This is a genomic window from Streptomyces sp. ISL-11 (assembly GCF_018614525.1).
Classification (GTDB): Bacteria; Actinomycetota; Actinomycetes; order Streptomycetales; family Streptomycetaceae; genus Streptomyces.
Genome location: NZ_JAGGOL010000068.1, coordinates 1 through 52625, shown reverse-complemented (window position 1 = coordinate 52625; position 52625 = coordinate 1). Strand labels below are relative to the sequence as shown.

The following is a 52625-nucleotide window of genomic DNA, read 5'->3' as shown; positions in this document are numbered from 1 at the left end:
GGCGAGGCCCGCGTCGAGCGGGCCGGGCAGCTTGTCGCCGGCGACGGTGTCGGGCCGGACCAGGGCCACGCGCCGGCACCCGGCCGCCAGCTGGTGGCCGCTGCCGGCGAGGAGCGCGGCCGAGCCGCCGTTGACGGGGTACGACAGGGGGCTGGTGAACTCCTCGTCGGTGACGCCGTAGCCGCCGATGAAGGGCGTGCCGGACGCTTCGAGCGGTGACAGCATCGCCCGCCCGTGCCGGCTGTACGAGCCGACCACCGCGACGGCCTTCTCCCTGACGGCCCGGCGGGCGCACTCCGCGGCGGCGACGCTGTCGTCCCGCTCGTCACAGGTGATGACCTTGAGCTCGCGCCCGTGGATACCGCCCGCCTCGTTGACCCAGCGGGCGTACGCGGCGGCCATGGCGGGCATCCCGGCCATGTCGGCGGTCCGCGTGCCCATGGGCGCCCAGGCCATGACGGTGATGGGCTCCCGGGATCCCCCGGAGCTCCCCGGGAGCCCACCACAACCGGCGAGGAGCACCGCGCTCACCGCCGCGGCCGCGGTGGCGGGGAAGGGGCGGAAGGTCAGGCGTCGCCGTCCGGTCATGTCCCCCGACCCTGCCGCGCCCCGGGGAACGGCCGAGTGATCACGGCGCAACGTCCGATGACCCGGGGATGAATTGCGGGGGCCCGGCGGGGCCCGTCAGGCGGGAACGTACGATCGATTGCTGTGCAAGGTTCGGAGAAGTCTTCCCGTCGCGGCCGCCGCTCGACCACCATGGGCGGTATGCCGCTCAATGACATGCCGTGGTGGCGCTGGCGCGCGAATGTGCGCTCGGCGCTGCACATGCTCTCGGACCCGGTCTTCCAGCAGGAGTGCTGGCTCACCGGCCGTGAGGGCTTCGGAGACGTGACGGACGCCGTCTACCGGCTGGTGGAGGACACCTGGCTGGACAACTGGTCGGCCGAGAAATACGTCGGCACGGTCCTGCGGGACTCGGGCGAGGCGGCGCTGGTCGACGTCGCCGTGCTGCGGGTGCTGCGGATCATGCACCAGGTCGGGGCCGATGCCCCGGTCTCGGCCTATCTGGAGCACCACGGCTGGCCGGAGGCGGTACGGGCCGCACGCGAGGCACACGTACGGCTGGCGGCCGGCGACGGCGACGACCCGGACGTGCCGCCGCGCTCGCTGGACGTACTGGCGCGGTTCACCGGCGTGCGCTGAGGGAGCCCGTCGGTCCCGAGGTGCCCGGCGGGTGTGCGACGCTATTGGGCTATGAACGCCTCGCAGTCCCCTGTCGCCGAAGGGGCCCCCGAACAGTACGTCCTCACCCTCTCCTGCCCGGACAAGCAGGGCATCGTGCACGCGGTGTCCAGCTACCTCTTCATGACCGGGTGCAACATCGAGGACAGCCAGCAGTTCGGCGACCGTGACACCGGCCTCTTCTTCATGCGCGTGCACTTCGCCGCGGAGGCGCCGGTGACCCTGGAGAAGCTGCGGGCCAGCTTCGCGGCGATCGGCGACTCCTTCCACATGGACTGGCAGATCCACCGAGCCGAGGACAGGATGCGCATCGTCCTGATGGTGTCCAAGTTCGGGCACTGCCTCAACGACCTGCTCTTCCGCTCCCGGATCGGCGCGCTGCCGGTCGAGATCGCGGCGGTGGTCTCCAACCACACCGACTTCGCCGAGCTCGTCGGCTCGTACGGCGTCCCCTTCCACCACATTCCGGTGACCAAGGACACCAAGGCGGAGGCGGAGGCGAAACTCCTGGAGCTCGTCCAGGAGGAGGACGTCGAGCTGGTCGTGCTCGCCCGCTACATGCAGGTGCTCTCCGACGACCTGTGCAAGGTGCTCTCCGGGCGGATCATCAACATCCACCACTCCTTCCTGCCGAGCTTCAAGGGCGCGAAGCCCTACCACCAGGCGCACGCGCGCGGTGTGAAGCTGATCGGTGCCACCGCGCACTATGTGACCGCCGACCTCGACGAGGGCCCGATCATCGAGCAGGAGGTCGAGCGCGTCGGCCATGAGGTCACGCCCGACCAGCTGGTGGCCATCGGCCGCGACGTGGAGTGCCAGGCGCTCGCCCGCGCGGTGAAGTGGCACAGCGAGCACCGGGTGCTTCTCAATGGTCGCCGGACGGTCGTCTTCGCCTAGGTGGTGTTTCCGGCTGCGGGCCCGCTTTGCCGCCTGCGGCGGCGGGCGCCCTGCGGGCGCGTCCTCAAGCGCCGGACGGGCTTGATTTCGCTGGGCTCAGCCCCTTGCAGCCCGTCCGGCGATTGAGGACACCGCCGCGCAGCGGTGGTGCGCACGGACGGACCGTCACAGGCGGGACAACGACGCCGTCGCGAAGAGGACGTCCTTGATCGCTTCGCGATCGCCCGTGTGGCCCGCGGCCGCCTCCTCCGGCGGGATGTGGCCCGCCGCCAGCCGGCAGAACTCGATGCCGTCCAGGGCGACATGGGCGACCGTCTCGTCCGGTGCGGCGGTGGCCCCGGGGGAGTCCAGCGGGATGTACCAGTGGCCGCCGCCGCTGCCCTCGACCTCCAGGTGGAGGGTGCGGCCCGGGGTGCCGGCCGCGACCAGGGTGCGGGCGGGCGGGGCCAGCCCGGCGCGGCGGCGGCCGGCGATCGCCGTCGGCAGCATCCTCGCCGCCAGGCCCACCATGTGCTGGAGGTGGGCGGGAGCGGGCGCCCCGTACGGATAGTCGATGGCGTCGGCGATGTCGGTGGCGTGCACCCAGCACTCGAAGGCGCGGTCCACGAAGGAGTCGCGCAGCGGCAGGCTGAACCGGCCGTACGACACCGCCTGATCGGCCACGCCGCTGTCGGCGAACGACACGCTCCGTATCACCGCGTGGCCCTGCTCGCGCCAGGCCGACCGGACCGCTCCGGGCGGCCGGTCGGCGGCACCGTCCGGATGCGCGGACCAGAACGCCTCGGTGCGCTCGGTGGGCGAGGCGGTGGTCTCCCCGGCGAGCGTGCCCAGCGGGTCCGGCAGGCCGAGCGCCGCGGCGACGAGGCCGTCCACCGCCATGAGGTGGCCGATCACCGCGGCGGCGGTGGTGTCCCGCGCCACGGCCCGCTCGCCGTCGAACCACTTCAGGCGCACCGGCGCCCGCCATTCCGCCTCGCCGATGTCATGGAGCAGGGCGTCGAGCCGTGCGGTCTCCGCGTCGTAGGGCGCGGCCCAGCCGGGCACCGGGATGCGGGCGGGGCGGCGGCCCAGGCAGGAGGCGAGCACCCGTGAGCGCAGCCTCGGGTCGAGATCCAGATTGTCCTCGGGATGCAGCAGGGCCACCGCGTCGCGCAGCCGGACGGCCTCGTCGGCGCAGGTGGCGCAGTCGGTGAGGTGCTCCTCGACGGCGGCGGTCTCCTCCGGGGAGCAGGCGGCCAGCGCCCAGGCGCCGAGCAGGGACCTGAGCACCTTGTGGTGCGCGGGGCCGGAGGCGGGTTCGGGAAGGGGCGGGCCGCTCATCGCGCGCCTCCATGTGCGGGTGGCGAGGCCATGCGGGGCGCGTGGTGCGCGGTGGACAGCAGTTGCAGACCGAGGCGCAGGCGGCGGCGCGCCTCGTCCTCGGTGACACCGAGGTCGGCGGCCGCCTGGCGATAGTCGAGCCGGCGTAAATAGGCGAGGTCGAGGGCGGCGCGCAGTGGGGCGGGCATGGAGGTGACGATGTAGTCGGCGCGGGCGGCGGCGGACGCCTCCCGGACCTTCCGCTCGATCTCCTCGGGCGTGCTGTGGCCCTCGCTCTGCGACCGCCTCAGCCGCTCGACCGCCTGACGGTGGGCGAGGGTGGCGATCCAGGAGCGCAGGGAGCCCTGCTTGGGGTCGTAGGCGCCGGGGTTCTCCCAGACGTAGCCGAACACCTCCCGGGTGACGTGGTCGGCACCCGTCTCGTCGTCGAGGACGCGGTGGGCCAGTGTGTGGACGAGGGAGGCGAAGCGGTCGTAGAGCTCGCCGAGCGCCGCCGCCTCACCGTGGGCGAGCCGCTGCTGCATCTTGCGGTCCCACCGGGGTGGTGCGTCGGTCGCCATGCTGCCCCCTCCGTCCGGTACGCGTCGTCCGCGTGCCCCATGCCGTGTCCCCAAGCCGTGCCCGCGCACACCCTGTTCATGCACGTCCCCGCAGGTGCAAGACGGCCGCATGTGCGTGTGCCCAGCGTCACATACTCGACGAATGTAGTCGCAGGGTCCGACAGCGCAGACCTCTTTATCGCAAAGGGAGCTCCTTGATCGGCTGCGGATGGTATTGCCAGGGTCACTTACCGCACGCTTCAGCGATCGTTATAGATCGTACGTGCCCGAATGTGCCGATGTGTTATGCGGGCGTGACCGTATCCAGGAGGATTCGGGGTTCCAGCTGGGCATAGGGTCGATGGGTGCCGAAGGGCGCCGCTGCGTTTCACGGGGGAGCTGCCGGGCAGCCGCCCCCGGGGAAGGGTCCGTTCCGGGGAACGGGACACCGAGCGAAGGGGCTTCGAGCGCGTGACGTTGAAGGTGAAGAACGCCGAGCACGGGGACTGGGCGGTCCTCCAGGTCTCCGGCGAGATGGACCTGGTGACGTCGCCGGTCGTCCGGCAACGCGTCCACGACGCGGTCGCCGACGGGCGGCGCAGTCTGGTGCTCGACCTGGCCGAGGTGCGCTTCTGCGACTCCAGCGGCGTCGGCGTCCTGATCGCCGCCCGCCGGTTGATGCGGTCCTGTCAGGGCCGGCTGAGGCTCATCCTGCCCGCGCAGGGCGCGGTGGACGGTTCGCACGTCAACAGGGTGCTCGGCGCACTGGGAGTGCGCCGCCTCTTCGAGATCTACCCCGACCTGACGACGGCGACCGTCGAGCCGCGCGACAGCACCAAGCCCCTCTCCGCGTAGGGCACCGCGCCGTCGTCCCTGGAGGGCCACGCGCCTTCGTCCCTACCCTTCGCGCGGCAGACCGGCCCGTACGACGAAGCCGCCGTCCGCCGTACCGTGCGACTCCAGCGTTCCGCCCAGACTCTGCGCCCGTTCGCGCAGCCCCACCAGACCGTGGCCACCGCCCGGCAGTTCCGGCGCCGGCACGGCCGCGTCCGCCGGACCGTTGCGGACCTCCACCCACAGCGTGTCCGCGTCGTCCTCGGTGACGCGCACGCGCACGCGTGCACCCGGCGCGTGCTTACGCGCGTTGGTGAGCGCCTCCTGCACCGTACGGAACGCCGCGCGCTCGACGGCCTCGGAGCGCTCCGCCGCCGGGTCGCACGCGCTCTCGTACGCCACGTCCATGGCGCTCAGCTCGATCAGCCGCGGCAGGTCCGCCAGACGTGGCTGCGGCGTGAGCTCCTCGGTGTCCGCGCCGGCCGCGCGCAGGATGCCGACCATGTGGCGCAGTTCCTCCAGCGTGCGCACCGACAGCTCCCGGATCTTCCTGGCGCCGTCGCGCGCCCGTTCGTCCTCCGTGCTGATCTGCACCGCACCGGCCTGCAGGCTGATGAGGCTGACCTGGTGGGCGACGACGTCGTGCATCTCGCGGGCCAGCCGGGCGCGCTCGGTGGCCAGGACCTGTTCGGCCAGCAGCCGGTCCTCGCGGGCGCGGCTGCCGGTCAGCTCGTCGAGGCGGGCGGCGAGCTCCCGGCGGGTGCGGACGAGCAGCCCGAGCGCGATGGGCGCGGTGGCGGTGAAGCAGGCGTCGACGAGGTCGAGGGCGGACTGCCGGCGGTTCGACAGGGACAGCTCGGAGAGGGGGTACGGCAGGAAGTGCGCGGCCACCAGCAGCACGGCCGCGCCGGTGAGCAGCCGTCGGTCGGGGCGGCGGGTGGTGACCGTGTAGAGCGCGATCATCGGCGCGAACCAGATGTAGCCGAGGTACATCCCGGCCAGCGTCGTCAGGAAGACGGTCACGGGGAACCGCCGCCGCCACAGCAGCGCCACCGCGGCGAGCAGCGCCATGCCGAGGCCCAGGCCCCAGCCCGACCCGTTGACCAGCAGCGCGTCCATCACCGCGAGCAGCGCGGGCACGATCACCGGCAGCGCGGGCCGCACCACGGCCGCCGCCCTGTTCACCGGGCGCCGCCGCGCGGCGGGCCGGCGTCCGCCGGGCGGTGCGAGGTGACCAGCCCGGCGCGGTCGGCGATGACCGCCGCCTGGACCCGGTTGAGGCCGCCCAGCTTGCCGAGGACGGCGCGCACGTGGTCCTTGACCGTGCTGGACGCCAGCCCCATCCGCTCGGCGATCTGCGGGTTGGCCAGCCCCGCGCCGAGGTGCGTGAGGACCTCGCGCTCGCGCGGGGTCAGCCCGGCCACCGCCCGCGCGGCCGTCGACTCGGCCTCGGCGGCGAGGTAGCCGCCGATGACGGCCCGCGTCACCCCCGGGTCCAGGACGCTGCCGCCCACCGCGAGGGTCCGTACCGCCTGCACGAGCTGCTCCGGGTCGGTGTCCTTGAGGAGGAACCCGGTGGCCCCGGAGCGCAGTGCGTCCGCGAGGTACTCATTGGCGTCGAAGGTCGTGAGCATGGCGACGGCGGGCGGGTGCGGGAGCTCGCGCAGCGCCCGCAGCACCGTCAGGCCGTCGACGTCCGGCATGCGGATGTCGAGCAGGACGACGTCCGGTGCCTCGCGGCGCACGGTGTCCACGGCCTCGCCGCCGCCGCAGTCGGCGACCACCTCGATGTCCGGGGCCGTGCCCAGGATCATCCGCAGCCCGGACCGGACGAGCTGCTCATCGTCCACCACCGCAACACGGATCACCGACCGTTACCCCTTCCTGTACCACCGGGGCCGCCCGTCGTCCCTGGCAACCGCCCAGCCTGCCGCACCGGCCGGAATCCGGCACTCCGCATCACCCCCGCCGATCGGCGGGGGTGGTTCCGGACCCACGGCGGATTCCACCCGGCCGCCCGGCCGGGCAGAGTGCTGTCCATGCTGCATCATGCCGGGGCACGCCCCCGCACGACCGGCCACGGACGGCGCGCCCGCGCCGTCCTCGCGGCCGGAGCGTGCGTCGCCCTGGCGACGGCGTGCGGCAGCCCACGGTCACAGGCCGCCGCGTCCCCCACAAGCGGCGGCCTGTCCGTGCGGTACGAGGCCCCGGCGCGCGGCGGCGCGGACGAGCGCGCCTTCCTCCGGGACCGCGGACTCGCCGAGCGCGTCGCGAAGGACCTCAACGGCTCCCTGCGACTGCCCGAACGCGTCGAGGTCGTCGGCCGCTCCTGCGAGGTGGACGGCGTCCCGGAGTACGACGAGGAGACCCGGCGGATCAGCCTCTGCTACTCCTTCGTGGCCGAGGTGCGCGGCATGTTCGAGCGCGACCGCCCCCGCGACGCGGCGGAGCGCACCGCCGGAGTGATCACCGAGACGCTCTACCACGAGGCGGGCCACGCGCTCGTGGACACCCTGGACCTGGAACCCACGGGCAGCGCGGAGGACGTCGCGGACCAGTTCGCCGCCTACCGGCTCATCCCGCGGGGCCCCACGGGCCGCGCCGCCGTCCTGGCCGCCGCCGACAACTACGCCCAGTACGCGCGCGAGACCGCCCCCGAGGACGTCGACCTCACCGACGAGCACCCGCCGGACGCCGCCCGCGCGGCCGGCTACCGCTGCTACCTCCACGGCGCGGCCCCCAAGGCGTCGGAGGGTCTCGTCGACGGCCGGCTGCTGACCAAGGAGCGTGCCGAGGGGTGCGAGCGGGAGTACGAGGAACTGCGGCGCGGCTGGGACCGGCTGCTGGCGGGGCACTGGCGGTGACGCCTTCCGGCTGGTGAGCCGGAAAAAGCGGCTGAGCCCAGCGAAATGAAGCCCGTCCGGCGCTTGAGGACGCGCCCGCAGGGCGCCCGCCGCCGCAGGCGGCAAAGACGACCCGCCCCGCCGCAGGCGGCCACGCGGCAAAGGCGGCTCGCGGCCGAAGATCTCCCGGACACCGCCTAGAGCGGCGGCGACGTCGGGGCCGGCCCCAAGGTCGTCGTCCCCGGGGCCGCCCGGTGCCCCAGGCCCGTACGGTACGCGTCCAGGGCCGCGTCGATCCGGCCCGTACGCCGCAACAGGTCGCCCAGCAGCCGGCACAGGTCGGCGAGGTCGCCGGCGGCGCCCGTGCGCTCCAGGAGGGACAGGGCCGCGCAGTAGTGCTCCTCGGCCGACTCCGTCTCGCCGCGCTCCTCCGCGATGAGGCCCAGCAGCCGGTGCGCGCCGCCCGCGTGGACGGCGCCGCGCTCGGCGCCCAGCGCCGACGGGGCGAGCAGCGGGCTCAGCAGCGCCTTCGCCTCGGCGGCCTTGCCGCGCCGCCGCAGGACGTCCGCGAGCTCCACCTCCACCTGCACGGTGAACAGCGCGGCCCGCTTGGACGCCAGCATGTCGCGCGCGGTGCGCAACTCGCTCTCGGCGCCGTCCAGGTCGCCGTTCTGCGCGCGGACGTAACCGCGCATCCAGTGGCAGTGGGCGAGCTCCGTGCGGATGTGCAGCTGGAGGTAGAGCTCCTGCGCCTTGGCCAGGGAGGCGTCGGCCTCGGCGATGCGCCCCTCGGCGATGAGGGTGCGCGCGACCCCGCGGTGCATGCCCGCGACGAGCGCCGGATTGTCGACCTGCGGCGCGAGCGTCAGCGCGAGCTCCGCAGCGTGCGCGGCCCGTGCGTGCGCCCCCATGTCCATGTACGGCGCGATGGACGCCGTGTAGAGCAGCAGTAGCGCATCGGGATCGTGCATGCCGGAGGCGTTCAGCTCGTCGACGGCCGTCTCCAGCAGATAGCAGGCGTAGCGCAGTTCGCCCGCCAGCAGATGGGCCGTGGCGCGCCCGCGCAACGCGGGGACGCGGCGCGGCAGCGGCTCGTCGGCGAGGAGCCGTTCGGCGGCGGCGAAATGCTCGCGCGCCTCGGTCAGGTCGCCCGTCTCCAGCGCGCAGTCGCCGAGCCCGAGCAGCGCGCCGGCCTCCTCCGGCGCGAGCCCCAGCCCGGCCGCCTCCTCGCGCAGCGCGCCGAACAGCGCGGCCGCGTCCTCCGCGGCACCCGTGGCCAGCGCGCGCCGGGCGTCGGTCAGCCGCATCCGCACCTCCGTGGCCAGCCGTGGCGACCGGCCCGTGGTGAGCTCCTCCACCGTGGTGCCCAGCCGCTCGGCGAGGTGGCGCAGCGCGGTCCCGGAGGGGCGGACCTTCCCCGCCTCCAGGGTGGAGACGTACGCGGCGGTGTACGCGGGCTCGGCCAGCTGCCGCTGGGTGAGCCCCCGTTCCGTACGCAGCCGCAGCACACGCCGGCCGATGTCCGCGGGCGCGTCCGCCGCCCGTATGCCGTGGGTGCCGTTCTCGGTCACTGCTGCCCCTCGATAGGTTGTGCCGGTGGATTCCGTGGCACCGGCCGCGCTCCGTCGTGGGCCGGCGCCGTGAGTCGATGGTGTCCGCGCTCTGTCCGCGTACTACGTGAAGAAGGACCGATGTTCGAGGTCACAGAGGAGTCCACGGCCGAGGCCGCGGGAGAGTCCTTCACGGGAACGGCCGTTCTCCGTCAGCCGGGTCTCGTGCTCACCGATCACCACTTCGACGTGCCGCTCGACCATGACGATCCCGGCGGCGAGCGCATCCGCCTCTACGCCCGCGAGGTCGTCGCCGCCCGCCGCGCCCAGGACGACCTGCCCTGGCTCGTCTACCTCCAGGGCGGCCCCGGCTTCGCCGCCGGCCGCCCCGTAGGCCGCGAGAACTGGCTCGACCGCGCCCTGGAGGACTACCGCGTCCTCCTCCTCGACCAGCGCGGCACCGGCCGCTCCACCCCCGCCACCCGCCAGACGCTCCCGCTCCGCGGCACGCCCGCCGCGCAGGCCGCCTATCTGGCGCACTTCCGCGCCGACTCCATAGTCCGCGACTGCGAGCTGATCCGCGCCCGGCTGACCGGCGGCCGGCCGTGGACCGTCCTCGGACAGAGCTTCGGCGGCTTCTGCGCGGTCACCTACCTCTCGTACGCGCCCGAGGGCCTGGCCGCCGTCCTGATCACCGGCGGGCTGCCCTCCCTGGACGCCGACGCGGACGCCGTCTACCGCGCCGCCTACCCGCGCATGGAGCACAAGTCCCTCGCGCACTACGCGCGCTACCCCGCCGACGAGGCCGCCGCCCGGCGCATCGCCGCCCACCTCAGCGCCCACGAGGAAGTGCTGCCCGACGGCACCGTCCTGACCGTCGGCGCGTTCCAGCAGCTCGGCATCCTCCTCGGCACCGGCGACGGCTCGCACCGGCTGCACTATCTGCTGGAGGACGCGTTCGTGGACACGGTCGACGGACCGCGGCTGTCCGACGCGTTCACCGAACAGGTCGCGGCGATCCTCTCCCGCGCCCACTGCCCGCTCTACGCGATCCTCCATGAGGCTATCTATGCCCAGGACGGACAGGCGACGCACTGGTCCGCCGACCGGGTCAGGGCCGAATTCCCGCAGTTCGACTGCCCCTTCGAGCCCGGCGCCCGCTTCCTGTTCACCGCCGAGACCGTACACCCATGGATGCTGCGCACCCACTCCGCCCTGCGCCCCTTGCGCGACACCGCCGAACTCCTCGCCGAGCGCAAGGGCTGGACGCCCCTCTACGACCCCGACCGCCTCGCCCGCAACACCGTCCCCGTCGCCGCCGTGATCTACCACGACGACCTCTACGTCGAGACCGAGCACTCCCTGCGCACCGCCCGCGCCATCCGGGGCCTGCGCACCTGGGTCACCGACGAGTACGAGCACGACGGCGTACGGGCCGGGGGCCGCGCGGTGCTGGACAGGCTGCTGGGGCTCGTACACGACGAGGTGTGAGGCGGCGCGGGGGCGCGACGGGCGCGGCCGGCCGGCGCGGCGGGCGAGGAAACGGCCACGCTCTGCTGTCACTTGAGTCCTCTTCGATTTCCCTGAGTCACATCCATTGCCCAGGGCTTCCCGAGCCTCTACGTTAAGCCGCGCCTTAACGAGACTTGACCCGCCACTTAACAGGAGGCGGGTCTCGGGAGGAACCCCCCATGCGCAGACGAATATCCCTCGCGACCGGCGTCGCCCTCACGGCGACCCTGGCCGCGACCCTCACGACCACGCTCACCGGCACCGCCTCCGCCTCCGGTGCCACCCCGCGGGCCGAACGCACCCAGCACGTCGAGTACTTCACCGGTCCCGACGGTCACCCCCGTCACACCACCGTCCCGGCGTCCCCCACCCCGCCCCGCTCCCTGCTCCCCTCGGCCGCCGGTGACGGCGCCGTGACCCCGGTCGTCGAGAGCGGCCCGGTCGGCAGCAAGCTGGACGTCGTCTTCATCGGTGACGGCTACACCGGCGACCAGCAGGGCGACTTCCACGCCGACGTCCGCACCAAGTGGGACAAGATGTCGGCCGTCGAGCCCTACGCCTCGTACAAGGGCCTGTTCAACGTCTGGGCGGTCGACGCGGTTTCCCAAGACTCCGGTGTCTCCGGTGACCCGGTCCAGGAGGTCAAGAAGAACACCGCCCTGAGCTCCGGGTTCTTCTGCGACGGCATCGAGCGGCTGCTGTGCGTGGACACCGGCAAGGTCGAGTCGTACGCGGCCAAGGCCCCCGCCGCCGATCTCGTCGTCGTCCTGTCGAACTCCACCAAGTACGGCGGCGCGGGCTACAACGACGTGGTCTCGAAGGTCGGTTACGACGGCGTCGCCACCGCCTCCTCCGACAACGCCAAGTCCGACCAGGTCGCCATCCACGAGACGGGCCACTCGCTGGGCAAGCTCGCCGACGAGTACCAGTACGACGAGTACGGAACGTATACGGGTGCCGAGCCGTGGGAGACCAACATCAGCAAGCTGACCGCCGAGGAGCAGACGGCGCAGCGGCAGAAGTGGTACCGCTGGATCGGCCGGACCTCACCGGACGGCGGCACGGTCGGCGCGTTCGAAGGCGGCGGCTACTACCCCAAGGGCCTCTACCGCCCCACCGATAACTCGATCATGCGCACGCTGGGCCATGAGTTCAACCTGCCCGGCCGCGAGGCGATGATCGCCGGCTTTTACCGCCACGCGAAGCCGCTGTCCAGCACCTCGGGCACGTCCGGCAAGGTCGGCCGCGCCGAGCGGGTCACCGTCCGACTGGCCACCGCGGGCACGACCGTGCGCTGGTACGTCGACGGCCGCGAGGTCTTCTCCGCCCTGGGGCGCACGACCGTGATCCCGCGCTCCCTGGGCGTCCCGGCGGACGGCCGCCCGCACACCCTGAAGGCCGTGGCGGTCGACCACACGGACGCGGTCCTCGACCCCGCCCTGCGCGAGCGCCTGACCGGTTCGCTGAGCTGGCAGGTCGTCCGCTAGACGGTGTCCTCTAGGCGGTGTCCTCAAACGCCGGACGGGCTGCTGTGCTGTGTCCTCAAACGCCGGACAGGCTGACATCGGCCGAGCCCAGCCAAATCAAGCCCGTCCGGCGCTTGAGGACGCGCCCGCAGGGCGCCCGCCGCCGCAGGCGGCAAAGCCGGCCCGCGGCCGAAGACCCGCCGGACACCACCTACTCCGCACCCACCGCGGCGGAGCCGAGCACGGCATCGAGCAGAGAAGAGCCCGCATAGGCGCGGACAAGCCGATCGCAGGAGCGGGTCAGCGTGGCATCGACCGCCGCGCGGACCCGCTCCGGTGGCTCGCCCGCCGCGAGCGCCTCGTGCAGGGCGTCGAAGACGAGGTCGCGGACGACGATGGCGAAGGACGCGAACACCCTCAGCTCCTCGCGGAGTTCCGGGTCCTCCACCGCGTGCGGCCCGGCGCGCTCGACGAGCAGTTCCGCCAGGTGGTCCCGCCGCTGCCCGGAGAAGGGCGCGTAGCTGCGGCGGAGGGCGGGGCTGCCGAGGAGCACGCGCGAGAAGACGCGGCTCTGCGCGAGGGCGTCCTCCCCGCACAGCGCCAGGTCACAGGCGCGGAAGGCCGCCCGGCGCAGCCCCTCGACGAGCCCGGCGCCCGTCGTCGCGTCCCCCATGGCCTCCCACAGCTGGGCGTCGAATTCCTCGCGGCGGCCGAAGAAGATGTCCTCCTTCGAGGCGAAGTGCGTGAAGACGGTGGCCGGTGCCACGTCCGCCGCGGCCGCGATCCGGGTGAGGGTGACGGCGTCGAACCCCTCCTCGGCGAAGAGCCGGAAGGCCGCCTCGGAGATCGCGCGGCGGGTGCGTTCGCGCTTGCGTCCCCGCAGCCCGGTGGTGGCGGGGGTGCACGGTGCGGCGTCGGTGGCCTCAGGGGCCTCGGCAGCGGATCGGGCGCTCGTCATGGCCCCAGGATAGCCGCCCGGCAAGCAAAAATAGAGATGCTACATTTTTGGAGAGCCTCTATTTTGGGCTCGTGGGGGACCTCCCCGGCCCCGGCCTGCCCCCGCCCGCCCCGCTTCCCCGCTTCCGTGAGGACGTCCCCGCCATGAGCACCGGCATGAGTTCCGGCCCGTCGGCACCGCCGACCGCCGCCCCCGCCTCGACCTCCCGGGCCCCGCTCTCCGCCCGAGGCCCCAGGTCCACCGCCGCGATCCTGCTGATCGCCTGCGCGGCGCAGTTCATGGTCATCCTCGACGTGTCGATCGTGAACGTGGCCCTCCCGGCCATGCGCGACGAACTCCACCTCAGCGGCGCCGGCCAGCAGTGGATCGTCAACGCCTACACCCTCGGCTTCGCGGGCCTGCTGCTGCTCGGCGGCCGTGCCGCCGACCTCGTCGGTACCAAGCGGGCCTTCCTCGCCGGCCTGGCCGCCTTCACCGTGGCCTCGCTCGCCGGCGGCCTCGCCACCGACGGCACGCTGCTGATCGCGGCCCGCGCGGTCCAGGGCATAGGCGGCGCGGTCCTCGCGCCCGCCACCCTCACGCTGATCATGACGACCTTCACCGAGCCGGCCGCCCGCACCCGGGCGATGGGCGCCTGGAGCGCCGTGATGGCGGCCGGTGGCGCGGCGGGCGCGGTCATCGGCGGCGTGCTCACCCAGTACGCCGGCTGGCGCTGGGTGCTGTTCGTCAACGTCCCGATCGGCGTCGCGCTGCTCGCCGCCGCCCTGGCGTACGTGCCCGCCACCGCCTCGCGCGAGGGCGGCCTGCGCCGCCTCGACCTGCCCGGCGCCGTCTCCGTCACCGCCGGCCTGACCGCCCTGGTCTACGGGATCATCTCCACCGAGACGCACCGCTGGGGCGCCCCGGTGGTCTGGGCGCCGCTCACCGCCGGTGTGCTGCTGCTCGCCGCGTTCCTCGTCATCGAGTCCAAGGTCGCCCACCCCCTCGTACCGCTGCGGATCCTGCGCCGACGCAGCCTGGCCGCCGCCAACCTCGTGGTGATCGGCATGGGCGCGGCCACCTTCGCGATGTGGTTCCTGCTGTCCCTCTACTTCCAGCAGATCCTCGACTACAGCGCCGTCCAGGCCGGCCTGTGCTTCCTGCCCGGTTCGCTCGCGATCATCGCCGGTGCGCAGCTGGCCACCCGGATCATCGCCCGCACCGGCCCGCGCCCGCTGCTCGTCACCGGCATGGCGCTCAGCACCGTCGGCTTCCTCTGGCTCTCGCGGATCACCGCCGGCGGCACCTTCGCGAGCGACGTGCTCGCGCCGTTCGTCCTGGCGACCTTCGGCGCGGGCCTGGCGATGATGCCCGCCACCGTCGCGGCCACCAGCGGCACCGACCGGGCCGAGGCCGGGCTCGCCTCGGGCCTCGTCAACACCTCCCGCCAGGTCGGCGGCGCGCTCGGCCTCGCCCTCCTGGCCACCATCGCCTCGCACACGAGCGCCGGCCGCCTGGCGGACCACCCGCAGGACGTCGACGCGGCACTGACCGCGGGCTACGGGCGGGCGCTGCTGATCGCGGCGGTGTTCACCGCGTGCGCGGCCCTGGGCGCGCTGGCCGTGCCGGGCAGGACGCGGCGGGGCTGACGCGCGGGGCCAACCGGGCAGCGGGCGGGGCGGGGCAGGGGCGGGGTCACCTCACCAACTCCCGCTCCAGGGGCGTACGGAACCGGGGTGTGACCCGTACGTCCCCCAGCCAGCCGGACAGCCGGGCGACCTCCGCGGCGATCGCGGAGGCCGCCTCGCGGCCGGTGTCCTCCAGCGGCCGCCAGACGATCGTGCCGTTCGCGCGCTGGGCCCAGCCGCCGACGATCCGGCCGTTCCACCACACGGTGGGGCCGATGTTGCCGGCGCGGTCGAAGAGGGCGGGCACGTGCTCGGGGCCGAGGTACCAGTCGCGGCCGCGCCACCCCATGGCGGTGGGGTCGAGACCGGGCAGGAGGGCCGCCCAGGGCCCGGTGGGCTCGATGTCCGCCGCGTCGTCCGGTACATCGTCCGGCAGGACGTGGCCGACGCCCTCCGTCAACCGCACCTCTTGGGCGCCCACATCGGCCAGCGCCCCGCGCGTGTCGCCGAGCGTCCAGCCCGTCCACCACTTCAGGTCCGCCTCCGTCGCCGGCCCGAACGCCGCCAGCCAGCGCCGCGCGACCTCCGCCTTCGCCTCCCGCACGTCCATGTCGGGGATCTGCGGCACGGGCGCCCACGGGTAGAGGCTGCTGGTCCACGAGCCGCGCGGCCGGCTGCGGCGTACGTGCCCGTCGGAGGCCAGCAACCGCAGCAGCCGGCTGCCGACGCTCTGCCGGCCCTCGTACGGCTTGCCGGCCGACACCACGATCGTCTCCCGCAGCACGGGCACGTCCTTGGCGAGCTCGGCCGTCGTCGCCTCCCCGCGCGCGGCGAGGGCGGCCAGCACCTCCTTCTCGGTGCGCGCGAGCCGCTGCTCGTCCCAGCCGCCCCCGGTCCCTTCCCGCAGGAACTTCACGAACGCCGCCCGCTCGCGCGCCGCGATCGTGCGGGCCGTGGAGGAGTTGACGTACGGTGCCAGCCCGGTCGTCACGGCGAACAGGGTGCGCCGCATGGACAGCAGCTTCACCAGCGTGACGTCCTCGTACAGCGCGCGCTCGACCTCCGCCGACGACGGCTCGGCGAGCCGCGCGCACGCCGACAGGTAGACGGTGGCCGCGTCGGTGGCGTGCAGCGCCACCAGGGCGTCCGCGACCTCCTCCACGGTCCCGACGCGGTGGGCGGGCGCGAGCAGATGGCGACGACCCAGGCGGGCGCGGCGCTGTTCGTCGGTGACACGGGGGCGGGGGCTGCTCATGGAGCGAGCGTAGGAAGCAGGGCGGAGGCTGTCCTCCTGGGGGCCCGCGTCCGGGCGAACCCGGGGCGCTGTGGACCGCCCAGGTCAATACGCCGGCCCACCGCTTCCACGAGCGCCACCGCTTCTACGAGCGCCACGGCTTCGTCGCGGCCGAGCGCACGGACGGCGCCGGAAATGAGGAACGGGAGCCCGACATTCGCTATGTCTGGCTCCCGTAGGACTCCCGGAGGAGGTGGTGCACTCGGCAGGATTCGAACCTGCAACCTCTTGATCCGTAGTCAAGTGCTCTATCCGTTGAGCTACGAGTGCGGGGCGTTGCGGGGACAACTTTACAGGAAGTTCCGGGGCTCGATCGCACGGGTGCCCGTCGCGGGGTGGCGCCCGTCGCGGGGTGCCCCGGCGACGCGCCTTCGAAGGACGCGCAGGAGCGCGTACAGCATCGTCGCCCCTGTGGCGATGCTCACGGCGTGCTGGGACGCGGCGACGACGAGGTTCTGCGGCTGGGGATCGCCGTGGGGGACCACGGCGAAGTACAGGGTCACCGGGAGCTTCCAGCCGCCCCAGGCGAAGAGTGATCCGGAGGCCACTCCCGTGAGCGTCACCGGTATCCACAGGGGGAGACGGGTGGCGCGGCGGGTGGTGCGGCGGGTGGTCAGCGACCAGAGGGCGCAGCCGCCGATCAGCGCCCAGAGGCCCGCGTTGCCGGTCATCAGGGACGGGTTGAGGTCCCGCAGGCCCGGGTGGTCGATGCCGGCCGTTCCGCCGCAGGCCCAGTACAGCCCGGCCAGGCCCAGCACGGCCGCCGCCGCCACCGCGAGCCCGGCCGGCCACGGGCGGAGTGCTCCCGCCCCGGCGCGTCCGTCCTCCGGCGCGTCGTCTCCCACCGGCCCATGGAACGCCTGGGGCCACCGCTCGCACAGGTAGAGGGGGAGAGCCACGGCCAGCCCCACGGCCATGCCGAGGAAGCCGACCCCGATCAGGGCCACTTCCCAGCCGGGCATCGCCGCGTCGCCGCCTCCTCCACCCGCGTCGCCGCCCGCGCCGCCGTTCCCATGCTCCTCCGACCCCTTCGCGCCCAGGAACTGGCTGATGAGCATGTATGGGATCACGGGAACCAGGAACCCGGCCCCCACCCACGCGCAGAAGATCACGGGAGCCGCCGGTAGCCGCCCGCCCCACGGCCGCGCCAGAACCAGCGCCAGAACGATCCCGATCGCGGCCATCCCGACGGTGACGGTGTTGAGCACCACCCACTCGGTGATGCTGAATCCCTCTCCCATCGGCAACAGCCCCAGCAGTGTGCCGACGACCCACGACACCTTGATCAGCAGGTAGGGCGTCAGTGTGAGCGCCGCCCCGTAGGCGGCGACCTTCCGGACGGTGCGCCACCGTTGCTCTCGCCTCATGCGAACCAGTCTCAACTCGCCCCGGGGTCCGGCGAATCCCTCTTTCGGCTTCTCCGGGTCCGCCGATCGGCGGAGCCTCAGCGCTCCTTTGGTCGCGGGCGCGCGACTTTGGTCTCGGGGGCGCACACACGGCCCCGCCGTCCTCGTCCGGGGCGGCCGCGGTGTCAGACCTGATCAGCGAGGTCTGGTCGGTCCCGTAGGGGGTGGGGCATCCGCCATCCCCTAGAGGCCCCGATGGGGGTTTCCCCCTTGCGGCCCGGGGGGTCGCACCATGTCCCAGCGGAGCGGCCGACGGCATGATCCACCCATGACTTCACGGCGAACAAAAATCCGGATTCTGGCTGGTGCGGCGGTCCTCGGCAGCGTGTCCGCCCTGGTCGCTCCGGCCTCGGCGGCGGCCGGCCCCCACAGTGAGCGGGCACAAGACGGGGCGGTCGTCTCCGTCGAGCAAGCGGCCGACCTCACAGCGCAGGAAGTGGCCGCGGAACTCCGGGGAAACATCGACTCGTCCCAGGTCCGCTACGGCGTGACCGCCTATCGGGTCATCTACCGCACCACTGACAGCGCGGGCGTCCCCACGACCGCGAGCCAGCTCGTCGTCCTGCCCAAGAATGGGACGCTTCACCTGACCACTGTCTCCTGGCTGCACGGCACCACCGTCTACCGCAAGGACGTCGCCTCGGAGAATCCGAAGTCGAACGACCGGCTCGCCGCACTGCTGTTCGCCTCGACCGGGCGCGCCGTTTCGGCGCCCGACTACGTGGGCCTCGGCTCGGGCGAAGGCTTCCACCCCTACGGTGACCCTCGTGCCACCATCGCGGCCTCGGTGGACGGCCTGCGCGCGGCCCGGACCGTCGCCCACCGGAACGGCCGGGAGCTGAAGCGGAAGGTTCAGGTCAGCGGGTTCTCGCAGGGCGGCCCCGCAACCATGCTGGTAGGCCGGGCGCTTCAGCAGGGGGGCGCCGACCGCTACTTCCGGCTGGGGGCACTCGCCCCGGTCAGCGGCCCCTACGACCTCTCGGCCTTCGAGGCCGCCGCAGCCGACGACAAGATCGCCAAATCCGGCATCTACCTCGCTTACTTCGTCACCGCCTGGAACAAGATGTACGGCCTCTACACGTCACCCGGCGATGTCTTCCGCTCCCCCTACGCCAGCGATGTGGAGGGTCTCTTCGACGGCTATCACACCACCAAGCAGATCGTCGACAAACTCCCGGCGGCCTCCGAGGACCTGTTCACCGAGGGCTTCCTGAACAAGATCCGCAAGCCCGACGGTGTCCTGAAGGACAAGCTGCGCCCGATGGACAACACGTGCGACTGGCGGCCGAACGTACCGGTGGAGATCTACCACGGCCGGGGCGACAAGGACGTCGACTTCAGTCACGCGACGTACTGCGCCGACCAGTTGACGAGGAACGGCGCTGCTCCCCGGCTGACCGACGTCGGCGACTACGACCACAACGGATCGGTGCGGCAAGCCCTGCCCCGGATCGTCAGGTTCTTCGAGGAGTCGGCGAAGACCGACTGAAGCGCGCCACCGGCAACGGCTGGTCGAGCGGAGGGGGCACCCGACCGTGCCGTTCGTCGCCCGTCGGACATGTCCTGGACCCACCGGACACGCCCTGGCCCGACCCCTTGTGCGGCGGGGCGCTGCGACGAGGTGGAGCGTCGCGCGGATGCGCGCGGACATGCGGGCGATCAAGTCGAACGGCTCGCGGCCCCGGGCTCCTCCTCCGAACCGCTGGTGTGCCGGCGCAGCGTTGTGGTGGCGATGTCCAGGAAGTCCTGTGCGGGGCCCGGGCAGTTGCTCTCCGGTACCGCCAGGCAGGTCTCGACGGGCGGGGCGTCGGTGACGGTCAGGTAGACGAGGTCAGGGCGGGAGTACGAGTCCGCGATGCTGACCGGGACGAGCGCGATGCCCTGCCCGGAGGCTATGAGCTCGAACTTCTCCTCCAGTGAGGACGTCCGCCGCGTCCTGCCGCCGAGGATCGGCTCACCGTCGAGATCGGACGACGTGAGGGCGCGGCGGCCGGCCAGCGGATGCGTCACGGGCAGGCATGCGACCTTGGTCTCGTGACCGATGGGGATGGTGCGCAGCCCCGAGTCGTCGAACGGGCGCCGGAGGTACCCCAGGTGCGCGCGGCCGTCGCGGAGCGGCGCGTCCCGTTCCCACCAGCGCAGCGGAAAGACATCGATGACGGCCTTCGGATGGCTCGCCGCGAACGTCCGGATCGCTTCCGACACGTGGAGGCCGGGCGAGAAGGCGACGACGAGCCGCTGCTCACCCCGCTGGGCTTCCTGCACGCGCCGCAGCGCCACGTCCACCACCGTGGTGATCCTCGACGCCTCGTCATACAGCTGTTTCCCCGCCGGGGTCAGCTCAACGCTGCGAGTGGTCCGCGTGAACAGCGGGCACCCCAACTCCTGCTCGAAGGAGCGGATCTGCCGGCTGAGGACCGGCTGCGCGATGAACGGCGCCTGTGCCGCCCGGCCGAAGTGCCGGTGCTCCGCCACCGCGACGAAATAGCGGAGCTTCCGCAGATCCAGATCCATGCCGTAACGGTATCAATGCGGCCGGAAGGGTATTGGACGTCCGGCCGAACCCCTCGGAGACTTGCAGCGTGATCGCCACACACACGCCGACGGCCGACGCCGCCAGCCGATTCCTGTGCTCTCCGGCAGGACAGCACCCCGTCCTGCGGCGCTGACATAGCGGCCATCTCGCGCGGCCCCGCCGAACTCTCGGATGCCGCCCGTGAGCGCAGCCCTGCCGAACCGGCTCACTTCTTAAGGAATTACATGAACGACACCCGCAAGACCGCCCTCATCATCGGGGCCTCACGGGCCCTGGGCCTCGGGCTCGTCGCCGAATACCTTCGTCGTGACTGGGACGTCATCGGCACGGTCCGCGGCAGTCGGCGCACCGGCCTGCACGACCTGGCCGAAGCATCCGGAGGGCGGCTGACCATCGAGTCACTGGAGATGACCGAGCCGGAGCAGATCTCGGCATTGCGCGACCGCCTGGCACGGCGCACCCTCGACCTGCTCTTCGTCAATGCCGCCATCACACGCGGCGATGTGCCCATCGGTGAGGTCCCGACGGATATGTTCGCCGAGGTCATGATCACCAACGCTCTCAGTCCGATGCGCGTCGTGGAGTCCCTCCGCCCGCTGGTCGCGCCGACCGGGACGATCGGCGTCATGTCCTCCGACCAGGGAAGCATCACGTTGAACACCGAAGGCGGACAGGACCTGTACCGGGCCAGCAAGTCCGCGCTGAACCAGTTGATGCGCTGCTACGCCGTCCGCCATGCCGGGGACACACAGACGCTGCTGCTCATGGATCCGGGCTGGGTCCGCACCGAACTCGGCGGACCGGACGCCGATCTCAGCGTGGAGGAGAGCGTTCCCGGCGTCGCGGAGACGATCGAGCGCCACCAGGGGAAGCCTGGCCTCCACTTCGTTGATTACCAGGGGCAGGTCGTGCCCTGGTAGACCCGGGGATCCGCTGCGGCCGCGCTCACCCCGCTCATGCCCACGCCTGCTCCGCGCCGCGTCAGGCGAGCCGCATGCGGTAGCGGAGGGTCCGCTCCTTCGCGGTCATGGTCATCTCGCATGCCTCCATGGGCAGGCCGTCCCCGGCGAAGACGATCCGCGAGAGGACCAGCACGGGCTCGTTGTCGCCGAGCTCCAGCGCCTCGCGTTCGCTCTCCGTGGGCATGCGAGCGGTGACCGCCTCCTCGACCCGGGTGGCGGTGTACCCGAGGTCGGCGAGCAGGGTCACCGCGCCGCCGGGCACCTTCCTGGGCTCGGCGAGCGCGGTGCCGGCGGCGACACGGGCGGGGTAGTAGGAGTCGGCGAGCTCGACGGGCGAGCCGTCGAGAAGGATCAGGCGCCGCCGCACGATCACCTCTTCCCCGTCGGCGAGCCCGAGCGCCCGCGCGATGCCGTCCGGCGGCACGACGCCTCCGGCCCCGAGCAGCCGCTGCCCACCACGTCGCTTGTCTTGGGCGGCTTCCTCGGCCCAGGCGTCGGACTGCCCGGGGGTGCGCGGGGTCAGGTAACGGGTGGAGTCGCTGTCCCAGGACGGTTGAGGTGTGGGTGCGGGCACGGTGGCGTTTCCCTCCTCCGGGCGCCGGTCATTCCGGCGTGAACTCGTACTGAAGCTCATAGAGATGCCCGGCTTTGGCCATGACCGCGACCTCGACGGGACGTTCGTTGTCGCTGTAGACCACCCGAAGTGTCCGGAGAACCGGCAGGCTGCCGGGCAGTCGCAGCGCGGTGTACTGCTCCTGAGTGGGTACCCGGGCCGAGACCTTGTCCACGCTGAGGCGAGGCGGGAATCCCAGGTCGGCGAGGAGGGTCGGCGTACCGCCCTTGATCCGTCGGTGTTCCATGAGGGCCGTGTCGCGGGCGACGTTCAACGGGTAGTAGCACTTGACCAATTCGACCGGCTCGTCATCGATCAGGAGTATCTGGCGGCGCAGCAGAGCCGTGCCGCCTGCGGCGAGGTTCAGGGCTGCCGCGACGTCCGCGGAGGGCGTGGCCTCGGATACGCCCAGAAGCTCGCTGCGGGCCCGGCCGCCATGCTTTGTCGCCTCGGTGAGCCAGCGGTACGACGCACCCGCTGGGGACGGTGCCATGTACGACGCGGGACGCATGGTTCGCTGGCGCCGCCCGCGTACGGTCACCGCGGTTCCGGGCCGTCCGATGACCAGCCGTTCTTCCTTGAGCAGTTGCAGGGCCTTCTGCACCGTGGCGCTGGAGGCGTCGAACCTGGCCTTGAGCCGGGAAGTGGACGGCAGGTTGTCGCCAGGCCCCAGGTCACCACTCATGATTTCGTCGCGCAGATCCGCGGCGATCCGCTCATGCAGTGAGCGACGGTCCGATGCGTCCGCCTCGCTGATGCTCACGATGCCCTCCGGCCGTTGACCTTTCGCCCTTTGTGGGCTCCCACGTTATGCGACCCCTAACGGATTAACGTCAGCTGGGATCCATTGCTGCTATTCGCGAACAGCGCTACAGTCCCGCGCGGGAGGTGCGGAACAGTGACCTATAGAAACGGCGCGTTCGTGGTGGACACGCGCGAGGGACGGATCGCGCAAGTGGTCGATGGCAGCGGCAGGCACACGCGGGTGCGGGAGCCCGGCGGGGGGCGGGAGTGGGAAGTCCCCTTCGCCGCCCTGCGTTTGGCGACAAGAGAAGAGCGGGAGGCGGCCGGGCTGTGGCCGGCCGGGACCAGGCCCCTGTACGGCTGCACGGAATGCGCGGAGCTGGATGCCGCGTACCGGGCCGCCGCGCAAGGGAGTGACGAGGTCGAGACGGGCAACGCCCTCGTCGCGCAGCGGCGGCACTGGCGGTCGGCGCACACGCCGGTGAAGGAGTGGAGCTGATGTCCGTACGCGCGAAGGAATGCCGGCATCAGGCGGGGTGGTCGCACGGTCGGGGCGAGTCGCGGTGCCAGGGGTGCGGGGTCGTACGGTTCACGGACTACGGGGCCGTGCGGCCGACGGAGTTGCCGCAGACGGTGGTCCCTGGCGAGCGCGCCCGCCACGCGGACCGTGCGGCAGCGCAGTGGCTGGCGCAGGCGGCGCAGCGGGCGGTGCGGCTGCGTCGTATGCGCAGGGCCGTCTTCGTGGCGGTGGCCCAGACGGTCTGACGTCCGTGCGGCGGCCGGGCTGCCCCAGGGGGTCCCGCCGCGCCGCCGGACACCACCCGGCGCCGAGGGGTCAGGCGGTGCGGGCAGGTATGAGCCCCAGGGCGCGGAACGTGACCCGCTGGTCGAACCACAGCAGCCCCACCGTCACCGCGGCCATGACGAGCCCGACCGCCACGTGGGCCGCCGTGGAGGTGACCGGGGCGCCGACCACACCCAGCAGGACGTGCACGCCGAGACGAAGGGCGACCAGGGCGAATACGATCTTGCGGGTGCGGGAGTTCTTGAGCATGGCCTTCACCAGCTTCGTACGGCGGCGCAGCACCGTCAGCCCGATCACGATGTTCACCGCGCCGAGCGCGACAAGCACCATCCAGGCGTTGTCCCACGCCTTGCACAGGTCGAACGCCGCACCCAGGGCGCCTTCGAAGGCGAAGAACCACACGGGCAGGGGCTTCACCTCGGACAGAGCGGCAGCCTGCGTGTTCTCGGTCTGCCCCTCGGTGATGCCGTTCATGTGCCCCGCCTCTGGTGAGTGATCTGGTGTGCCGTCTTCCTGACACCCACGATCATTCCGTCGGGCGGGCGCCGGGGGCAGTGCGGGGTGTACTCCATTCCCCATGACAAATGTCGTATGGGCCCGTCGGCGCGGACGCCGTCGCCCAGGCCCTACCCGCCGCCCTCCGCGATCGCCCGCAGTGCCGCCACATGCCGCCGGTAGACGGCGCGGCCCTCGGCGTTCAGGGAGAGCCAGGTGCGAGGGCGCCGCCCCACCCGTCCCTTGTGAACGGTGACCCAGCCCGCCTCCTCCAACGCCGCGACCTGCTTGGAGAGCACCGAGTCCGAGACCTCGACCAGGTCGCGTACGAAGCCGAACTCGGCCTTGTCCAGCGGTGCCAGCGCTGCCACCACCGACAGCCTTACGGGAGCGTTCAGCAGGGGCGCGAGGCCGTGCCGGGGGTGCTTGCCCCCGGGCTCGCCGGTCGTTGCCTCTTCTTTCACGACGACCGGTGCCCCTCCCGCCAGGCACCCGTGGCCAGCGGCAGCGCACACCCCACCGCACTGACGACCGCGAAGGCCCAACTGTCCCTGAAGACCGTGGTGCCGAGAACGACCGTCAGGGCGAAGACGGTGGCCCACGAGCCGACCAGCACCCCGTGCGTCACTCCGAAGCCCCGGCGCACCGCGCGCTGCCGCGTGGAATAGATGGTCAGCCCCGTCACGAGCAGTGTGTTGGCCAGTGCGTAGACGGTCGCCGACGTGGGGCCGTGCCACAGGAGGGCCATGGGAACCAGAACCAGCTGCGCGGCCGCGAACGCCCAGAGGTAGCGCGCGTACCAGCCGCTTCGCGTCCGCGCCGACCGCTCCAGTTCGGCCGCCCGCCTCAACGTCGTCGCGGCGTCCGTGAATCCGCTCATGCCCCGTCCCCGCCCCCTGTGCTCGTCAGACCTTGGCCTGCTGTCCTCTCTTTCCAGAATGACTTGTACTTTCCAACTTGGCAAGTATGGGTCGCCGCTCCCTCCCGCGAACCTTTGCCCAACGGTCAGCCCACTGTGCGCACCGCCGCACTACCGTCTCGCCCCATGGAAACGATCAACGTTGTCGACGTGGCCCAAGGGCTTGGCGCGGCATGGAAATCTCAGGTGCTGGGTGACCTCGGCGGGACCCGTGTGAAGGCGCTGCGGATGGACGGCGCGGAAGGCGAAGAGGAGGTGCACGGCGATGCCGAGGCGCTCTTCGTCGTCGAGGGGGCTCTCGAACTCGACCTCGACGGCACCCGTCTGACCGTCGGTCCGGGCGAGCTGTGCCTCGTGCCGCCGCGCACACCGCACGCCGTGCGGGCCGGAAGCCACGGCGTGCTGATCATCGTCGAGCGGTAGCGCGGCGAAGCGGACGGTACGGAGGCGGTGGGCCGGGGGGAGGTGGGGAAAGATGGGCGTATGGGGACCTTCGCTGCGCACGATGGTCTGATCGCCGGACGCTACCGCCTCAGCGCGAGGATCGCTCGCGGCGGTATGGGCACCGTATGGCGTGCCACGGATGAACTGCTGGCCAGAGAAGTCGCGGTCAAGGAGCTGCACCTGGACGGGGGAGCCCTCGCCGGGCCCGCCGCCCACGCGCAGATCGACCGCACGCTGCGCGAGGCCCGCGCGGCGGCGCTGATCAGTCACCCGAACGTGGTCGTCCTGCACGACATAGTGCTTCAGGACGGGCGGCCCTGGATCGTGATGGAGCTCGTCGAGGGCCGCGCCCTGTCCGACGTGCTGGTGGCGGACGGGCCGGTGGGCGCGTGGGAGGCGGCCCGGATCGGGGTGGCGCTGCTCGGCGCGGTGCGCGTCGCGCACGCGCGCGGGGTGCTGCACCGTGACATCAAGCCCGCGAACGTCCTGCTGGAGGCAGGCACCGGACGCGTCGTCCTGACGGACTTCGGCATCGCGCAGGTATCGGGGGCCACGACCATCACCGAGTCGGGCGCGTTCGTCGGCTCGCCCGAGTACACCGCACCCGAACGGATCTCCGGCGTCGAGACCGGTCCCGCCTCCGACCTGTGGTCCGTGGGCGTGCTGTTGTGCGTCGCGCTCAGCGGCGAATCGCCCTTTCACAGGGACTCGCTCGGCGGTGTCCTCCAAGCGGTCGTCCACGACGAGATCCGGCCACCGGCGGGCGCGGGCCCGCTGCTGCCGGTCGTACGGGGCCTGCTGGAGCGCGACCCTCTGCGCAGGATGGGCGCGGAGGAGGCGGAACGGCTGCTGCGCGCGTACGTCGAACGAGGTGCCGCCGACCGGGATCCCGGCCCCCCGGCCGGCGCCGTACCGACTCAGCGTGCCTCACCCGGCCCGTACGGGCCCGGTCACCGGCCGCGCGCCCGTACCGCCCTCATGGCGGCCGTCGCGGTGGTGACCCTCGCCGGCGTGGGCGCCGGTGCCGCCGTCCTGCTGGCCGGCCGGGACGCCACCGGCAGCGGTTCCGCGCCCACGCGCGCGACGAGCGGGCCCGTGGCCTGGTCCCCGTCCGTCGCCGAGCCGCCCGCCACCGCGACCGTCGTGGCGCCGCCCGGCTACCGGGCCGTGCGCGATCCGGCCGGATTCGCCCTGGCCGTCCCCGAGGGCTTCACCCGTTCTCTCGAACCGCCGCGCGTCTACTACTACTCGTCCGACCGGGACTTCCGCCTCGGTGTCCTCATCCAGGATCCGCAGGAAGAGGGCCCCCTGGGCGCGCTGCGCGGTGCCGCCGCGCAGGCCCCGGAGCGCTACCCGGGCTACCGCTCCGCCACGCTCGGGCAGACCACGCACCGCGGCCACCGGGCCGCCACGTGGGAGTTCACCTGGAACGGCCCCGGCACCGGGCCGCTGCGCACGTATGACATCTGCTGGGACGAAGGGGGCAAGATGTATGACCTGTGGGTGTCCGGCCCGGCGTCGCGGGCCGCCGAGGCGCGGCGGTACGCGGACACCGCGCTCGCCACGTTCGTACGGGTCCGGCCCGTTTCCAGCCCCTGAGCCCGGCGCCCGGGCCGCCGGGGCGGCCCGCGAAGCGGGTACGGCCGGGACACCGGCATCAGTGATGATGGGGGCATGACGAACGACGGGGGATGGGCGAACGAGCCCACCAGCTACGACCTCCAGCCGCCGGCGCCTGTACCCGCCCGGAGCGCCGCACCCGCAGCACCGCAGGTTTCAGCGGCCCCTCACGCGCCGGGTTTCCCACCGGCACCGCAACCGGGACACACCCCGCCCGCCCCGCGGACAGCGGGCCACCCGTACACCCCGGCCACCCCGCCCGCCCCGCAGCCCACCGTCCACGCCCCGGCCCCCGAGCCCTCCGCCGCCGAGCCCGGCAGCGGCCGCCTGCTGGGCGGCCGTTACCGCCTCGTCTCGCGTCTCGGCCACGGCGGCATGGGCACCGTCTGGAAGGCGCGCGACGAGGTCGTCGACCGCGACGTGGCCGTCAAGGAACCCCGCGTCCCCGACCACCTGCCCGAGTACCAGCGGCAGAACGTCCACCAGCGCATGCAGCGCGAGGCCCGCGCCGCCGCCCGTATCGACCATCCCTCGGTCGTCACCGTCCACGACGTCGTCGTCGAGGACGGTCGTCCGTGGATCGTCATGGAGCTGGTGCGCGGTCGGTCGCTCGGCGACGTGCTCGCGGAAGGCACCCTGGATCCGCGCGAGGCCGCCCGGATCGGCCTGGCCGTCCTGGGCGCACTGGCCGCCGCGCACGAGGCGGGCGTCCTGCACCGCGACGTGAAGCCCGACAACGTCCTGCTGGGCCCCAACGAGCGCGTCGTGCTCACCGACTTCGGCATAGCCCAGATCGAGGGCGAGCAGGGTCTGACGGAGACGGGCGCGTTCGTCGGTTCGCCCGAATACGTGGCGCCGGAGCGAGTGCTGGGCCAGCGGCCGGGCCCGGAGTCGGACCTGTGGTCGCTCGGTGTCGTGCTGTACGCGGCCGTGGAGGGCGTCTCGCCCTTCCGCCGTTCCAACACCCCCGCGACCCTCCAGTCCATCCTGTCCACCGAGCCGCAGACGCCCGCGCGCGGCTCGGGCGAGCTGGGCACGATCGTCATGGGGCTGCTCCGCAAGGACCCCGCCTCCCGCCCGACGCAGGCCCAGGTCCGGCAAGTACTGGACGCCGTGGCCCGGCCGGCCCCGCAGTCGGCGGCGTTCACCGCGACGCGCCCGCAGGCCACCGGCAGCAAGTGGATGCCGCCCGTCCTCCAGGGCAACCGCAAGGCGCAGTGGGGGCTCGGCGGCGGTGTGGTGGCCGTGGCCGCCGCGGCCGCGCTGTTCATCGTCAACCCCTTCGCGGTGGGACCGGCCGTTCCGCTGCACTGGAAGGTCGTGGACGAGCCCGAGATCGTCAAGGCGTCCCTCACGGTCCCCGAGGACTACACCAAGAAGCTGAAGGCCGAGGACGGACTGGTCGAGTTCGGCGACCCCAGCGGTGTCTTCCATATCAGCCTGGACCGGGACACCCTGGAGCAGCGCCGCAAGTCGGTGGTGGACAAGGAGCCGAAGGACATCGGCTCGGCCGACGTCGAGGCCAAGAGGATCGCCGATCACCTCAAGAGCGGCAGCGCGCTCTCGGTCAACGACGCCAAGTCGACCACGGCCGAGGCGGCGCGCCACCAGGGCATGGACGCGGCGGAGGTCGTCACCGTCTACCGGGAGTCCGGGGACAGCGAGGAGGCCCCCAAGAGCCTCCTGCGCACCCAGGTCATCGTCAACGACGCGAAGACCGCCTCCTGGACGCTCCGGGTGACCATGCCCGAGAAGGGCGAGGGCCGCAAGAACGGCGACAAGCTCTTCGAAGACGTCCTCAAGTACTTGAAGATCAAGGAGCAGTGAGCCGCCCGGGTACCCGGCGAAAAGTAGTTACTGCCGGGTACCCAAAGCGTCCGACCCGTCATACGCTCGCCGCATGACCGACTCGCGGCACAGCGCAGCAGTGGCAACGGACGTGGCCGACGGAAATCCCGTCACCCCGGCGGGCACCCGCGCCGCCGCCGACGTCGTCACCCCGGCCCTCGTCACCCGCCTCACCCGGGGTGTCATCGGCTCGGGAACCACCGTCAGCCACACGCCGTTCACCGGACAGAAGCTGGCGGACCTGCCGGAGTCCACGCCCGAGGACGTCGCCACCGCCTTCGCACGCGCGCGTGAGGCACAGGCGCAGTGGGCCCGCGTGACCGTACGGGAGCGCGCCGCCGTCCTGCTGCGCTTCCACGACCTCGTACTCGACCGCCAGTCCGAGGTGCTGGACCTCATCCAGCTGGAGACCGGCAAGGCGCGCCTGCACGCCCACGAGGAGGTGCAGGCCGTCGCCGTGGCCGCGCGCCACTACGGGCGCAAGGGACCGGCCTATCTGCGGCCCAGGAGCCACACCGGCGTCATCCCCACGCTGACCAAGGTCGCCGAACTGCGCCAGCCGCGCGGCGTCATCGGTCAGATAGCGCCGTGGAACTACCCGTTCGAGCTGTCCGTCGGCGACGCCCTGCCCGCCTTCGTCGCCGGCAACTCCGTGGTGATGAAGCCCGACACCGAGACCGCGCTGACCGCCCTGTGGGCGCGTGAACTGCTGATCGAGGCGGGCCTGCCGGAGGAGGTCTGGCAGGTCGTGCTCGGCGAGGGCCCGGTCGTCGGCCCCGCCGTCGTCGCCCACGCCGACTACGTCTCCTTCACCGGCTCCACCCGCACCGGCCGCGAGGTCGCCCGGAGCGCCGCCGCCCGCCTCATAGGCTGCTCGCTCGAACTCGGCGGCAAGAACGCCATGCTGGTCCTGCACGACGCCGACGTCGAGAAGGCCGCCGCCGGCGCGGTCCGCGGCGCCTTCTCCTCCGCCGGGCAGCTGTGCGTCTCCATCGAGCGGCTGTACGTGCACGAATCGGTCGCCGACGACTTCCTGGAGCGCTTCACCGCCCGAACGAGGGCACTGCGACTGGGCACGGGCCTGGCCTACGGCGCCGACATGGGATCGCTCGTCTCCCACCGGCAGTTGGAGAACGTGAGCCGGCACGTCGAGGAGGCCATGGCCAAGGGCGCCACCGTCCTCGCGGGCGGCAGGCCGCGCCCCGACGTCGGGCCGCTGTTCTACGAGCCGACGATCCTCGACGGCGTCGAGGCACCCATGGCGGTGTGCGCGGAGGAGACCTTCGGGCCGGTCGTGTCGGTGTACCGCTTCCATGACGAGGACGAAGCCGTCGCCCTCGCCAATTGCACGCCCTACGGCCTCAACGCCAGCGTCTGGACCGCGGACGGCCGCCGCGGCCGCGAGATCGCCGCACGGCTGCGCGCCGGCACCGTCAACGTCAACGAGGCGTACGCGGCCGCCTACGGCAGCGCGCAGTCGCCCATGGGCGGCATGGGCGACTCCGGACTCGGCCGCCGCCACGGCTCCGAGGGCATCCTCAAATACACCGAGGCACAGACCGTCGCCCACCAGCGGCTCATGCCGCTCGGGCCGGCCTTCGGGCTGACGGACGAGAAGTACGCCGAGCTCATGACCCGCGGCCTGCGCGCGATGAAGGCCCTGCGCCTGCGCTGACCGGACCCTGTGCGTGCCGTTCCACCGGAGGTGATCGTGTCAGCGTTCGACTACGACGTCATCGTCGTCGGCTCGGGCTTCGGCGGAGCGGTGTCCGCCCTGCGCCTGACCGAGAAGGGATACCGCGTCGGCGTGCTGGAGGCCGGCCGGCGCTTCACCCGCGAGACCCTGCCCAGGAACTCCTGGGACCTGCGCAACTACCTGTGGGCGCCCGCCCTCGGCCTCTACGGCATCCAGCGCATCCACCTGCTGGGCCATGTGATGGTCCTCGCGGGCGCCGGCGTCGGCGGGGGTTCGCTCAACTACGCCAACACCCTGTACGTACCGCCGAAGCCCTTCTTCGACGACCCGCAGTGGGCCCACATCACCGACTGGCAGGAGGAACTGCGGCCCTACTACGACCAGGCGCGGCGGATGCTGGGCGTGCGGCTCAACCCGACCACCACACCGTCGGACGTCCACCTGAGGGCGGCGGCCGAGAGGATGGGCGTGGGCGACACCTTCCACATGGCGCCGGTGGGCGTGTTCTTCGGGGACGGAGAGGACGGCGACGGCACGGAACGGGTGACGCCGGGCGCCGAGGCCGCCGATCCCTACTTCGGGGGCGCGGGGCCGGTCCGCACGGCGTGCACCGAGTGCGGCGAATGCATGACCGGCTGCCGCCACGGCGCGAAGAACACCCTCGACGAGAACTACCTGCACCTCGCCGAGCAGGCCGGAGCCGTCATCCACCCGATGACCACGGTCGTCGCCGTCACCGAGCACCGGGACGGCGGTCACCGCGTCGTCACCCTGCCCACCGACAAGCGGCACAAGGCGGCGCCGAAGGTGCTGCGCGCCGAGCACGTGATCATCGCCGCGGGCACGTACGGCACGCAGACCCTGCTGCACACCATGAAGGACAAGGGCCTGCTGCCCCGCATCCCGGGCCGGCTCGGCCACCTGACCCGTACGAACTCCGAGGCACTGGTCGGCGCCCAGACCGACGACCACCGCTACCGCAGGGCCCACGGCGCGGACCGGGTCGACTTCACCCGCGGCGTCGCGATCACCTCGTCCATCCACCCGAACGCCGACACCCACATCGAACCCGTCCGTTACGGCAAGGGCTCCAACGCGATGGGCCTGCTGTCCATCCTCCAGGTGCCGGTGGGCACGCGAGCGCCCCGCGCGCTGGCCTTCGCGGCCCGCTGCGCGCGCCACCCGGTGCAGTTGGCGCGGTCGCTGTCCAACCGCCGTTGGTCCGAGCGGACCATCATCGGTCTGGTCATGCAGTCGCTGGACAACTCCCTGACGACGTACCGGAAGCGCGAGGGCTTCGGCAAGGGCCTCCTCACCGCCCGGCAGGGGCACGGCGCGCCGAACCCGAAGCAGATCCCGGAGGCGGCCGAGGCCGCCACGCTCATCGCCCAGGAGATCAACGGCTTCGCGGGCAGCAACGTCGGCGAGCTGATGGGCACCCCGCTCACGGCGCACTTCCTCGGCGGCTGCCCGATCGGCTCCGACCCCTCGCAGGGGGTCATCGACCCCTACCACCGGCTGTACGGGCACCCGGGGATCTCGGTCGTCGACGGCGCCGCCGTCTCGGCGAACCTCGGCGTCAATCCGTCCCTGACCATCACGGCACAGGCGGAACGGGCGATGTCCTTCTGGCCCAACAAGGGCGAGCCCGACCCGCGCCCGGCACAGGGCGCCGCGTACGCCCGCGTGGCCACGGTCGAGCCCCGCTACCCGGCGGTACCGAAGGATGCCTTCGCGGCACTGCGCCTGCCGCTCCTGGCGGTGCCGCCGGTGCCGAAGCGGGCTGCGGAGGGAGAGCAGCGGTAAGGGGCACTCTCCAAGGAAAGCGGGTCTTACCGGTGGGCCTTACGGATCATGGCTCACGCGGGCCCGCGCACGGCACGGCGAAGGGCCCCGGGCCGCCTCCGCGGGGGCGTGCGGGCGGCCACGGGGCCCTTGACTGCCGGCACCGAGGTCAGGGCAGGGTCGGTGCCGAGGGGCGGCGCCGGGGGGAGCGCCGCGGGTCGGGAAGTGGTCCGGTGGTCGGACCAATGGCGGAGCGGGATGAGGGGCTCGATGTCCCCTTTGCATCGTGCTGGATGCGCCTCGCTCGGCGCAACCGTTTCGACCGGATACGGTCGGTTCCAGGCGTCCCCGGAACCGACCGTCCCTTGGGTGGCGGCCGGGCTGCTGTCCCCTGCTGACCGGTCGCCGTGCCACCGGAATGAGGTCCCACGACATACGTACGCGTACGTCTCACACTCCGGTGGATCCGCCCTGTCGTTGCCGGGCGCCCAGGTGAACAGGGACGGAAGCCACGCGTGGATCTCGGTGGGCCGCTCCTGGCTGGCGCGGACACCGGGTCCAACGAAGGCGGCCGCGGGGCGGTCACGCGCCGTACGGGTGACGCGCCGGACGCGGGCTGCCGAACTCAGATCCGGCCCCGGCACAGCTCCAGCAGCGTCATCGCGAGAGCCGTGCCGGGCTTGCCCAGCTGCTCGCTGTAGTGGGTGAGGACCTCCATCTCGCGGGAGAGGTTCACCCGCCGCCCACCGGAGGCGATCCGCTCGCGCTGGATCACCGCCGAGACGGCCATCCGCTCCTGCACCAGCCCGATGATCCGGCCGTCGAGATCGTCGATCCGCCCCCGCGCGTCGGTGATCACGCCCGCCGCCTCGTCCGTACGGGCGTCGGTGTCGGTGAGAGTCCTGGTGCTCATGTGTGTTTCTCCAAAAGGGGTGAGTGCCCCTGGAGCGGCGAAGCCCGGGAAAACGACAGGCGCCCCGGGCCTTGTCGGCCCGGGGCGCCTGGAAAGTCGCTTGTCAGTTGCTCAAGCAGCACGACCATGGCAGCCGGACGGGCCCGGTGCCATAGGTAAAGACGAAGGTCAGGTGCTTGCGCATGGCGCACAGTATGGCCCCTGGGAGGCCGCGGGGCCAACGCGCATTCGGATGGTGAGACAAAACCAACCGCCCGCACCCCGGTAGAATCGACAAATACAGACCCCTCTCCTCCACCGCCGGAAGGCCGCTCCCGTGTCAGCAGCCCCCCCCGCCGCAGCCCACGACAACACCGCGGACCCGGTGCTCGTTGTCGACTTCGGTGCGCAGTACGCCCAGCTCATCGCCCGCCGCGTCCGCGAGGCCCGGGTCTACAGCGAGATCGTGCCCAGCACGATGCCCGTGGACGAGATGCTCGCGAAGAAGCCCAAGGCGATCATCCTCTCCGGCGGTCCGTCGTCGGTCTACGCGGACGACGCCCCGAGCATCGACCGCTCCCTGTTCGAGGCCGGCGTCCCCGTCTTCGGCATGTGCTACGGCTTCCAGCTGATGGCCACGAGCCTCGGCGGCACCGTCGACGACAACGGCGCGCGCGAGTACGGCCGTACGCCGCTGACCGTCTCCAGGGCGAGCTCCACCCTCTTCGAGGGCACCCCGGCCCAGCAGTCGGTGTGGATGTCGCACGGCGACGCCTGCTCGGCCGCCCCGGAGGGCTTCACGGTCACCGCGTCCACGGACGTCGTGCCCGTCGCCGCCTTCGAGAACGACGAGAAGAAGCTCTACGGCGTCCAGTACCACCCCGAGGTGCTGCACTCCACGCACGGCCAGCAGGTCCTGGAGCACTTCCTCTACCGCGGTGCCGGGATAGACCCCACCTGGACCACCGGCAACGTCATCGAGGAGCAGGTCGCCGCGATCCGCGCGCAGGTCGGCACCAAGCGCGCCATCTGCGGGCTGTCCGGCGGCGTCGACTCCGCCGTGGCCGCCGCCCTCGTGCAGAAGGCCATCGGCGACCAGCTCACCTGCGTCTACGTCGACCACGGCCTGATGCGCCAGGGCGAGACCGAGCAGGTCGAGAAGGACTTCGTCGCCGCGACCGGCGTGCAGCTGAAGGTCGTGGACGCGCAGGAGCGCTTCCTGAACGCCCTCGCCGGCGTCTCCGACCCGGAGACCAAGCGCAAGATCATCGGCCGCGAGTTCATCCGCGTCTTCGAGCAGGCGCAGGCCGAGATCGTCGCCGAGGCCGGCGCCGAGGGCGAGGACGTCGCCTTCCTCGTCCAGGGCACGCTCTACCCCGACGTGGTCGAGTCCGGTGGCGGCACCGGCACCGCCAACATCAAGTCCCACCACAACGTGGGCGGCCTCCCCGAGGACCTGGAGTTCGAGCTCGTCGAGCCGCTGCGCCAGCTGTTCAAGGACGAGGTCCGCATGGTCGGCTCGGAGCTGGGCCTGCCGGACGAGATCGTCCAGCGGCAGCCGTTCCCGGGCCCGGGTCTCGGCATCCGCATCGTCGGTGAGGTCACCAAGGAGCGCCTGGACCTGCTCCGCGAGGCCGACGCCATCGCCCGCGAGGAGCTGACGGCCGCCGGTCTCGACAGCGAGATCTGGCAGTGCCCGGTCGTTCTGCTGGCGGACGTCCGCAGCGTCGGCGTGCAGGGCGACGGCCGCACGTACGGTCACCCGATCGTGCTGCGCCCGGTCTCGTCCGAGGACGCCATGACGGCGGACTGGACGCGCATGCCGTACGACGTGCTGGCGAAGATCTCGACCCGCATCACCAACGAGGTCAAGGACGTCAACCGCGTGGTGCTCGACGTGACGAGCAAGCCGCCGGGGACGATCGAGTGGGAGTGATCCTCCGCTGACGCCGTGGCCGCGCCGCCCTTCTCGTCTCGTACGAGGAGGGCGGCGCGGTCGTTCCGGGACCTTTCGCCGCGGTGGCTCGCCGACACCGAAGCCTCTTGCCGCTGGAAGGGCGGCATGGCAGCATGAGGAACGCGAGACGAAACGTTTCGTGTCGTTAACTTGGTGTCATTGACTTCTGGAAGGCGGACCGCCGTGCAGCGAACCATCGACCTCGTCCCCGGAGTGCGGCTGTGGGCCGAGGAGCGCGGGCCGGCCGATGCCCCGCCGCTCCTGCTGATCATGGGCGCCTCGGCCTCGGGCCTGGCCTGGCCCGAGGAGTTCGTCGACGCCCTGGCCGAACGGCACCACGTGATCCGCTACGACCACCGCGACACCGGCCGCTCGACCTGGGCGTTCGACGAGCGTCCGTACCGCATCACCGACCTGGCGGACGACGCCCTGGCCGTGCTGGACGCCCACGGTGTCGGGCGCGCGCACGTCGTCGGCATGTCGCTGGGCGGCATGCTCGCCCAGCTGCTGATGGCCGACCACCCCGACCGCGTTCTGAGCGCGACCCTCATCGGGACCCGCGCGCTCAGCGAGGCGCCGCTGGTCCACGCGGACGGCACGCGGACGCCGGTCGCCGACCTGCCCGGGCCGAGCCCGCGCATGCTGGACGTGCTCACCGAGCGGCCGGCCGGAGATCCCGGGCCGGAGGCCGCGCTGGAGCGGGCGGTGGAGCTCTGGCGGATGCTCAGCGGCGACGAACTGCCCTTCCACGCCGAGGAGATCCGCGAGCGCGAGCGCCGCGTCCTCGCGCACGCGGGCCGCCAGGACTCCTCCACCGCCCATGCGCGCGCGGACTCCTCCGGCATGCTGCGCACGGCCGCACTCGCGCGCAACGCCGTGCCCACGCTCGTGGTCGACGCCACGGCCGATCCCCTCTTCCCGTCGCTGAACGCCCACCACCTCGCGCAGGTCATCACGGCCGCGACCCTGGTGGAAATGCCGGGCATGGGCCACGCGCTGCCTCGCGAGTGCCTGCGGCCGCTCGCCGACGCGATCCTCGCGCACACGGGGGAGGGGCGGGCCGCGGAGGCCTGACCCAGTGGTGTCGCGGCTCTGTTCCCCGCCGGTACCCGGCGGTAGCTTCCGTTCGTAGTGAATGACGCGTGCGGGGAACGAAGAAGCACCTCCGAACGAAGAAGCAGCTCCGAACGAAGCAGAGGAGAGCCCCTGATGCCGCAGCCGCCCAGGCCCGTCCCCACGGACCAGCTGGAGTTCGCCCTGCCGCCCCGGCACGAGAACGCCGAGGACGAGCGGCGCCACCGCAAGGAGCGGTTGGCCGCCGCGCTGCGGCTGTTCGGCCGGTTCGGCTTCGAGGAGGGGGTCGCGGGCCACATCACCGCGCGGGACCCGGAATTCACCGACTGCTTCTGGGTGAACCCCTTCGGGATGTCCTTCAAGCACATCAGGGTCAGCGATCTGATACTCGTCGACCACGAGGGGCGGGTCGTGGAGGGCCGTCACCACGTCAACCAGGCGGCGTTCGCGATCCACTCGCAGGTGCACCGGGCCCGGCCGGACGTCGTGGCCGCCGCGCACAGCCATTCCACGTACGGGCGCGCCCTGTCGGCCCTGGGTGAACTGCTGGAGCCGATCACCCAGGACGTCTGCGCCTTCTATCAGGATCACGCGCTGTTCGACGACTACACGGGCGTCGTCGTGGACGAGGAGGAAGGGCGGCGGATCGCCACCGCCCTCGGCCCGCACAAGGCCGTGATCCTGCGCAATCACGGGCTGCTGACGGTCGGGGACTCGGTGGACGCGGCGGCGTGGTGGTTCATCACGATGGAGCGCTCTTGCCAGGTGCAGCTGGTGGCGAAGGCCGCCGGGAAACCGGTGCCGATCGACGCCGCCAGCGCGGCGCACACCCGGGACCAACTGGGCAACGACCTGGCCGCGTGGATCAACTACCAGCCGCTCTACCAGCAGATATCGCGCAGCGAGCCGGATCTGCTGACCTGAGACCGGCGGGCGCTCCCGGCGGACTCACCCCTTCCGGTCGGCGGGGGTGAGTCGTCCTCACGGGCCTGCTTTGCGGTGAAAGCGCCGCATACGATGGATGGATGCCGAGGCGGGAATCGCCTCGGCATCGCCATGTCCCCGGGCGGGGCCACGCGGCGCCGGCCGCTGCCCCTTGCCCGGAGGAACCGGCTGTCCCTAGCCCGGAAGAACCGTAGGAGAACCATGCGCCGCCTCACCCGCTGCCTCGGGCTGTCCGCCGCCTGGCCCTGACGGGCCTGGCCGTCACCGGATGCGGGGGCGGCGCCGAGACCGAGGAGCGGCTCGCCGAGTGGCTGGAGGGCAGCGCGCTGGGGGTCCGCGCCGGCTGAGTCCGCCGGGCCGGGCGAGCCGGCGATCGGGGAGGAGCCGTCCGCCCGCCGGTCCGGGCCGTCGAGTTGTCCACAGGGGGCGGTCCGATGATGTGACCGGACGGTGGGTGTCGGTCCGTGGTTGTCCACAGGCTGAGCGCGCTTCGTCGCGTGTCCGTATGGTCGGATGACGGCAGAGACGGAGAGGCGGCGGTCGGTATGACACTCCTGGGACGTGGAGAAGCGGTGAGCGGCGGTGGCACGGACCGCCGGTCAGCCCTCTCCTTGTACGCGTTGCTTCCCCTGCGCATCTTCCTCGGCGTCACCTTCCTCTACGCGGGGCTCGACAAGCTCACCGACTCCGCGTTCCTGGCGAGCAGCGGGCCGGGCTCCCTCGGCGAGCTGTTGCACTCGGTGCGGGACGCCTCCGCGATACCGGGTCTGGTCGACCTGGCCCTGAAGAGCCCGGTCGGCTTCGGCTACGCGATAGGCATCGGGGAGGTGGCCGTCGGCATAGGCACGCTGCTGGGCCTGTGCGCCCGTGTGGCGGCGGCCGGCGGAGCGCTCATCTCGCTGAGCCTGTGGATGACGGTCAGCTGGGCGTCCACGCCCTACTACTACGGAAACGACCTGGCCTATCTGATGGCCTGGCTGCCGCTGGTCATCGCGGGGGCACCGGTGTTCTCCCTGGACGCCGCGTGGCGGACCCGCAGGCGGCGGGGCGGGCGCCGACGCGCCGGGCTGCGGATCTGAACACGCGGTGGGACAGCCGGTCGGACGCCCGGTCGGACAGCCCGTCGGACACCCCGTCGGGCAGCCCGTCCGCCGGTGCGTCCGGCGGTCGGGCGTACCTGTCCGCCGGCCGGTCGGAAGCGCGAGTCGCCTGACGCCCGGCGGGTCTCGTACGGCCGGAGACGCTCACCACGCGCCCCCCGGGGTTGGTCAGTCCGCCTGGTCGGTGGGCCGGTCCGCGACCGCCGGCCCCGCGCCGCGCGTGCGGTGACGGCGGACCACGAACGCGAGGGAGGACACCAGCCCCGCCAGGCAGAAACCGGCCGCCAGGACGGGCAGCAGCGTGTAGGAGGGGAAGTGCCAGGAACCGTGGGCCGCGGCGAGATAGGCGGCGCAGCCGCCCAGCAGCACCAGCCCGACGACGAGCTTGCCCGGTTCGAAGTCATGCCGCCGCACGTCGCACCTCCACCTGGCCGAGACCGACCTTGAGCTGGAGCTCCAAGGTGCCCCGGGAGGGCTTCCCGGCGCGCGGCTCCAGCGTTGTGCGCTTCTTCTGCCCGGGCTTGACGTCCACGTCGTCGCGCCCCTCGCCGGGCAGCCGGATGTCACCGACACCGACGTCGATGGTCAGCTCGGCCCTGACGTCCTCGGGGATGACGACCTTGAGCCGGCCGGCACCGACCTCGGCGCGCGTACGGACCGGCGCGTCCTTCGGCAGGGCCAGACCGGTCAGGTCGAGGAGGCCCACGCCGCTGCCCACGCGGTAGTCACCGCGCAGCGCGGCCGTGTTCGCCGGATGCCACGTCGAGCGCGACCAGTCCGTGCTCACCGACTTGGGCAGCGCGGCGGCCCCGGACAGCAGCGCGGCCGTCAGCACGGCGGCGACGACCGTCCCGCCGCCCGTCCGCCCGTAGAGGGAGCTGACCGCCATCCCTGTGCCGAAGACGCCCAGCGCGCACGCCAGACCGATCTCCAGGCAGGTGCCCAGAGGCTGGTGGTGCCAGGCCAGGCCGGTGCCGAGCGAGAACGCGACCAGGGCCAGCAGGAACGTCCAGCCGCCCAGCGGCGGGCCCGGCTTGGCCGGGCGGACGGGGATCCGCGGCGTGCTCTCCCGGCGGTCCTCCGGACCGTCGTCCGGGCCCCACAGATAGCCGGTCTCCACACCCATCGGGCCCGTCGTGCCGTCCTTGACGATCGGGTCGCGCCACCAGGACGGCGTCACCGGCACGGGAGGCGCCTTGGTCTCCGGCGGCGCGGGGCCGGTCTTCTGCGCCGTGGGGGCGGCTTCCTCGCCCTCCGTCCGGTGGCGGTGCGCCGACCAGTACGTCGCGCCCGCTATCGCCAGGGTCAGCATCAGGGCGAAGGACATGACCGCGCTGTTGTTGAGCATCGACAGGAACAGCCCGCAGCCCACCAGCGCGCACAGCACCGCCGTCAGCGCCGGGCCCTCGACCCGGCCCGACAGCAGCCTGCGGCCCTCGTTATCCTCCTCGCCCTCCAAGGGGATGAGCAGCCACGCGAAGCCGTAGACGATCAGGCCCAGCCCGCCGGTGACCGCGAGCACGCCGAGCACAACCCGGAAGATGACGGGGTCGAGGTCGAAGCAGCGGCCGAGGCCGCCGCACACCCCGGCGACCATCTTGTGCTCACGGCTGCGCCGCAGCGGGCGCCGGGCATCCGGTGAGGTGCCGTGAACCGCGCCCGCCGGTTGTGCGTCCTCGCTGGTGGGTGTGTCGGTCATAGGGACATGGTGTCAACCGGAACGCGCTTACGGCACACCTGACAACCCTGGCCGTTCCCTGAGATCACCCCTGAGACGGCGCCGTATATGGTGGCGCCCGATCATCAACGGGAACCGGAGGGTACACGGTGGCAGAGTCAGTGTCCGGGTTCGCGGCGGCGGGGCCGGGACCGGACCACGGTCGGCTGGTCGCCGGGCGCTATCGGCTCCTCGAACGGATAGGCCGCGGCGGCATGGGCACCGTGTGGCGCTCGGAGGACGAGTTGCTGGGCCGTCAGGTGGCCCTCAAGCAGTTGCACGTCTCCGCCTACCTGGAGGAAGACGAGCTCGCCACCCTCTACGAGCGCACCCGCCGCGAGGCCCGCAGCGCCGCCCGCATCAACCACCCCAACGTCGTCGTCGTCCACGACGTGGTCGACGACCACGGCCTGCCCTGCATCGTCATGGAGTACGTGCCCTCCACGACGCTCGGCGACATCCTCAAGCACGGCCCCGTCAGCCCCGAGGAGGCCGCCAGGATCGGCCGCGGCATGATCGCGGCCCTGCGCGCCGCCCACGCCGCCGGGGTGCTGCACCGCGACGTCAAGCCCGGCAACGTCCTGCTCGGCGACGACGGGCGGGTCGTCCTCACCGACTTCGGCATCGCCCAGGCGTCCGGCACCTCGACGCTCACCAAGACGGGCGAGATGGTCGGTTCGATCGACTACATCGCGCCCGAGCGGGTCAAGGGCGGCAAGCCCGGTCCCGCCTCCGACCTGTGGGCCCTCGGCGCGACGCTGTACCAGGCCGTGGAGGGCCGGCCGCCGTTCCGCAAGGACACCGCGGTCGAGACGGCGTACTCGATCGCCATGGACCCCCTGGAGCCGCCGCGCCGGGCCGGGGCGCTGGCCAGGCTGATCGAGACGCTGCTCGCCAAGGAACCCGACCTGCGGCCGCCCGCCGAGCTCGCCGAGCAGATCCTGCGGGAGCCCGCCGCCGAGTCGGAGACGGCGTACATGAGCGTGCCGGAGCCGCGTACCGCACCGGCACCGGCTGCCGAATCCATACCGAGGGAATCCACCACCAGGGAGAAACCCGAGGCCACGCCCCGGGCCGAAACCACCGAGAGCCGCCGCAGCCGCGCACCCCTGTGGATCGCCGTGGCCGTCGTCCTCCTCGCGGGCCTCGCGGGCGGCGCGTACCTCTTCCTCGGCGACAGCGACAGCGACGACGACTCCGGTGACGACGACGCTGCCGCGACCGAGCCCGCCAAGGACACCGGGCCGTCCCCAGCGGAATCGGACGAGCAGACGCCCTCGCCCTCCGTCATCAAGCCGCCGCCCAAGGGCTACCACCTCGTGAGAGAGGAGAAGCGCGGCGTGTCGGTCTCCTTCCCCGTACCGGATGGCTGGAAGCGCACGAAGGCAACCGACAGCGATGAGATCGTCTACGCCGACCCGAGCGGACTGGTCGGCCTGCGGGTCTCCGTCCTGGAGCTCGCGAGCAGCGATCCGCTCCAGCACTGGAAGAACGACGAGGAGAAGTCCCTCAAGGAGGGCAAGCTGCCCGGCTACAAGCAGCTGCGCATGGAGGACACGGAGTACCGCGGGGAGCCGGCCGCGATCTGGGAGTTCACGTGGCAGGGCCGGGCGCGCGAGTTCCGGGCCGCCGACCTCGGATTCGGCCGGCCGGGCGAGAAGGAGTACGCGATCTACGTCTCGGCGCCGAAGGCCGACTGGGACAAGTACAGCCCCGTCTTCGGAGTGGTCCGCGACGGCTTCCGGCCCGACGCGCACTAGGGGTCCCGTCAGGGGCCAACCCTGATGCCACCGCACCCGCGCGCATGTGACGATCAGTGCATGACCGTCCCGTCCCTTACGCAGCACGCCGACGGCCCCCCGCTGCGCAAGCTCTACCGCAGCGCCGAGGGCCGGATGCTGGGCGGCGTCGCGCGCGGCCTCGCCGGCCACCTGGGCGTGCCGGTCTCCTGGGTCCGCATCGTCTTCCTGGCGCTGCTGCTGGCCCAGGGCATGGGCGCGGTGCTGTACGCGGTGTTCTGGTTCGTGGTGCCGCTCGGCGTCGGCGGGGTCGACGCGCCGCGGCCGCCTGCCGCCGAGACCCATCCCGACGGCAGGCGGCGGCTGTTCGCCCGCAAGCCCGACCGCGGTCAGGTCTTCGCCCTCGTCGCGCTCGTCATCGGCGCCGCCATCTTCGTCGACAACCTCCACCTCGGCCGCGCCAACGCCTACATCTGGCCGCTGCTGCTCGTCGGCGCCGGCGTCGCCCTCGTCTGGCGCCAGGCGGACAACGCCCGCCGTGCGCACTGGATGGAGGTCAGCCGCCGCAAGCGCGTCCTGCCGCTCGCCCGCGGCGCGGCGGGCGTCGCCCTGGCCGGCCTCGGCGTCACCGGCATCGTCGTCCTCCAGGGGTCGGCGGAGCACCTCGGCACGGTCCTCCAGGCGTCGCTGGCCGTCCTCGTCGGCATAGCGCTGCTGGCGGGCCCCTCGCTGGTGCGGATGACCCAGGACCTCTCCGCCGAGCGCACCATGCGCATCCGGGCCCAGGAGCGGGCCGAGGTCGCCGCCCACGTCCACGACTCCGTCCTGCACACGCTCACCCTGATCCAGCGCAACGCCGAGGACCCCCGCGAGGTCGCCCGCCTCGCCCGCGCCCAGGAACGCGAACTGCGCGCCTGGCTCTACCGCCCCGAGGGCCGCGGCAAGGACGAGGCCGAGGAACCCACCACGCTCGCCGAGGCGGTCAAGGCCACCGCGGCCGAGGTCGAGGACCACCACGGCGTGCCCATCGAGGTCGTGGTCGTCGGCGACTGCCCCCTGGACGAGAAACTGACCGCACAGATGCAGGCCGCCCGTGAAGCCATGGTCAACGCCGCCAAGTACGGTGGCGAGGGCGGCGCCGTCCAGGTCTTCGCCGAGGTCGAGGGGCGCACGGTCTTTCTCTCCGTACGCGACCGGGGCCCGGGCTTCGACCTGGACGCGGTGCCGGACGACCGGATGGGCGTCCGCGAATCCATCATCGGCAGGATGCAGCGCAACGGCGGCACGGCGAGACTGCGCTCCGTGCCCGGTGGGGGAACCGAAGTGGAGCTGGAAATGGAGAGGGCGGAGAGGGCGTCATGACGACCGAAGAGACGACGGAGCGCCACGCACGCGTCGTGCTGGTGGACGACCACCGGATGTTCCGCACCGGTGTGCAGGCGGAGATCGGCGCCACCGACCGTACGGGCGTCGAGGTCGTCGGCGAGGCCGCCGACGTGGACCAGGCGGTCACCGTCATCACGGCCACCCGCCCCGAGGTCGTCCTGCTGGACGTCCACCTGCCCGGCGGCGGCGGGGTGGAGGTGCTGCGCCGCTGCGCGCCCCTGATGGCCGACCCTGAGCGCCCGGTGCGCTTCCTCGCCCTGTCGGTCTCCGACGCCGCCGAGGACGTCATCGGCGTCATCCGCGGCGGCGCCCGCGGCTATGTCACCAAGACCATCACGGGCACGGACCTCGTCGACGCCGTCTTCCGGGTCAAGGACGGCGACGCCGTCTTCTCCCCGCGCCTGGCCGGCTTCGTCCTCGACGCCTTCGCCTCCACCGACGCCCCGCCCGTCGACGAGGACCTCGACCGCCTCACCCAGCGCGAGCGCGAGGTGCTGCGCCTGATCGCCCGCGGCTACGCCTACAAGGAGATCGCCAAGCAGCTGTTCATCTCGGTGAAGACGGTGGAGTCCCATGTCTCCGCGGTCCTGCGCAAGCTCCAGCTCTCCAACCGCCATGAACTGACCCGCTGGGCGACGGCCCGACGGCTGGTCTGACGCCCGGACCGATCAGTGGTCCGACCACTGATCCGACCACTGGTCCGTCGACCGGCTGGAACCTCCGCGGCCCCCAGCCCATCTAAACGGACGAGAGGCTCTCACTCACGCAGGGCCCAGGCCCGCCACCGGGCCCGAGACCCGAAACGAGAGCCCGATGAGCCTGACGGGGACGCCCTTCTTCCTCACCACGATCGCGCTGGTCGTGGTGGCCCTCGCGCTGCCGCTGGCGCTGTGGGGCAGGATCGGCGGCCCCGGGCTCGTACGCCATGCGACGCGGCTGTTCATGCTGCTCTTCGCCCAGGCCACCGCGATCACGATGGTCTTCGTGATCGTCAACAACTCCAACGGGCTCTTCGACAACTGGGACGACCTGCTGGGCACCGGTGACCACGTCAAGGTGGCCGCCGACCTCGGGCCGGACGGCACCGGCGGCAAGAACGCCGACACGGAGCCGAAGACCCTCCAGAAGTTCAAGCCGGCGTCCGACAAACGCATGGGCCCCGGGGTCAAGGAGACCCAGCTCAAGGGCCGCATATCCGGTGTCGAGGGTGAGGTCTACGTCTGGCTGCCGCCGCAGTACGACGACCCGGCGTACAAGGACAAGAAGTTCCCGGTGGTGGAGGTGCTCCCCGGCTTCCCCGGCTCGGCCAAGGCGTGGTTCGGCACGCTGGAGGTCAACACCCAGCTCAAGCCGCTCATGGAGAAGGGCGAGGTCGCGCCCTTCATCGTGGTGGCGCCCCGCACCACGCTCCTGGGCGACGTCGACACCGGCTGCGCCAACATCACCGGCAAGGCCAACGCCGACTCGTGGCTGAGCGTCGACGTCCGCAAGATGGTCGTCGACAACTTCCGGGCCGAGAGCGAGCCCGACGGCTGGGCCGTCGCCGGCTACTCGGCGGGCGCCCACTGCGCCACCAAGCTCGCCATCGCCCACCCCGACCGCTACCGCGCCGGCGTCAGCCTCTCCGGCTACAACGACCCCATCGGCGAGCCCTCGTCCCTGACGGCCAAGACGCCCGAGCTGCGCGACGAGCACAACCCCTGGAAGCTGCTCCAGCGCGCCAAGACGCCGCCGCGCGTGGCGCTGTTCCTCTCCGGCGCCGAGGGCGACGGCTACCAGGGCGGCCTCGCCATCAAGCAGTCGGCCAAGCCCCCGACGACCGTCCAGGTGACCATGATCCCGGCGGGCGCGGGTGGCCACGGCACGGCCGTGTGGAAGCGCCAGGTCCCGGACGTCTTCCGCTGGCTGACCAAGCAGGTCAAGCGCTAGCCGTGTCCGGCGGGTCTTTGGCTGCGGGCCGTCTTTGCCGCCTGCGGCGGCGGGCGCCGGACGGGCTTGATGTGGCTGGGCTCAGCCGAATCAAGCCCGTCCGGCGCTTGAGGACACCGCCGCGCAGCGGTGGTGCGCATGACACCGCCAGCGCCCGCGCCGTTCATGCCGGCCTCGCCGCACCGGCGAACGGCATCTCGTCGACCGGCGCGAGCCGCACCGGTGCCCCCGGGTGCGGGGCGTGGATCATCTGCCCGCCACCGACGTAGAGGCCGACATGGCTGACGCCGGAGTAGAAGAACACCAGGTCTCCCGGGGCCAGCTGCCCCCGGGACACCCGCCGGCCCGCGTTGATCTGGGTGTACGTCGTGCGCGGCAGGGAGACGCCCGCCGCCTGCCAGGCCGCCTGGGTCAGCCCCGAGCAGTCGAACCCCGAGGGGCCGGTGGCCCCCCAGACGTACGGCTTGCCGAGCGCCGAATAGGCGAAGGCCACGGCCTGCGCGGCCCGGCCCGTGGGTGCCTGGACGGCGTCGCGCGAGGCCGGGCGGTCGGCCCGGAGCGCGGTGGCCCGCCCGGCGCCCGTCGCGGGGTCCGCCGCGTCACCGCGCTCGACCGCCGCGCGTTCCCGCGAGGGCAGCCGTTCCAGCAGCGCCCTGGCCTCCGTCAGCTTCGCCGCAGCCGTCCGCTTGTTCCGGGCGAGGGTGTCCTGCTCGCTCCTGAGCTCGGCGAGCCGCCCGGCAGCGGTCGTCCGCACCTGCCGCACCTCCCGCAGCTCGCGCTGGAACCGCGCGACGACGACGGCCTTCCGGTCGCCGGCACGGTCGGTCAGGGAGGCCCGTTCCAGGAACTGGCCGGGGGAGGAGGACAGCAGCAGGCGGACGCTCTCGGGGACGGCCCCGGCGCGGTACTGCGCGCTGGCGAGGGAGCCGAGGGCATCGCGGGCCGCGTTGAGCCGCTCGGTCCTGCGGGCCGCTTCGTCCTGGAGCCCGTCGAGCGCGGCCTCGGCGCGGTCGGCCTTCTCCTTGGCACCGTTGTAACGCTCGGTGGCCACCTCGGCCTCCTGATAGGACCGGTCGACGCGGGCCCTCAGCTGCGCCGGGTCCGGCAGGGGCGCGGCGTGCCCGGTGCCCTCCAGAGCGGTCGTGCCGGCCACGCCCGCCAGGGCGAGCGTGGCCGCTGTCCGCACGGTGCTGCTGGCGAGCGGGTGCTGCTTGGGCTTTCGATGCGATGCCACGTCGGCCGTCACTTCCTTCCACACCTGCGGGTCGTACCGGACACGCAGGGTCACGCAGGGTCACTGTCCCGTGGGCGGGGTGGTGGGCGGCGGCCCGCCGGCGAAGGGGGAGAGCGCGGGCCGCCGTCTGGAGAGGGACGGTAAACCGGGCGGTCACGCCCGAGAACACACATGACCGGTAATGCCCTGAATCGGCTGCACCGCGACAGAGAGTGACAGGGCTGCCCGGGCAGGGATGGATTCATAAACCCGCTGCGTGACCGATGTGGCGATTGAGCCCCACCTCGCCTCCGGCAGCTGCTATGGCCCCGGCTAGGGTCGGTCCTCATGGACGTACTGATTCACGCCGTCGTCGGCCTCCACATCGTCGGCATCGCCGCCCTGCTCGGCGGCTTCATGACCCAGATGAAGGCCATGGGCAAGGGCGAGGCGCGCATGGTCCCGGCGATGCTGCACGGCGCGCTCACCATGCTGGTCACCGGCGTGGCGCTGGTCGGCCTCAACCAGGCCGACGGCAACACCGTCAACACGCTCAAGATCGGCGTGAAGCTGGCGCTCCTGATCGTCATCCTCGGGCTCGTCTACGTGAAGCGGGACGACGAGAAGGTCGAGGCGGCCGCCTTCGGCACGGTCGGCGCGCTGACCGCGGCGAACATCTTCGTCGCCGTGCTGTGGACGTGACCGGCACATAGCCCCCACCCGCTTCGTACGGGAGCGACGCTTCGTACGGGAGTGGCGCTCCGTACGGGAGTGACGCCCGCCTCATTCGAAGGCTGTTCGGGGAAGCGGGACCGGCTGTCAGTGCGGCGGCCTAGACTCGGGAGGCGATGAGCAGCCTCTTTGACGACAGCTTCCTGGCGGATCTCGGCCCTGCGGACGAGGAGCACCCGCCGCCCCCGGAGCACGCGGCACCGGAGCCGGTGCCGGACGACCTCTTCGGGGGCGCCTTCGACGCGCCCGTGCCCCGTGAGGCGTACTACCGCGACGGGGCGGTCCGGCCTGCCATCGACCCCGCCGCCCTGCTGGAGGGGATGAACGACCAGCAGCGCGCCGCCGTGGTGCACACCGGTTCGCCGCTGCTGATCGTCGCCGGCGCGGGCTCGGGCAAGACGCGCGTGCTGACCCACCGCATCGCCCACCTGCTGGGCGCGCGCCATGTCCACCCCGGCCAGATCCTCGCGATCACGTTCACGAACAAGGCCGCGGGCGAGATGAAGGAGCGCGTCGAGGAGCTCGTCGGCCCGCGCGCCCACGCCATGTGGGTGATGACCTTCCACAGCGCGTGCGTGCGGATCCTGCGCCGCGAGAGCAAGAAGCTGGGCTTCACCTCGTCCTTCTCGATCTACGACGCCGCCGACTCCAAGCGGCTCATGGCGCTGGTCTGCCGGGACCTGGACCTCGACCCGAAGAAGTTCCCGCCGAAGTCCTTCAGCGCCAAGATCTCCAACCTGAAGAACGAGCTGATCGACGAGGAGGACTTCTCGTCGCAGGCGGCCGACGGATTCGAGAAGACGCTCGCCCAGGCCTATGTGATGTACCAGTCGCGGCTGCGCGAGGCCAACGCCCTCGACTTCGACGACATCATCATGACCACGGTCCACCTGCTCCAGGCGTTCCCGGACGTCGCCGAGCACTACCGCCGGCGCTTCCGGCACGTGCTGGTCGACGAGTATCAGGACACCAACCACGCGCAGTACACCCTGGTGCGCGAGCTCGTCGGCACGGCGGAGAACATCCCGGACCTCGGCCCGGCCGAGCTGTGCGTCGTGGGCGACGCCGACCAGTCGATCTACGCCTTCCGCGGTGCGACGATCCGCAACATCCTCCAGTTCGAGGAGGACTACCCGCAGGCCACGACGATCCTGCTGGAGCAGAACTACCGCTCCACGCAGACGATCCTCTCCGCCGCCAACGCGGTCATCGAGCGCAACCAGAACCGCCGCGCGAAGAACCTCTGGACCCAGGCCGGCGAGGGCGCGTCCATCACCGGCTATGTCGCCGACACCGAGCACGACGAGGCGCAGTTCGTCGCCGACGAGATCGACCGGCTCACCGACGCCGGTGACGCCAAGGCCGGCGACGTCGCCATCTTCTACCGCACCAACGCCCAGTCGCGTGTCTTCGAAGAGATCTTCATCCGCGTCGGCCTGCCCTACAAGGTCGTCGGCGGCGTGCGCTTCTACGAGCGCAAGGAGGTCCGTGACGTCCTGGCCTACCTGCGGGTCCTCGCCAACCCCGAGGACACCGTGCCGCTGCGGCGCATCCTCAACGTCCCCAAGCGCGGCATCGGCGACCGCGCCGAAGCCATGATCGACGCGCTGTCGCTGCGCGAGAAGGTCAGCTTCCCCCAGGCCCTGCGGCGCGTGGACGAGGCGTACGGCATGGCGGCCCGCTCGGCCAACGCCGTCAAGCGCTTCAACGTCCTGATGGAGGAGCTGCGCACCGTCGTCGAGTCCGGCGCCGGGCCCGCCACCGTGCTCGAGGCGGTCCTGGAGCGGACCGGCTATCTCGCCGAGCTCCAGGCGTCCACCGACCCGCAGGACGAGACCCGCATCGAGAACCTCCAGGAGCTGGCCGCCGTGGCCCTGGAGTTCGAGCAGGAGCGGGAAGGGGAGGACCAGGGCACGCTCGCGGAGTTCCTCGAGAAGGTCGCCCTGGTCGCCGACTCCGACCAGATCCCGGACGAGGACACCGAGGGCAGTGGCGTCATCACGCTGATGACCCTGCACACCGCCAAGGGCCTGGAGTTCCCCGTCGTCTTCCTCACCGGCATGGAGGACGGCGTCTTCCCGCACATGCGCGCCCTCGGCCAGACCAAGGAGCTGGAGGAGGAGCGGCGGCTGGCCTATGTGGGCATCACCCGTGCCCGCGAGCGGCTGTATCTGACCCGGTCGAGCATGCGCAGCGCCTGGGGCCAGCCCGCCTACAACCCGCCGTCGCGCTTCCTGGAGGAGATCCCCGAGAAGTACGTGCAGTGGCGCCGCACCGGCCCCGCGACGCCGTCCGCGTCGATGGGCGCGGTGTCGTCGTCCTTCCCGTCCTCGCGCTCGGGCGGCCTGGGCGGGGGCAAGTCGGGGCCCAGCGGCTTCGCGACGCGGCGGGCCAAGGACCGGCCCGTGGTGGCGCTCACCATCGGTGACCGCGTCACCCACGACTCGTTCGGGCTGGGTACGGTCGTCGGCGTCAAGGGCAGCGGTGACAACGCCGAGGCCACGGTCGACTTCGGTGAGGAGAAGCCGAAGCGGCTCCTCCTGCGGTACGCGCCGGTGGAGAAGCTCTAACCGCTCAGCGGCGGGCGCCGCTCACGTCGGGTCGAGGTCGTGGCCGCGCAGCCACGGCAGCGGGTCGACGGCCGAGCCGCCGGGCCGTACCTCGAAGTGCAGGTGCGGTCCGGTGGAGTTGCCCGAGTTGCCGGAGTAGGCGATGACGTCACCGGCCTTGACCTGGCCGGAGCGCAGCTTGGTGCTGCTGAGGTGGCAGTACCAGGTCTCCGTGCCGTCGGGCGACGTCACTATGGCCATGTTGCCGTAGGCGACGTTGTACTGCGTGCGGACCGTGCCGTCGGTCGCGGCCATGACCGGGGTGCCGTACTGCACGGGGAAGTCGATGCCGGTGTGCACCGACATCCAGTTGACGCCCGCCTGCCCGTAATAGGCGCTGAGGCCGTGCTGGTTGACGGGAAGCGAGTACTTCGGTCGCTCGGCCTCCTTGCGGGCCGCTTCCTCCGCCTTCTTCTTCTTCTCCTCCTCCTGCCGCGCCTTGAGGTCGATGCGCTCCTGGGTGCGGTTGGCGCGGCTGGCGAAGTCGTCGGCGCCGTGGCTGAGGCTCGCGAGCTGGGTGTCCAGCTTGCTGTTGGCCTGCGCCGGCACGGCCGAGGTGTCCGGGGCGGCGGCGGCCTGCGGCGCCTTGGTGTCGCTGTCGCCACCGGCCGACACGGACGCGGCGGCGATCCCGGCGACGCCCATGACGGCGACCGAGGGAACGGCGACGGTCAACAGCGCCTTGCGGCGCGGGCGGTAGCCGGTACGGGCGGTGGCGCCCTTGCGGCGGCTACGGGCCGGGCCCGGGGTGTCCTGGCCGGCCGGCGTGAGCGGCGCGTCGTCCAGGGCGGCGGACTCCGGCTCCTCGATCACCGACATGGTGCGGGTCTCGGCGTCCGCGACGGCCCGGGCGCCGGGCACGGCCGGAGCCGGGGCGGAGTTCAGGTCGACGCCGGAGAGGTCGACCATCAGTGTCGGGGTGTGCTGCGCCTCGGGTCGGCTCTCCTCCATGGCCGCGTACGCGCTGGTGTCCCAGGTCTGCGTCTGCTGGGTGCTGACGTCCCACTGACCCGAGGTGTCCCAGGACGGGTACTGGCTGCCGCCGGTGTCCCAGCTCTGGGCGTGGGCGCCGGTGTCCCACTGGCCCGAGTGGCCCGAGGTGTCGTACGGGCCGGTCGCGCCGGAGGTGTCCCAGCCGCCGGTGTCCCACTGGCCCGAAGGCTGGGACGCGGCGGTGGTGTCCCACTGCCCGGTGCTGTACGCGCTGGTGTCCCAGGTCTGGGTCTGGCCGGTCTGGGCCTGGCCGGTGGTATCCCACTGACCGGTGTCCCACTGGCCGCTGGTGTCCCATTGCCCGGTGGTGTCCCACTGGCCTGTGGAGGTGTCCCACTGATTGCCGGCAGACCACTCGCCGGTCGCGTGACCGTCGTGCCCGGTGTAGCCGTACGGCGCGCTCTGCTGCTCGTACGACGTGTAGTGCCCGTAGGAGACGTCCTGAGCGGGACCGGTCGGGCCGGAGCCCGCCGACGGGTGACGGTCGTTCACCACCACTTCTCTTTCGCCTCGGGAGCAGGAGAATTAGCGGCGACTGTACCCGGCGGTTCGGGATGGCGACAATCTTCGTCACGTTTCAAGCGGGGGCGGCCCGGGCATTTAGCCGCCTTTCGGTGGACTGAACCCCGGGAAACCGATTTGACGTTCGAAGTTTGTTCGGTTTTTGTCGAGCGGCCGACGGGCGGCGGGCCGCCTTCGGCGGTGCGGTTGCTGTGGAGAAACGGTCAGGCGACGGAGGCCGTTCCCGAGGCGTCGGCCGCCGGTTCCTCCGTGGTCAGGGCCTGGCGGATGCCCGTCGCCACCGCCCAGTGGACGGGCAGCGCGAGATGGCCCACGCCCGTCACCCGCACATTGCGGGCGATCAGGTCCGGATGGTCGATACGCGCGGTCTCCACGGGCACCATCAATTGGTCCAGATCGCTCCAGAAGCCGATGAAATGCGTCCCGCAATTCGGGGCGGGCGCGGCCAGTTCCCGGATGACTTCCGAACCCGGCCGCATCTGCCGGACCAGCGGATGTGCCGACATCAGGGGGGCGACACGGGTGCCGCCGTGCGGGGTGCCGAGCGTGACCAGCGTGCGGACGCGGGCGTCGCCGCCGAGGCGCTGGACGTAGTAGCGGGCGATCAGTCCGCCGAGGCTGTGTCCCACCACGTCGACGCGCCGGCTGCCGGTGCGTGCGCAGAAGTCCTCCACGTGCCGGCCGAGCAGTTCGGCGGCGGTGCGGACGTCGCAGGTGAGCGGGGAGTAGTTGAGGGACTCGACCTGCCGCCAGCCGTTCCGGCGCAGCGAGCGGCGCAGCAGGACGAAGACGGAGCGGTTGTCGATGAAGCCGTGGAGCAGGAGAACAGGGGGGTGTTCGCCCACTTTTGTTGCCTTTGTCGTGAGCCCGGGCGTGTCGGTTGGGCCGGATGGGGGGACGGGCGGGGACGGCGGGCGGCGCTCCTGGGTCAGGCCGGTCGGATAGAGGAGCACATGACCGGTGAGGATCGCCAGCTCCAGCACCGTGGACCGCGCGAGGGCGGCCGAGGGGCGCAGCAGGGTGGAGAGGATCGTGAGAAAGCGCAGGGCCACCATGGCCGACCTCCCGAACGGCACACAGAAGGCGGCTCTGTCCCCCGTGCGCACTCGCGGACAGCCGGGCCGCTGTGCGCCGCGGCTTGCCCTCGCACCGCCCGCCGACCCGCCCGTCCCGGCAACGTGAGTGGCCGTACGGGCCGTGAGACGCGGCAGTGCGGGGCGGTGCGTAGCGAACGTGTTGTCCCACGTGTGATTTCCCCCTCGCTCTCCACCGCGAAACGGCCGGTTGCGGGATGCTGGGGATAACGTTCGTTCACATCCCTGGGCCCTGGGGCACGGGGAACCTCGCGGCCGGTTACCGGCAGTCGTACATGGAGGCAGTGATGGGAGTGACCGGTCCGATCCGCGTAGTGGTGGCCAAGCCGGGGCTCGACGGCCACGACCGCGGGGCGAAGGTCATCGCACGTGCGCTGCGCGACGCCGGTATGGAGGTCATCTACACCGGCCTCCACCAGACCCCGGAGCAGATCGTCGACACCGCGATCCAGGAGGACGCCGACGCGATCGGCCTGTCCATCCTCTCCGGCGCGCACAACACGCTCTTCGCCAAGGTGATCGAACTCCTTCGGGAGCGCGACGCGGAGGACATCAAGGTCTTCGGCGGCGGCATCATCCCCGAGGCGGACATCGCTCCGCTCAAGGAGCTGGGCGTCGCGGCGATCTTCACACCGGGCGCGACGACGACGTCCATCGTCGACTGGGTCCACACGAACGTCCGCCAGCCGACGGAGGCGTAACCGGGCGTGGCGGGCGCGCCGCGCGCTGCGCGCAGCAGGCCGGCCCCGGCCGAAGGCCGGGCGCCGGCGCCCGGCGCCATGCCT

48 protein-coding genes and 1 tRNA gene are annotated in these 52625 nt (G+C 72.1%); 27 read left to right on the top strand and 22 right to left on the bottom strand.

Annotated elements, in window-relative coordinates:
* Window positions 1-588: ABC transporter substrate-binding protein (locus tag J7E86_RS15245; RefSeq protein WP_215082210.1), on the bottom strand; the 588-nt coding region annotated here is incomplete at its 3' end.
* A 171-nt stretch (window positions 589-759) separates the two neighbouring features.
* On the opposite strand from J7E86_RS15245, the gene J7E86_RS15240 reads away from it, so the two are divergent.
* The gene (locus J7E86_RS15240) at window positions 760-1206 is read left to right on the top strand and encodes a hypothetical protein (RefSeq protein WP_251019167.1); all 447 of its coding nucleotides are present in this window, start codon (window positions 760-762) and stop codon (window positions 1204-1206) included.
* A gap of 51 nt (window positions 1207-1257) precedes the next feature.
* On the top strand, window positions 1258-2142 hold the full coding sequence (gene purU, locus J7E86_RS15235; protein WP_215082208.1) for a formyltetrahydrofolate deformylase: 885 nt from the start codon (window positions 1258-1260) through the stop codon (window positions 2140-2142).
* Window positions 2143-2307: 165 nt separating this feature from the next.
* Here the strand turns inward: purU and J7E86_RS15230 are convergent, their stop codons facing one another.
* Together J7E86_RS15230 and J7E86_RS15225 are read right to left on the bottom strand one after the other, a co-directional pair.
* Complete coding sequence (locus J7E86_RS15230; protein ID WP_215082207.1) at window positions 2308-3462, bottom strand: maleylpyruvate isomerase N-terminal domain-containing protein; 1155 nt, start codon at window positions 3460-3462, stop codon at window positions 2308-2310.
* Window positions 3459-4022 carry a sigma-70 family RNA polymerase sigma factor gene (locus tag J7E86_RS15225; RefSeq protein WP_215082205.1) on the bottom strand — a complete coding sequence of 188 codons (564 nt, stop codon included), beginning with the start codon at window positions 4020-4022 and terminating at the stop codon, window positions 3459-3461. The genes J7E86_RS15230 and J7E86_RS15225 overlap by 4 nt, the downstream gene beginning before the upstream one ends.
* 450 nt (window positions 4023-4472) lie before the next feature.
* Between J7E86_RS15225 and J7E86_RS15220 the strand changes: the two genes are divergently transcribed.
* The gene (locus J7E86_RS15220; protein ID WP_215082204.1) at window positions 4473-4856 is read left to right on the top strand and encodes an STAS domain-containing protein; all 384 of its coding nucleotides are present in this window, start codon (window positions 4473-4475) and stop codon (window positions 4854-4856) included.
* Window positions 4857-4898: 42 nt separating this feature from the next.
* Here the strand turns inward: J7E86_RS15220 and J7E86_RS15215 are convergent, their stop codons facing one another.
* Both J7E86_RS15215 and J7E86_RS15210 read right to left on the bottom strand, forming a co-directional pair.
* The gene (locus J7E86_RS15215; protein ID WP_374223802.1) at window positions 4899-6020 is read right to left on the bottom strand and encodes a sensor histidine kinase; all 1122 of its coding nucleotides are present in this window, start codon (window positions 6018-6020) and stop codon (window positions 4899-4901) included.
* On the bottom strand, window positions 6017-6703 hold the full coding sequence (locus J7E86_RS15210) for a response regulator transcription factor (protein WP_215082203.1): 687 nt from the start codon (window positions 6701-6703) through the stop codon (window positions 6017-6019). The genes J7E86_RS15215 and J7E86_RS15210 overlap by 4 nt, the downstream gene beginning before the upstream one ends.
* Before the next feature lie 171 nt (window positions 6704-6874).
* On the opposite strand from J7E86_RS15210, the gene J7E86_RS15205 reads away from it, so the two are divergent.
* A complete protein-coding gene (locus J7E86_RS15205; protein WP_215082202.1) occupies window positions 6875-7699 on the top strand; it encodes a DUF4344 domain-containing metallopeptidase in 825 nt (274 codons plus the stop codon).
* A 176-nt stretch (window positions 7700-7875) separates the two neighbouring features.
* On the opposite strand, the gene J7E86_RS15200 is transcribed toward J7E86_RS15205, so the two are convergent.
* Complete coding sequence (locus tag J7E86_RS15200; RefSeq protein ID WP_308312598.1) at window positions 7876-9249, bottom strand: helix-turn-helix transcriptional regulator; 1374 nt, start codon at window positions 9247-9249, stop codon at window positions 7876-7878.
* A 120-nt stretch (window positions 9250-9369) separates the two neighbouring features.
* Between J7E86_RS15200 and J7E86_RS15195 the strand changes: the two genes are divergently transcribed.
* Both J7E86_RS15195 and J7E86_RS15190 read left to right on the top strand, forming a co-directional pair.
* Window positions 9370-10719, top strand: coding sequence for an alpha/beta fold hydrolase (locus J7E86_RS15195; RefSeq protein ID WP_215082201.1), 1350 nt, complete (start codon window positions 9370-9372; stop codon window positions 10717-10719).
* A 200-nt stretch (window positions 10720-10919) separates the two neighbouring features.
* On the top strand, window positions 10920-12227 hold the full coding sequence (locus J7E86_RS15190; protein ID WP_215082200.1) for a M64 family metallopeptidase: 1308 nt from the start codon (window positions 10920-10922) through the stop codon (window positions 12225-12227).
* Between the two features lie 190 nt (window positions 12228-12417).
* Here J7E86_RS15190 and J7E86_RS15185 read toward each other — a convergent pair whose 3' ends face one another.
* Window positions 12418-13164 carry a TetR/AcrR family transcriptional regulator gene (locus J7E86_RS15185; protein WP_215082199.1) on the bottom strand — a complete coding sequence of 249 codons (747 nt, stop codon included), beginning with the start codon at window positions 13162-13164 and terminating at the stop codon, window positions 12418-12420.
* A gap of 71 nt (window positions 13165-13235) precedes the next feature.
* On the opposite strand from J7E86_RS15185, the gene J7E86_RS15180 reads away from it, so the two are divergent.
* On the top strand, window positions 13236-14792 hold the full coding sequence (locus J7E86_RS15180) for an MFS transporter (RefSeq protein WP_308312597.1): 1557 nt from the start codon (window positions 13236-13238) through the stop codon (window positions 14790-14792).
* Between the two features lie 46 nt (window positions 14793-14838).
* Here the strand turns inward: J7E86_RS15180 and J7E86_RS15175 are convergent, their stop codons facing one another.
* The 3 genes from J7E86_RS15175 to J7E86_RS15165 all read right to left on the bottom strand — a co-directional run bounded on the left by J7E86_RS15175 (window position 14839) and on the right by J7E86_RS15165 (window position 17432).
* Complete coding sequence (locus J7E86_RS15175; protein WP_215082198.1) at window positions 14839-16026, bottom strand: winged helix DNA-binding domain-containing protein; 1188 nt, start codon at window positions 16024-16026, stop codon at window positions 14839-14841.
* 233 nt (window positions 16027-16259) lie between these two features.
* A tRNA-Arg gene (locus J7E86_RS15170) sits at window positions 16260-16335 on the bottom strand.
* 20 nt (window positions 16336-16355) lie between these two features.
* Window positions 16356-17432, bottom strand: coding sequence for a hypothetical protein (locus tag J7E86_RS15165; RefSeq protein WP_215082197.1), 1077 nt, complete (start codon window positions 17430-17432; stop codon window positions 16356-16358).
* A gap of 307 nt (window positions 17433-17739) precedes the next feature.
* Here J7E86_RS15165 and J7E86_RS15160 point away from each other — a divergent pair, with 307 nt between their 5' ends.
* Window positions 17740-18960 (top strand): lipase family protein, encoded by a 1221-nt coding sequence (locus J7E86_RS15160; RefSeq protein ID WP_215082196.1) that lies wholly within the window; start codon window positions 17740-17742, stop codon window positions 18958-18960.
* A gap of 170 nt (window positions 18961-19130) precedes the next feature.
* Here the strand turns inward: J7E86_RS15160 and J7E86_RS15155 are convergent, their stop codons facing one another.
* The gene (locus J7E86_RS15155; RefSeq protein ID WP_215082195.1) at window positions 19131-19985 is read right to left on the bottom strand and encodes a LysR family transcriptional regulator; all 855 of its coding nucleotides are present in this window, start codon (window positions 19983-19985) and stop codon (window positions 19131-19133) included.
* Window positions 19986-20231: 246 nt separating this feature from the next.
* Here J7E86_RS15155 and J7E86_RS15150 point away from each other — a divergent pair, with 246 nt between their 5' ends.
* A complete protein-coding gene (locus J7E86_RS15150; protein WP_215082194.1) occupies window positions 20232-20927 on the top strand; it encodes an SDR family NAD(P)-dependent oxidoreductase in 696 nt (231 codons plus the stop codon).
* 61 nt (window positions 20928-20988) lie between these two features.
* Here the strand turns inward: J7E86_RS15150 and J7E86_RS15145 are convergent, their stop codons facing one another.
* Window positions 20989-21543, bottom strand: coding sequence for a UTRA domain-containing protein (locus J7E86_RS15145; protein WP_308312596.1), 555 nt, complete (start codon window positions 21541-21543; stop codon window positions 20989-20991).
* A 28-nt stretch (window positions 21544-21571) separates the two neighbouring features.
* The gene (locus J7E86_RS15140; protein WP_215082192.1) at window positions 21572-22345 is read right to left on the bottom strand and encodes a GntR family transcriptional regulator; all 774 of its coding nucleotides are present in this window, start codon (window positions 22343-22345) and stop codon (window positions 21572-21574) included.
* Between the two features lie 135 nt (window positions 22346-22480).
* Here J7E86_RS15140 and J7E86_RS15135 point away from each other — a divergent pair, with 135 nt between their 5' ends.
* Together J7E86_RS15135 and J7E86_RS15130 are read left to right on the top strand one after the other, a co-directional pair.
* A complete protein-coding gene (locus J7E86_RS15135; RefSeq protein ID WP_215082191.1) occupies window positions 22481-22825 on the top strand; it encodes a hypothetical protein in 345 nt (114 codons plus the stop codon).
* The gene (locus tag J7E86_RS15130; RefSeq protein ID WP_215082190.1) at window positions 22825-23091 is read left to right on the top strand and encodes a DUF6255 family natural product biosynthesis protein; all 267 of its coding nucleotides are present in this window, start codon (window positions 22825-22827) and stop codon (window positions 23089-23091) included. The genes J7E86_RS15135 and J7E86_RS15130 overlap by 1 nt, the downstream gene beginning before the upstream one ends.
* Window positions 23092-23161: 70 nt before the next feature.
* Here the strand turns inward: J7E86_RS15130 and J7E86_RS15125 are convergent, their stop codons facing one another.
* The 3 genes from J7E86_RS15125 to J7E86_RS15115 form a co-directional block, all read right to left on the bottom strand.
* Window positions 23162-23605 carry a hypothetical protein gene (locus J7E86_RS15125; protein WP_251019166.1) on the bottom strand — a complete coding sequence of 148 codons (444 nt, stop codon included), beginning with the start codon at window positions 23603-23605 and terminating at the stop codon, window positions 23162-23164.
* 152 nt (window positions 23606-23757) lie between these two features.
* The gene (locus J7E86_RS15120; RefSeq protein ID WP_215082189.1) at window positions 23758-24090 is read right to left on the bottom strand and encodes a transcriptional regulator; all 333 of its coding nucleotides are present in this window, start codon (window positions 24088-24090) and stop codon (window positions 23758-23760) included.
* Window positions 24087-24506 (bottom strand): hypothetical protein, encoded by a 420-nt coding sequence (locus tag J7E86_RS15115; RefSeq protein WP_215082188.1) that lies wholly within the window; start codon window positions 24504-24506, stop codon window positions 24087-24089. Before J7E86_RS15115 ends, J7E86_RS15120 begins: the two co-directional genes overlap by 4 nt.
* 165 nt (window positions 24507-24671) lie before the next feature.
* On the opposite strand from J7E86_RS15115, the gene J7E86_RS15110 reads away from it, so the two are divergent.
* The 5 genes from J7E86_RS15110 (at window position 24672) to J7E86_RS15090 (ending at window position 31959) form a co-directional block, all read left to right on the top strand.
* Window positions 24672-24968, top strand: a complete 297-nt coding sequence (locus J7E86_RS15110; RefSeq protein ID WP_215082187.1) for a cupin domain-containing protein — start codon at window positions 24672-24674, stop codon at window positions 24966-24968.
* A gap of 60 nt (window positions 24969-25028) precedes the next feature.
* On the top strand, window positions 25029-26588 hold the full coding sequence (locus J7E86_RS15105) for a serine/threonine-protein kinase (protein ID WP_215082186.1): 1560 nt from the start codon (window positions 25029-25031) through the stop codon (window positions 26586-26588).
* A 75-nt stretch (window positions 26589-26663) separates the two neighbouring features.
* Entirely contained in the window at window positions 26664-28436 is a 1773-nt protein-coding gene (locus J7E86_RS15100) for a serine/threonine-protein kinase (protein ID WP_215082185.1), read from the top strand.
* Between the two features lie 73 nt (window positions 28437-28509).
* Window positions 28510-30132, top strand: a complete 1623-nt coding sequence (locus tag J7E86_RS15095; protein WP_215082184.1) for a succinic semialdehyde dehydrogenase — start codon at window positions 28510-28512, stop codon at window positions 30130-30132.
* A 36-nt stretch (window positions 30133-30168) separates the two neighbouring features.
* Window positions 30169-31959: an FAD-dependent oxidoreductase gene (locus J7E86_RS15090; RefSeq protein WP_215082183.1), complete on the top strand. Its 1791-nt coding sequence runs from the start codon at window positions 30169-30171 to the stop codon at window positions 31957-31959.
* Window positions 31960-32563: 604 nt separating this feature from the next.
* On the opposite strand, the gene J7E86_RS15085 is transcribed toward J7E86_RS15090, so the two are convergent.
* Complete coding sequence (locus tag J7E86_RS15085; RefSeq protein ID WP_215082182.1) at window positions 32564-32851, bottom strand: chorismate mutase; 288 nt, start codon at window positions 32849-32851, stop codon at window positions 32564-32566.
* Between the two features lie 316 nt (window positions 32852-33167).
* Here J7E86_RS15085 and guaA point away from each other — a divergent pair, with 316 nt between their 5' ends.
* From guaA to J7E86_RS15065, 4 genes are all read left to right on the top strand, one after another.
* A complete protein-coding gene (gene guaA / locus J7E86_RS15080; RefSeq protein ID WP_215082181.1) occupies window positions 33168-34766 on the top strand; it encodes a glutamine-hydrolyzing GMP synthase in 1599 nt (532 codons plus the stop codon).
* A 204-nt stretch (window positions 34767-34970) separates the two neighbouring features.
* The gene (locus J7E86_RS15075) at window positions 34971-35861 is read left to right on the top strand and encodes an alpha/beta fold hydrolase (RefSeq protein WP_215082180.1); all 891 of its coding nucleotides are present in this window, start codon (window positions 34971-34973) and stop codon (window positions 35859-35861) included.
* Between the two features lie 135 nt (window positions 35862-35996).
* Window positions 35997-36785 carry a class II aldolase/adducin family protein gene (locus tag J7E86_RS15070; RefSeq protein WP_215082179.1) on the top strand — a complete coding sequence of 263 codons (789 nt, stop codon included), beginning with the start codon at window positions 35997-35999 and terminating at the stop codon, window positions 36783-36785.
* A 566-nt stretch (window positions 36786-37351) separates the two neighbouring features.
* Window positions 37352-37885, top strand: coding sequence for a DoxX family protein (locus J7E86_RS15065; RefSeq protein ID WP_215082178.1), 534 nt, complete (start codon window positions 37352-37354; stop codon window positions 37883-37885).
* A gap of 189 nt (window positions 37886-38074) precedes the next feature.
* On the opposite strand, the gene J7E86_RS15060 is transcribed toward J7E86_RS15065, so the two are convergent.
* The gene (locus tag J7E86_RS15060; RefSeq protein ID WP_215082177.1) at window positions 38075-38320 is read right to left on the bottom strand and encodes a hypothetical protein; all 246 of its coding nucleotides are present in this window, start codon (window positions 38318-38320) and stop codon (window positions 38075-38077) included.
* Window positions 38307-39605 carry a PspC domain-containing protein gene (locus tag J7E86_RS15055; RefSeq protein WP_215082176.1) on the bottom strand — a complete coding sequence of 433 codons (1299 nt, stop codon included), beginning with the start codon at window positions 39603-39605 and terminating at the stop codon, window positions 38307-38309. The genes J7E86_RS15060 and J7E86_RS15055 overlap by 14 nt, the downstream gene beginning before the upstream one ends.
* A 233-nt stretch (window positions 39606-39838) precedes the next feature.
* On the opposite strand from J7E86_RS15055, the gene J7E86_RS15050 reads away from it, so the two are divergent.
* From J7E86_RS15050 to J7E86_RS15035, 4 genes are all read left to right on the top strand, one after another.
* Complete coding sequence (locus tag J7E86_RS15050) at window positions 39839-41383, top strand: serine/threonine-protein kinase (RefSeq protein WP_215082212.1); 1545 nt, start codon at window positions 39839-39841, stop codon at window positions 41381-41383.
* A gap of 60 nt (window positions 41384-41443) precedes the next feature.
* Window positions 41444-42724: an ATP-binding protein gene (locus J7E86_RS15045; protein WP_251019164.1), complete on the top strand. Its 1281-nt coding sequence runs from the start codon at window positions 41444-41446 to the stop codon at window positions 42722-42724.
* Window positions 42721-43404 (top strand): response regulator transcription factor, encoded by a 684-nt coding sequence (locus J7E86_RS15040; protein WP_215082174.1) that lies wholly within the window; start codon window positions 42721-42723, stop codon window positions 43402-43404. Before J7E86_RS15045 ends, J7E86_RS15040 begins: the two co-directional genes overlap by 4 nt.
* Window positions 43405-43561: 157 nt before the next feature.
* The gene (locus J7E86_RS15035) at window positions 43562-44677 is read left to right on the top strand and encodes an esterase family protein (protein WP_215082173.1); all 1116 of its coding nucleotides are present in this window, start codon (window positions 43562-43564) and stop codon (window positions 44675-44677) included.
* Between the two features lie 163 nt (window positions 44678-44840).
* On the opposite strand, the gene J7E86_RS15030 is transcribed toward J7E86_RS15035, so the two are convergent.
* Window positions 44841-45911, bottom strand: coding sequence for a C40 family peptidase (locus J7E86_RS15030; protein ID WP_215082211.1), 1071 nt, complete (start codon window positions 45909-45911; stop codon window positions 44841-44843).
* A gap of 327 nt (window positions 45912-46238) precedes the next feature.
* Here J7E86_RS15030 and J7E86_RS15025 point away from each other — a divergent pair, with 327 nt between their 5' ends.
* Together J7E86_RS15025 and pcrA are read left to right on the top strand one after the other, a co-directional pair.
* A complete protein-coding gene (locus J7E86_RS15025; RefSeq protein WP_215082172.1) occupies window positions 46239-46592 on the top strand; it encodes a hypothetical protein in 354 nt (117 codons plus the stop codon).
* Between the two features lie 146 nt (window positions 46593-46738).
* Window positions 46739-49192, top strand: a complete 2454-nt coding sequence (pcrA, locus tag J7E86_RS15020; RefSeq protein ID WP_215082171.1) for a DNA helicase PcrA — start codon at window positions 46739-46741, stop codon at window positions 49190-49192.
* Window positions 49193-49213: 21 nt separating this feature from the next.
* Here pcrA and J7E86_RS31885 read toward each other — a convergent pair whose 3' ends face one another.
* Window positions 49214-50716 carry a M23 family metallopeptidase gene (locus J7E86_RS31885; RefSeq protein WP_215082170.1) on the bottom strand — a complete coding sequence of 501 codons (1503 nt, stop codon included), beginning with the start codon at window positions 50714-50716 and terminating at the stop codon, window positions 49214-49216.
* Window positions 50717-50949: 233 nt separating this feature from the next.
* Window positions 50950-51801 (bottom strand): alpha/beta fold hydrolase, encoded by an 852-nt coding sequence (locus J7E86_RS15010; protein WP_215082169.1) that lies wholly within the window; start codon window positions 51799-51801, stop codon window positions 50950-50952.
* 326 nt (window positions 51802-52127) lie between these two features.
* Here J7E86_RS15010 and J7E86_RS15005 point away from each other — a divergent pair, with 326 nt between their 5' ends.
* A complete protein-coding gene (locus tag J7E86_RS15005; protein WP_215082168.1) occupies window positions 52128-52541 on the top strand; it encodes a cobalamin B12-binding domain-containing protein in 414 nt (137 codons plus the stop codon).
* Window positions 52542-52625: the final 84 nt, after the last annotated feature.

Excerpts from the sequence above, each read along its gene's own strand:
- purU (WP_215082208.1), top strand. The coding sequence starts at position 1,258 with ATGAACGCCTCGCAGTCCCCTGTCGCCGAAGGGGCCCCCGAACAGTAC.
- J7E86_RS15230 (WP_215082207.1), bottom strand. The coding sequence starts at position 3,462 with ATGAGCGGCCCGCCCCTTCCCGAACCCGCCTCCGGCCCCGCGCACCAC.
- J7E86_RS15185 (WP_215082199.1), bottom strand. The coding sequence starts at position 13,164 with ATGACGAGCGCCCGATCCGCTGCCGAGGCCCCTGAGGCCACCGACGCC.
- J7E86_RS15010 (WP_215082169.1), bottom strand. The coding sequence starts at position 51,801 with ATGGTGGCCCTGCGCTTTCTCACGATCCTCTCCACCCTGCTGCGCCCC.
- J7E86_RS15005 (WP_215082168.1), top strand. The coding sequence starts at position 52,128 with ATGGGAGTGACCGGTCCGATCCGCGTAGTGGTGGCCAAGCCGGGGCTC.
- J7E86_RS15105 (WP_215082186.1), top strand. The coding sequence starts at position 25,029 with ATGGGGACCTTCGCTGCGCACGATGGTCTGATCGCCGGACGCTACCGC.
- pcrA (WP_215082171.1), top strand. The coding sequence starts at position 46,739 with ATGAGCAGCCTCTTTGACGACAGCTTCCTGGCGGATCTCGGCCCTGCG.
- J7E86_RS15085 (WP_215082182.1), bottom strand. The coding sequence starts at position 32,851 with ATGAGCACCAGGACTCTCACCGACACCGACGCCCGTACGGACGAGGCG.
- J7E86_RS15045 (WP_251019164.1), top strand. The coding sequence starts at position 41,444 with ATGACCGTCCCGTCCCTTACGCAGCACGCCGACGGCCCCCCGCTGCGC.
- J7E86_RS15195 (WP_215082201.1), top strand. The coding sequence starts at position 9,370 with ATGTTCGAGGTCACAGAGGAGTCCACGGCCGAGGCCGCGGGAGAGTCC.
- J7E86_RS15130 (WP_215082190.1), top strand. The coding sequence starts at position 22,825 with ATGTCCGTACGCGCGAAGGAATGCCGGCATCAGGCGGGGTGGTCGCAC.
- J7E86_RS15225 (WP_215082205.1), bottom strand. The coding sequence starts at position 4,022 with ATGGCGACCGACGCACCACCCCGGTGGGACCGCAAGATGCAGCAGCGG.
- J7E86_RS15070 (WP_215082179.1), top strand. The coding sequence starts at position 35,997 with ATGCCGCAGCCGCCCAGGCCCGTCCCCACGGACCAGCTGGAGTTCGCC.
- J7E86_RS15065 (WP_215082178.1), top strand. The coding sequence starts at position 37,352 with ATGACACTCCTGGGACGTGGAGAAGCGGTGAGCGGCGGTGGCACGGAC.
- J7E86_RS15055 (WP_215082176.1), bottom strand. The coding sequence starts at position 39,605 with ATGACCGACACACCCACCAGCGAGGACGCACAACCGGCGGGCGCGGTT.
- J7E86_RS15100 (WP_215082185.1), top strand. The coding sequence starts at position 26,664 with ATGACGAACGACGGGGGATGGGCGAACGAGCCCACCAGCTACGACCTC.
- J7E86_RS15150 (WP_215082194.1), top strand. The coding sequence starts at position 20,232 with ATGAACGACACCCGCAAGACCGCCCTCATCATCGGGGCCTCACGGGCC.
- J7E86_RS15175 (WP_215082198.1), bottom strand. The coding sequence starts at position 16,026 with ATGAGCAGCCCCCGCCCCCGTGTCACCGACGAACAGCGCCGCGCCCGC.
- J7E86_RS15205 (WP_215082202.1), top strand. The coding sequence starts at position 6,875 with ATGCTGCATCATGCCGGGGCACGCCCCCGCACGACCGGCCACGGACGG.
- J7E86_RS15160 (WP_215082196.1), top strand. The coding sequence starts at position 17,740 with ATGACTTCACGGCGAACAAAAATCCGGATTCTGGCTGGTGCGGCGGTC.
- J7E86_RS15050 (WP_215082212.1), top strand. The coding sequence starts at position 39,839 with ATGGGCACCGTGTGGCGCTCGGAGGACGAGTTGCTGGGCCGTCAGGTG.
- J7E86_RS15155 (WP_215082195.1), bottom strand. The coding sequence starts at position 19,985 with ATGGATCTGGATCTGCGGAAGCTCCGCTATTTCGTCGCGGTGGCGGAG.
- J7E86_RS15110 (WP_215082187.1), top strand. The coding sequence starts at position 24,672 with ATGGAAACGATCAACGTTGTCGACGTGGCCCAAGGGCTTGGCGCGGCA.
- J7E86_RS15240 (WP_251019167.1), top strand. The coding sequence starts at position 760 with ATGGGCGGTATGCCGCTCAATGACATGCCGTGGTGGCGCTGGCGCGCG.
- J7E86_RS15035 (WP_215082173.1), top strand. The coding sequence starts at position 43,562 with ATGAGCCTGACGGGGACGCCCTTCTTCCTCACCACGATCGCGCTGGTC.
- J7E86_RS15025 (WP_215082172.1), top strand. The coding sequence starts at position 46,239 with ATGGACGTACTGATTCACGCCGTCGTCGGCCTCCACATCGTCGGCATC.
- J7E86_RS15190 (WP_215082200.1), top strand. The coding sequence starts at position 10,920 with ATGCGCAGACGAATATCCCTCGCGACCGGCGTCGCCCTCACGGCGACC.
- J7E86_RS15115 (WP_215082188.1), bottom strand. The coding sequence starts at position 24,506 with ATGAGCGGATTCACGGACGCCGCGACGACGTTGAGGCGGGCGGCCGAA.
- J7E86_RS15095 (WP_215082184.1), top strand. The coding sequence starts at position 28,510 with ATGACCGACTCGCGGCACAGCGCAGCAGTGGCAACGGACGTGGCCGAC.
- J7E86_RS15165 (WP_215082197.1), bottom strand. The coding sequence starts at position 17,432 with ATGAGGCGAGAGCAACGGTGGCGCACCGTCCGGAAGGTCGCCGCCTAC.
- J7E86_RS15040 (WP_215082174.1), top strand. The coding sequence starts at position 42,721 with ATGACGACCGAAGAGACGACGGAGCGCCACGCACGCGTCGTGCTGGTG.
- J7E86_RS15125 (WP_251019166.1), bottom strand. The coding sequence starts at position 23,605 with ATGAACGGCATCACCGAGGGGCAGACCGAGAACACGCAGGCTGCCGCT.